Consider the following 56,693-nt stretch of genomic DNA (forward strand, 5'->3'; position numbering starts at 1 on the left):
AATCCGATCACTTAGCGTAAAAATAGAATCAAGAAAAAGAACGGTTAGCAGGTGATCGGATAACTCCGGAATCGCTGATCGGATTCACCGAAATACGCAGATGCGCGAACTACTGCACTGCCATGACCATGCTCAGGCCGTGGAGTTTGAATATCAGCAGCAATTTTACAGTATTCAACAACCCGCCGCCCGTCAGGCCATTGAGGAATTGCAGCAGCGCCTTTCTGCAAAAGTGCTGGCGGATAAGCGAGAAAAAAACTGAAACGCAGAAAATTTGTGTAATTCAATGTAAATCTTGTAACTAAACAACAACTTGTCTACACTGGTTTTCGGAATGTTCATAATTCCAAAAAATCAAGAAAAATTACACATTTTTAACTGAGGTTTTCAGTATGCGTAAAGCGTCCAGTCGGGGTTTTGGCTTTACTGCAATCGCCATTTTGGTGGGGTTAATGGCATTGTCAGCATTTTTAACCAAAGCAGAGGCTACACCTGCTCATCCGCATCAGGTGCAGCAAACAGAGTAAATCAGCGTTTTTGATGACGTTCGCGGTTTTCTCTTTTCTGATCCGAATTTTTCTGCAGCAGAATATAAGTTGCGGCATAACCGCCATGTTGTTTTTGTGCGGTGTGGCAAGCCAGCACTTCTGGGATTTGCTGTAACCACTTGAAACTATAGCTTTTCAGGATAGCCGGGTGTGGCTTGCTCTCTTTGCCCATGCCGTGATGGACCAACAGCGTCCGGATCCCCCGTTGATGGCACTCACGCACAAACTGAAACAGTGCTGCTCTGGCTTCAACCAATCCTTTTCCAAGTAACATTAATGTCGCATCCAGCTGGTATTTGCCCAATCGCAGATTGCGGTACACCCCTTCCTGTACACCGTCTTTTTTATAAGCCAGTACCTCGTCCGGTTTGACCAGATCAACATACTCCAGACTCAGGTAATTTGGGTCGTACTCCATTTCCTGCTCTGCTGCCTGACGTCTTGCCAACTGAGCTAAGCTCGGCTGATGTTCACCATTCGGGTCGGCCAGCGCGTCGGCTTTCAGCCGTTTCACGCCAGCCATTTCCTGCAAAAATAAATCCAGATCTTCATCCTGCATTGCTGCATTCTCCAGCTGTCCCGGTACGTCTGTCGGGCAGTTAAAAGATAATAAATTGTTAATATCAGCTATGCTTAGCGGGTAACTGACGCAAGGAGGCGCTTATGTTACCCGATAAATTGTACGAGGCTTTGCCTTATTTGTATCTGAGCAGTGGCGCAGCCACTACCTTATTCAGCCATTCACTTTTTACCTTGTTACCAGCCTGCTTGTTGTTTGTCACTGGAGCCTGGACCTGGGTGATCCGGACAGACAAACGCAGAAGTAAACATGGCTTACGCCTTCAGCTCAAAAGCGGCTGGCCCTTTTGGTATTACGAATTTTACCCTTTTTTGCTGATGTTGGCAGGTCTGGCACTGCTGGGACAGGGACCTGGTCCCTATTGGACCCTGCCAGCAGTCATTGCTTTGGTGTTAGGTTTGTTGTTTTGGTGCAGCAGGCTGAGCTGCCGCACTAAAAGCTCTTATTGACGGCTCATATAAAGTAACGCGGCTATTGGTCCTTGTTGCTGTTTCACCTGGTACTTAATGCACTGTTCTGGCTGTTGCTCAGAAAAACATAAATGCAGGCTTTGCTCGCTTTCAGACAACAGCGCACGTTGTTTGGTATCCATAATGCGGCCTTCGGCACCAAACCAGCCTGGCATGTACACGCTGGTAGTGGTCATGCCGGCAGTCTGATACTGCACCAGTTGAGGTTTGGGGCTAACAAAAAGAGCCACCAGCACCAGTACGGCCAAAACCAGCCAATATTTGGCTTTGGATGGTTTGACCTCAGGTTCTGCTGTTGCCTCGCTGCGACGTGGGGCCGGGGCGGTGCCGACATAACCACTGCGTGCAGGTTCTGCAGAAGTTGCTGAACTGACCGGTTTTTTCGACTGACCTTTTTTCAGTAACTTCTGTTTTTCTGCCTCCGTTAATAAGGAGGTCTTTTTCACTTCTTTAGCCATTATTTTCGTAAATCAACCGTACTATTGGCGACAGTGTCCGTCATCAGCAACCAGGCTTGCAAGTTTTGTTTCAGTGCTTGCGGATCAACTTTGTCCAAGGTGTCATTTGGGGTGTGATGGTAATCGAAATAGTCAGTACCGTCCTGCATTAAGCCGACCACAGGTACTCCGGCTGGCACCAGCACTGACACATCTGGCCCGCCATGCGTTTCATTACCGCCCAGCTCAATACCCAGATGAGCCATCTTTTGTTGCATCTGTTGAGCAAAAGACTGCGCATTTTCACCAAAGCGGCTTTCCAGTTTCCAGATTTTTCCGGCACCAAAATCAGATTCTGCAGCCATGACGTGTTTGGCCAGCTCCTGTTGATGCGCGGCGGCATAAGCGCGGGCACCTAACAATCCGCCTTCTTCGTTGCCGTACAGCACCACCCGCACCGTACGTTTAGGCCGTTGCTGTTGTTTCAGCAAGGCGCCAGTGGCCATCACCAGGCCGACGCCGGCTCCATCATCCAGTGCGCCAGTTCCCTGGTCCCAGGAATCCAGATGGGCACCAATCAATACGATTTCGTCTGGTTGCTCCGAGCCGGTGATTTCGGCAATCACATTCTGGCTTTTCGCCGCTTCAAGCTGATTATTCATTTGCAATTTCAGTGTCAGCTTATCGGTTTTTTCCAGCATACGGGCCAGGTTCAGTGCATCCGGCACCGAGACTGCGACTGCAGGAATTGCCTGAACTTCAGGGTCATACTTCATGGTGCCTGTGTGGGCAAATCTGTTGTTGCTAGTGCCGACAGAACGGATCACCACAGCTTTGGCGCCCAACTTCGCCGCTTCAACAGCGCCACGGGCGCGTGCAGCCACTACCTGGCCGTAAAAAGAGCCGGATTTGTCTTTTTGCATCGCTTTGTTAATAAATACGATTTTGCCCTCAACCTGGGCTTTGTTGGCCTGCTGCAGAGCTTCAATGCTGTCAAACATCACCAGATCAGCTGTAATACCTTGAGCCGGCGTACCAATGGAACCGCCTAAAGACGTCAGTACCAGCGGTTGTGGGAACGGACTCATCACTTCCAGGCTGGCCTGGCCACGGGTCCAACCCGGCATATCAAAACTTTCTGTCCAGACTTTGTCATACCCCAGTGCTTTAAAGTGGCGAACAGCCCAGTCTGCAGCCCGGCGTTCGGCATCACTGCCGGCAATACGTGGGCCCACTTCAGTGGTCAGCGAGGCGACCAGCTCAAAGGCCAGGTCTTGATTCAATGCCGGTGTTGCCGCCAGGGCAGGGAAAAGGCCGCTCAGACTCAGGCCGAGCAGCAACTGGTGAATTTTCATCTTTTCATTCCATGGTGTTGTTGTTAAATTAAGCGGACTTTAGCACGGGATGCGCAGCCGCAGCAGTGTTGTTTCGATTAACAGCAAGCTAATGCGGCAAAAAAAGAGTTAAGGATAAACAATGATTTCTTCCTGGTGTTCCGCCCTGATCATCGATGATACAGCGGCCGTTCGTAGTTACTTGTGTCAGATCCTGAAGCATCTGGGCGTCGGTCCGGTTTACGAAGCTGCAGATGGTTATCAAGGCACTTTACTGTTCAATCAGCATAAACCTCATATGGTGTTTCTGGATATTCAGCTGCCCGATGTCAATGGCCGTCAGTTGCTGCGTCAGTTAAAGCAACAACAACCCGACTGTCAGGTGTTTATTTGCTCTGCTTATTCTTCTGTCGAGAACCTGAAAGATGCCGTGGCCGGTGGCGCTGGTGCTTTTATTGTCAAACCTTTTGCCTCTGAACGAATTCATCAGGTGGTGCAGCCCGTATTGAAGGCAAACCGCGCTTCGATGCCCGGCTAAGCCCAAAGGCCCTGAATACGCGATAAACGAGAATAGCTCTTATTGTTTGGCCGTTTGGCTTCGCGGCATAATGCAGTCTCTGTTGTTGTGATGGTAGGGTACAGATGAATGCAGAACAAATGCTGAGCAACTCCGCCCAGGCTGCGCGCTTGTTAAAAGCTGTGGCTAATGAAAGACGCCTGTTGATCTTGTGTTATTTGCTTGAAAATGAATTGTCGGTGACAGAGATGAATGAGAAACTGGGGCTCAGTCAGTCTGCTTTGTCTCAACATCTGGCGGTGCTGCGCCGACAGAAGCTGGTGAAGACCAGAAAAGACGCACAAACCGTTTATTATCGCCTGCACAGTACAGAGGCGCAGGCCCTGATCGGCCTGCTTGATTCTCTGTACCGTGAACCTGCGCCAGTTTAACCAGCCAGACGTTTCAGTGCCTGTTGCAATTGTTGCTGACGTTCAGCAGCTTGCAACATGGCGTCATCTATAGTGCGGACATAACCCACCATTGCTTTAGTTAAATGCTGCTGTTCGTCCGTGGCGGTGGCGATTTCCTGATTCATAGCACAAATCTGTCCAATGCTACCGGTAATGTCTTTTAACGCATCGCCGGCCTGATGCGCGCTTTGCACACTGGCATTAGCCTGCTCACTGCTCAGCTGCATTTTTTGTACAGCTTCTTTCGCCGCGCTTTGCAGCTGCTCAATGGTTTTCTGGATTTGCTGGGTGGATTGTTGGGTGCGGGACGCCAAAGTCCGGACTTCGTCGGCCACCACGGCAAAACCGCGGCCCTGTTCACCGGCCCGGGCTGCTTCAATGGCCGCATTCAGTGCCAGCAGGTTGGTTTGTTCGGCAATGCCGCGGATCACTTCTAACACAGCACCTACCTGATGGGTATCCTGTTCCAGTTGGCTAATAGTGGCGGAAGCCTGGGTTAAATGGTCAGCCAGTTGGCCAATGTTAGCGACTGTGGCTTCAACAATCTTCTGGCCCTGATGCGCCACCTGATTGGAATGATTGGCTGCCTCGGCGGCCAGATTGGCGCTTTGCACTTCATCCAGCACGCTTTGGTTCATCGATTCAATCATTTGCCGCGTTTGCTGTACGGCCTGTTGCTGATGCTGCTGCTGTTGTTGATCCTGGCGTGATAACTGGTTCAGCTCAGTACAAAGTTGCTGCAATTGCTGTTGCTGCTGGCTTAGTTCCTGTCGGATTGTCTGATGCTGCTGCGACCATTGATTCATCAAACCGTGCTGACGGCCAAGCGGGCCGGATTCTGTCAGTGATGCTGCAGAGCTGGCACCTTGCTGCTGTGCCACTAACCAGTCTTGTTGTTGTTGCTGAGCTTTGGCAAAAGGCTGAACCAGCAGTAATTGCCAGACCAGCTGTGCACACAAAAGTGCAGCCAGCAGTAGCGTCAGCCAGACAGGCACAGCGGCGCCAGTCAGCACGACAGCTAAAATGGCAACAAAGCTGACGGAAAAAGGAAGAAGGAGGCAACGCGCTAAAGCGGAATTGAACAAACCCATAAAATGCTACCCTGACTGCAATGGCAGTATCTGTTGTTGTTATTGTCTTGTTCAGCCGGGCCTGCGCACTGCAGCCGACGAGCTCAGAACATATCAGATCTGGTGCAGGATTTTTATCAGTTTTAGTGGTTTGGCGGAAGTTTTTTTTCCGCCAATAAAAAACGGCACTCAAGGTGCCGTTTTTTGCCGGAACAGCAGCTTATTTCTGCTGAGCACGTTCAAATGAGCTGACAATTTCAGCTTTGGCTTCGGCTTTGTCACCCCAGCCGATCACTTTCACCCACTTACCTGGCTCCAGCTCTTTGTAACGCTCAAAGAAGTGCTGGATTTGGTTTTTCAGCAGCTCAGGCACATCACCGATGTCCTGGATATGGTCATAAATCTTGGTCAGTTTGCTGACGGGTACCGCCAGAACTTTGGCGTCTTCACCTGATTCATCGGCCATTTTCAGTACGGCAACAGGGCGGCACTTGATCACTGCACCTGGGACCAGTGGGTATGGCGTTGGCACCAGCACGTCGACCGGGTCTCCGTCTAACGACAGGGTCTGGTTAACGAAACCGTAGTTGCATGGGTAGAACATTGGTGTGGCCATAAAGCGGTCAACCCACACGGTGCCGGTGTCTTTATCCACTTCGTATTTGATTGGATCGGCGTTGGCCGGAATTTCAATCACAACGTTAATTTCTTCTGGCAGGTTTTTACCTGCAGGCACCTGGCTTAAGCTCATGGATTCATCCTCTTTACTGAATTTTGCCGCCTATTATAACGGCGGCCGTAAAAATGGCTATGGTTTGCTGCTGTCCGTTTTATGGTAATTCAGGCAGCTGTCGACTTCGTGGCGCGAGCCCAGAATCACCGCAACCCGCTGATGAATATCCACCGGCTGGATTTCCATAATGCGCTGATAGCCTGTGCTGCTGGCACCTCCGGCCTGTTCCACCAACATGCTCATCGGGTTGGCTTCGTACATCAGGCGCAGTTTGTCTGGTTTTTTCGGGTCTTTTAAATCACGTGGGTAAGCGAAGATGCCACCGCGGCACAAAATACGGTGCACATCACCGACCATGGCGGCAATCCAGCGCATATTGTAGTTTTTACCGCGAGGACCTTCCTTGCCCTGTAATAAATCAGCGATATAGGCCTGCATTGGTGCTTCCCAATGACGCTGGTTGGACATATTGACGGCAAACTCAGCGGTCACTCCCGGAATGGCCACTTCTTCCTGAGTCAGCAGGAAACCACCATAGGTTTTATCCAGGGTGTACAGCCGGGTGCCTTTGCCTGTGGTCAGCGCGAGCATGGTGGACGGGCCGTACAGTACATAACCTGCCGCAATCTGTGCCGTACCCGGTTGCAAAAAGATGCTCGGATCAGCCGGGTCTGCCTTGGCAGGCGCAGGCAATATAGAAAAAATAGTGCCAATCAGGCTGTTGATGTCGGTATTGGACGAACCATCCAGCGGATCAAAGGTCACCAGAAACTGGCCATTCGGGTTGCCGGCGACTGTGCTTTCTTCTTCTTCGGAAGAAATGGCCATCACCAGGCCACTTTCCAGAATCATGTCTTTGAGCAGTTCATTGGCCAGCACGTCGAGTTTTTTCTGGGTTTCGCCCTGAATATTTTCATCCAGAGTCGAGCCCAGCACACCGGACAGCGCGCCCTGGCCTACCCGGAATGAAATTTCTTTGCAGGCAGCAAGAATGGTTTTAATTAAACTGATGAGGTCTGCATCTGCACCATCTTGACGCAGTACCGGAGCCAAACGACGCATAAAAAATCCTTTGTTAGTCAGAGGTTAGACAAGCCGCCCAGTTTTTTGTGTAGGGTAGGGGTTGGGCGTGCGGTTGCTAGTTTAATCAAGTTCGCCACATTTTGCAGTGAAGCAGTGGTTTTATTTACATCCGTCATAGTTCAGCTGGCTGCTATCTGCATCTTCGCCTCGTTTGGGTATAGAATGCGGTAACGCCGTAGTAAGGATGGATCGTATGCATATTCATATTTTGGGGATTTGTGGCACTTTTATGGGCGGAATCGCCGCTATTGCCAAAAGTCTGGGCCACAAAGTGACGGGATCTGATGCCAATGTGTACCCGCCGATGAGCACTCAGCTGGAACAACTCGGGATAGAACTCACGCAGGGCTATGACCCGGCTCAGCTGGAGCCAGCGCCGGATTTAGTCATTATCGGCAATGCGATGTCGCGGGGCAATCCGGCGGTCGAGTATGTGCTGAACAGAAACATTCCGTACAGCTCGGGCCCCCAGTGGCTGGCCGAAGAAGTGCTGCACCAGCGCTGGGTGCTGGCGGTGTCCGGCACTCACGGTAAAACTACTACCAGCAGTATGTTGGCCTGGATCCTGGACTATGCCGGCCTGAACCCCGGTTTTCTGATTGGTGGCATTCCACAAAATTTTGAGGTGTCGGCCCGTTTAGGCGAATCACCGTTTTTTGTTATTGAAGCCGACGAATACGACACGGCCTTTTTTGATAAACGCTCTAAGTTCGTACACTACCGGCCACGTACGTTGGTGATCAACAACCTGGAATATGATCACGCCGATATTTTCCCGGATCTGGCCGCTATTCAGCGTCAGTTCCATCATTTATTGCGGATGGTGCCGTCGACTGGACTGGTGCTGAGCCCGGCTGGGGTGGAAGCCGTTGACCAAACGCTGGCGCTTGGCTGTTGGAGTGAGCAGCAGCGTTATGGCAACGACTGGACTGTGCAGTTACTCAGCGCGGACGGCTCGGCCTTTGCGCTGTTTTATCAGGGCGAGGCGCAGGGTGAACTGCATTGGTCCTTGTTAGGGCAACACAATGTCGAAAACGCGGTAATGGCGATTGCCGCAGCCCGCCATGCTGGTGTGCCGGTCGCCGTAGCGCTGGAAGCGATGCATAAATTCGTTGCGCCGAAGCGCCGGCTGGAACTGAAAGGCGTTAAACGTCAGGTTGCTGTCTATGATGATTTTGCTCACCATCCAACGGCTATTGCCACCACATTGCAAGGCCTGCGTGCCAATGTCGGCAAGGCGCGTATTCTGGCGGTGCTGGAACCGCGTTCCAACACCATGCGACTGGGTGTGCACAAGGCTGCCTTGCCGGATTCGCTGCAATTGGCGGACGAAGTGTATTTATTTGAGCCTGCCCATTCCGGCTGGTCGATGGCTGATGTCGCGGCTCAAATGCCAGGCCGTGCTTATGTGTTTCAATCCATTGAATTATTAGTAGCCGCTTTGGTTGAAAAAGCCGCTGAGGGTGACCATATCCTGGTGATGAGTAACGGCGGCTTTGGGGGTATTCATCAGAAGCTGCTGGATGCACTGGAAAATTCACAATGACCAAAGAAATCACTCTGGCTTTTACCGGCGCCTCAGGCGCCGGTTATGGTTGGAGCCTGTTACAAAACCTGCTGGCGCAAGGCGTGAAAGTACATTTACTGATCTCCAGCGCCGCCCGGGTGGTGTTTGCCACCGAACATGACATTAAGCTGCCAGGCGGGCCTGAAGCCTGCCGCGATTTTATTGTGCAGCAGTTGGCGGTGCCGGCAGAGCTGTTGACTGTGTATGGCAAAGACGACTGGTTTTCACCTTGTGCGTCCGGTTCGGCGGCACCCAAACACATGGTGATCTGCCCGTGTTCAACCGGCACAGCTGCAGCTATAGCCCATGGTTTAAGTGACAACCTGATTGAACGCGCTGCCGACGTGGTGCTGAAAGAACGCGGTCAGTTAATTCTGGTGCCACGCGAAACGCCACTCAGTACTATCCATCTGGAGAATTTGCTCAGCTTAAGTCGAGCTGGTGCTGTGGTGATGCCAGCGTCGCCTGGTTTTTATCATCAGCCAAAAACGTTGCAGGATATTGAAGATTTTATGGTTGCCCGCATCCTGGATCATCTGGGGTTGGCCCAACAACTGATCCCACGTTGGGGTTATGGGGAGAACAAATGACGTTGGCGTTAAGCATTCGCGCTTTGAAGAAGCAATACAAAAGTGGCACTGTGGCGCTCAAAGGCATTGATCTGGATGTGAACCAAGGCGATTTTTTTGCGCTGTTGGGGCCGAACGGTGCGGGTAAAAGTACCACTATTGGCATTATCAGTTCTTTAGTGAATAAGAGCAGTGGTTCAGTGCAGGTGTTCGACTATGACCTGGACACAGCGCTGGAAGATGCCAAAAGCCAGCTCGGCCTGGTGCCACAGGAATTTAACTTCAACCAGTTTGAAACTGTGCTGCAAATTGTGCTGAATCAGGCGGGTTATTATGGTGTGCCGCGTGACGTGGCGCTGGCCCGTGCTGAAAAGTATTTAGGTCAGCTTGGTTTATGGGAAAAACGTCATGCCCGGTCGCGTGAGTTGTCTGGCGGCATGAAACGCCGGCTGATGATTGCCCGCGCGCTGATGCATGAACCCAAACTGTTGATTCTGGATGAACCAACAGCCGGCGTCGATATTGAGTTGCGCCGCTCCATGTGGGAATTTTTAAAGCAGATTAACCAGCAGGGCGTCACCATTATCCTGACCACCCATTACCTGGAAGAAGCCGAATCCTTGTGCCGCAATATTGCCATTATCGACAAAGGCGAGATTGTAGAAAACACCAGCATGAAAGCCTTGCTGAGCAAGCTGACCAAAGAGACCTTTGTGCTGGACCTGGCAGCTGGCAGCCAGACTCCGCAGCTGGAGCAGTACCAATGGCGACGGCTGGACGACCACAGTATTGAGGTGGATGTGGAAAAATCCCAAGGCCTGAATGCGGTATTCAGCGCCCTCACAGCACAGGGCATCACTGTGCTTTCAATGCGTAATAAAGCCAACCGGCTGGAAGAGCTGTTTGTCAGTCTGGTGGAGCAAGGGCGGGGAGCCACAGCATGAAGTACCGTATTGCTTTACAAAGTATTCTCTACAAAGAAACCAACAGATTTTTGCGGATTTGGGTGCAGACCCTGGTGCCTCCGGCCATTACCATGACACTGTATTTTGTTATTTTTGGCGCCCTGGTTGGCTCCAGAATTGGCGATATGGGTGGCTTTAGTTACATGGAGTTTATTGTGCCAGGCCTGATCATGATGGCGGTGATCACCAATTCTTATTCCAATGTGGCGTCTTCGTTTTTTAGTGCCAAATTTCAGCGCAACGTGGAAGAGTTGCTGGTGGCACCAGTGCCTAATTACATCATAGTGCTGGGCTATATGGGCGGCGGTGTGGCACGAGGTTTGTTGGTGGGTTTTATTGTCACCCTGCTGTCGCTGTTTTTCGTCGACATTCAGATCCATCATGCGTTGGTGTTGATTTCTACTGTGGTACTGACCGCCATGCTGTTTTCGCTGGCGGGTCTTATCAACGCTGTTTATGCCAAAACCTTTGATGACATCAGTATTATTCCGACCTTCGTACTGACACCGCTGACTTACCTCGGCGGGGTGTTTTATTCATTGAGTCTGTTACCGCCATTCTGGCAGGGGGTGTCGCAAATCAACCCTATTGTCTATATGGTCAATGCGTTCCGCTATGGTTTCCTTGGCGTCAGTGACGTGCATCTGGGGCTGGCATTTGGCGTGATCTTGCTGTTTATTGCGGCTTTCTTTGGTATTGCCATGAACTTGATCAGTTCAGGCCGCGGCCTACGCAGCTAGCTCGGTGAAATGCAGCCTTGATGAGATGAGGGTTGCAAACAGGCTTGGACAGTCGGGCATTGAGAGTATAAAGTCGGAAGGTCTCTCACTGTTAAGATTGTTCAAGCAGTATCCTGATCGGTTGGCGTTCAGTGACATCTGCACAGCAGAATGGAAGCTATGACCGGTAAAAAACCTACCATCAAAGATGTGGCTCGCCTGGCTGGCGTGTCCTTCAAAACTGTGTCCAGAGTCGTGAACAACGAGGCTTGGGTCAGTGATGAAATCAAAGCCAAAGTTCAGGCCGTGATCGAGACCCTTAATTACCAGCCAAATCGCACCGCCCGCTTGATGCGCACCGCACCTTTTTCACTTGCTTTTGTTTATGACAACCCGAACAGTCATTACGTGATTGAAATGCAAAACGGCATTTTGTCCGAATGTCGCCGCAAAGGCTTTGAACTGGTGATCCACCCGACGGACTCCGGGTCCGATCTGGTTCGCCAGGAGCTCAGCACCATGATTGGCAGTAACCAGGTAGGCGGCGTGATCCTGACCCCTCCGCTGTCGGAAAACAGCGAATTGGTGCAGCAACTGCTGGCTCAGCAAGCCAAGGTGGTACGTATTGTGTCCGGGGCCGCTCCACCGGATGAACTTTGCCCGACCATTTATGTGGATGACGAAGCCGCTGGCCGTGCTATGACCGAGTACTTGCTGGCGCAAGGCCATCGCCGCATCGCTTTTCTCGGCTACCGCGCTGACCACCGTTCGTCGGTTGGCCGTTATCGTGGCTACTGCGCAGCCTTAGAGCAGGCCGGCATTGAGCTGAGCCCTGAGCTGGTGATCAGCGGTGATTTTACCTTTGATTCCGGCGTGGCGATGACCGAGCAGTTACTGGCGCTGGCAGAACCTGCCACTGCGCTGTTTGGCTGTAACGACGAAATTGCAGCTGGCGCTTTATTCGCAGCCCGGATGAAACAGCTGGCGGTGCCGGCCGATCTGTCCATCGTCGGTTTTGAAAATAGCCCCTTTTCCCGCCAAACCTGGCCCAAGCTCACCACAGTGCATCAGCCGAATGCGGATATGGCCGCAAAAGCAGCTGCCATGCTGATTGCGCTGATGCTGGAGCCTGACGAACAACCCCCTCATTGTGGCTTTCATTTGCAACTTGTCACCCGCGATTCTGTGGAAAAATTGACTAAGTAATTGAAAATTATCAAATTAAAATAACTGCCAACGTTGTCAGTATTTTTATTGACAACGTTGACAGGTTGCTGATAACTTGAACTCAGAGTGATGAATAAATCACCGATCAATACGCTCCGGATCGAAGGAGAGGCGATCACAAAAACAACGATTGGCAACGAGAGAGCACAGGTTATGAGCAGGTTGAATCAATACAAGTTAGGTAAAAAAACTATTCTCGCTTCACTGATGGCAACGTTACTGGTGCCGGCTTTGGCCCAGGCGCAACAAGCTAAAGCCACCGAAGACGAAGATGTAGAAGTGATCCAAGTCAGCTTCCGTGGCAGCCTGGCCGCCGCTGCAGACATTAAACGTCAGGACACCAAAGTCACAGACGCGATCACCACCGAAGATATTGGTAAGTTCCCCAGCGAAAACATCGCCGAAGCCATCCAGCGTATTCCTGGTGTGCAAATTTCTAACGTAAACGGCCGTGGCTCAACCATCAGTGTTCGTGGCTTGGGTTCGCAGTATGCGCGCACCACCTTAAACGGTCAGAGTATGGCCAGCGCCGATTTCACCAGTGGTTTCCGGTTTGACATTATTCAGACTGAACTGGCGTCAACCATTGAAGTGATCAAGTCGCCATCAGCGAATATGGACGCTGGCGGTTTGTCAGGCACCATCAATATCGATACGGCATCGCCGCTGTCCTTTCCTGAACGCAAAGTATTGCTGTCGGCCAAAGGCCAGTACTCTGAGTTTTCTCCATCCGAAGATGTCACGCCAAAAGCCAACGCCACCTACATTGACCAGTTTGCTGACGGTACTGTTGGCGTGCTGTTGAACGTCGGTTATCAGGAACTGGATGACCGGGTAGATAACTTCTGGATGGACCGCTGGTTTGTTGATTCAGCCACAGGGGATGTCACCCCACGCCGTCCGCGTTACCGCCGTATCGATCGGGAAACTGACCGTGAGTTATTTAACGGCACCGTACAGTGGCGTCCAAACAGTGCGTTTGAAGCCAAGCTGACTGCCGTTTATGCCGGTGATGACACCAAACAGGATTTAAACCAACAGGTATTCCTGTTTAACGCCAACCAGATCACCCGGCTGGGCGACGCTGAAAATGGCCTGTACAACCAAATTCAAATTAATAACTTCACCACTGAAAACAACCGTCAGCTGGAAGACAAAGACGCGACCTCTGACGCCTACACCTTAGAGATGGACTACGACTGGGAAGACTGGACCTTCAGTTCAGTGCTGCACTACACCTCAGGTGATGCTACCCACAATGAAGAAGCCGCCATTCTGGCCACAGTGATTTCACAGGCCACTTTGGATATCTCCAATCCATCCAACGTGCTGTTTAATATTGCTGAAAACCTGGCGGACCCGGCATTGTACCCGGCCGTGATGCCACGTAACGAATACCCGAACGGCGCCACCCGTCTGATGGAGTCGGATGAAACTGCAGTGCAGTTTGACGCCACCCGCGGTCTGGATTGGGGCTGGTTTACCCGCCTGACCACAGGGGTCAAGTACCGCAAAGAAACATTGTCGCGTGAAGTGTTCCGTACCGACCGCGCTGCTATTGGCGATGCCGATCCGGCTGACTTGCCGTCTATGGCTGAAACCGGCTACCTGGTGACGGATTTCCTCGACAATAAAATGGGTATTCAGCACAGCTGGATTGCTCCTAATATCCAGGCCTACCGCGATGCGCTTGAAGCCGAAGGCGTGACAGTTCCGACCTTGTTTGCTGCCCAGTCCAGCTACTCGATGGACCGTGAAATTATGGCGGCTTACCTGATGGCTGATTTTGAAACTGAACTTGCCGGCATGCCGCTGCGTGGTAACTTCGGTGGCCGGTATGAGCAAACTGACCGTGACGTGAATACCTACCTGACCGGCGATACCCACCCGGATAACGAAGAAATCAAGCTGGCCATTGGTGAGCTGACCCAAAGCTATGACTACAGCAACTTCTTACCAAGCGCTAACCTGGTGCTGGAATTAAATGATGAGATGCAGTTACGCTTGGCCGCAGCGAAAGTGCTGGTGCGTCCTATTCTGACCTCCAATACCCAGCTGGCGCCGTCAGAAACTTCAGCGTCCAACTCTTTTGGCACCCGCACTTATACGGTGAATCTGGGTCAGCCTGAGCTCAAAGCACTGACCGCCAATCAGCTGGATTTTGGCTGGGAATGGTATTACAGCGAAGGCGATTCGCTGACAGTGAACCTGTTCCAGAAAGACATCAAAAACGGCACGGTCAGCGAGCTGGTTTGTCCGGGCTCTTACAACGGCACCGCTTTATCGACTTCAGGCTCTGAGTGTGTCGACAGCTCAGGCAATATCTACGACATCACCGCTATTTACAACGACAGCTCTGAGCTGACGGTCAAAGGCTATGAGGTTGGCTGGAACCAAAGCCTGAGTGCCTGGTTACCTGTGCCTGGTTTTGGTTTAAGCTCGAACTACACCCGCATTCTGGTGGATGAAAGTGAAGGCTTTACCCTGACCAACTCGTCCGAGCAAACCTGGAACATCACCGCGTATTGGGAAAACGACAGCTTCAGCGCCCGGGTAGCTCTGAACCACCGCAGCCCATATGTGCAGGAAAGCAGTGACGCCTTCTTTGCCCGTGAAGGCCGTACTGTGGCCGGCCGTAACCAGGTCGATCTGTTGTTAGGTTGGAACATTGACGAGCAATGGGCGGTGAATTTCGGCGCCCTGAACCTCAATGGTAAAGATGAAGAAGCCTACCGGGACGATTTGACCCGCGCCTGGCAAACCACCAGTGTAATTGGCCGCAGCTATTACCTGGGTGTGAACTTTAATCTGTAACCAGCAAGAGCAGCCCGGTGTGCAGCCGGGTTGCTCTGTTTAACTGAAGCAACAGGATTTCCCGATGTATTTACCGAAGTTTTCCCTGACTCTGGTGACCGCCGCAGTGCTGTCTGGGCTTTTGAGTGCCTGCCAGCCAGCTGCTGAGGCACAAAGCAGCGAAGCTGTAGTCGCGGCTGCAGAGCAGCAGAGCGGGGTGCAACCTGTCCTGGATTTATTTGAACGCGTGACCGGTTCACAGCCAACCAACGTGCATTTGGTACTGGTGCAGGACAGTCAGCCCGACTGGTATCAGGTCGAAGCCAAAGACGGTCAGCTTTATGTCAGTGCCAATGCGCTCACGGCGCTCAGTTACGGCACTTACGAATACCTGCGTCAGACCGGCGCTTTATCGGTCAGCTGGGAAGGTAGTCGTGTGGCATTACCGGCTCAGTTCGCTGATTATCCGGCGGAGCGGGTGACCTCTTTGTTTGCCCAGCGTTCTTACCTGAATGTCTGTGCTTATGGTTATTCCAGCCCCTGGTGGGGTTGGGACCGTTGGCAAGAGGAACTGGACTGGATGGCGCTGCACGGCGTCAACAACCCGGTTGCGATGGAAGGCCAGGAATATATCTGGCAACAGTTGTGGCACGAATTTGGTGTGGCCGACACTGAACTGGCCAGTTATTTCTCAGGCCCGGCTTTTACGCCCTGGCAGCGCATGGGCAATATTGAAGGCCACGAAGGGCCGTTGCCAGCGCAGTACATTCAGAAAAAACGTGCGCTGCAAAAACAAATTCTCAAACGCATGAGTGACTACGGCATGAAACCGGTGGTGCCGGCCTTTTCGGGTTATGTGCCCAAAGAGTTTAAGACGCTGTTTCCACAGGCCAAAATTTCCGCCATGCCGAAATGGTCTGGTTTTGCCCATGAAACCTACTGGCTGGACCCGGCCGACCCCTTGTTTGCCAAAGTCGCCAAACGTTTTATTGAGCTCTACAACGCCGAATACGGAGCCCAGCAGTACTACCTGATGGACGCCTTTAACGAGATGTTGCCGCCGGTGTCGGAACAGCATCGTTATCAGGACCTGGCCGGTTACGGTGAGGCGTTATACCAGTCTCTGGCGCAGGCTGCGCCAAATGCGGTTTGGGTGATGCAAGGCTGGATGTTTGGTTCTGATCAGCATTTCTGGGATTTACCCTCTATTGATGCCTTTTTAAGCCGGGTGCCGGATCAAAAACTGATGATCCACGATATTGGCAATGACCGTTTTGACGTCTGGCAAAAGGCCAAAGGTTTTTACAACAAGCAGTGGGTGTTTGGATTTATCCATAACTACGGCGGCAGTAACCCTGTCTATGCCGATCTGGATTATTACCGCGATAAAGTGGCCGTTGCCATGCAGCATCCGGACAAAGGCAACCTGACCGGTTATGGCGTGTTCCCCGAGGGTATTCACAGTAATTCTGTGGCCTACGAGTTTATGTTCGACCTGGCCTGGCAAGGGCAGGCTGAGGTGACGCTGAGCTGGCTGGAGCAATACCTGAAAGCACGCTACGGCCAGACCAGTCCGGCCTTATTGTCGGCCTGGAACAAAGTCTACAAAGCGGTGCTCAGCACCAAATACTGGGAACCTCGCTGGTGGGAAGGTTCGGCGGGTGCTTATCTGCTGGCCAAACGTCCGTCTCTGGAATACCTGCGCTACACAGGGGCTCCGGGCAATCTGGCGCTGCTGGACCAGGCGGTGCGTGAACTGGCCGCTTTGCCTGTTGCAGAACGTTCAACCTTGCTCAGTTACGATCTGGTCGATTTTGCCCGCCATGCCGCGTCACAGCATATCGATATGCTGCTGCAGCACAGCATGCTGGCTTATCAGCAGCACAAAGTGGCGGAGGGGGATTTACGTCGTCAGCAGGCCAAACAGCTGATGCTGGCGACCGACGCCTTGATGGCCAGTCAACAGGAAAGCCTGTTCAGCTGGGTGGCTGATGCCAGAGCTTATGCCGACAACGAGGCCGATGCGGCCTTGTACGAACGCAACGCCCGCTTGCAGGTCAGCCGCTGGGGCGGTAATAAGCTGAAAGACTATGCCTCTAAAGCCTGGCATGGCCTGTACGCTCAGTATTACCTGCCGCGTTGGGAGCTGATGCTGGACGAGCTGAAGATGGCGGCCGGACAAGGAAAAGTGCTGGATGAAACCAAGGTAGAGCAGAAACTGCTGGACTTTGAACAGGCCTGGCTGGACCAGCCGCTGGCCACGCCTTTGGTGGCACCGGCCGATCCTTATGCCGCTGTGCAACACATTCAGCAGTTGATCAGTGACAGCAAAGCGCCACCGTCAAACTTGTAAACCTTTTACGGCCGCAGCCAGTGCAGCGGCCAGGATAGAACTATGCAGAACCAGCGTTTATTGGCGTTAGATTTATTCAGGGGCCTGACCATTATTCTGATGATTATGGTCAACAGCCCCAACACCTATGGTGAGTTTTCCCATGCTTATTGGGATGGCGTCACCTTTGCTGATTTTATCTTTCCGTTTTTCCTGATTATTGTCGGTGTGGCTATTGCGATTGGCTTTAAACCGGCAGAGCGCAGCAGTGCCGAGTTGTCGGCACTGCGGCTCAAAGTGCTGCGCCGCACCCTGATCATGTTTGTGTTGGGTTTGGTGGTCAATCTGATGTACCTGAAGTTCAGTGACGTCCGGCTGCTGGGGGTGCTGCAACGTATTGCACTTGTCTACATGGCCTGCTGCTTTTTGGCGCTGCATTGCAGCAGCAAACGGCTGGTGCAGGTGATGGCAGGCATTTTATTAAGTTACTGGGCTCTGATTCTACTGGTGCCGGCACCAGGATTGCCTGCAGGTCAGCTGGAGCGGGGCGCCAATCTGATTAACTGGTTTGACAGCGCCTGGTTGCCGGGCATGTTGTGGCGTGGCAGCTGGGATCCTGAAGGTATTCTCAGCACCTGGCCGGCCATCGCCAGTGGTTTGTACGGTGTGTTAATGGGCCGATTGGTGCTGCGCTTCAAGCAGGACTTGCCGCAACTGGTGATGTCGCTCTTTGTATTGGGTTTTGCCAGCTTCCTGCTGGGGTCGCTCTGGAGTTTGTCTTTCCCGCTGATCAAACAAATCTGGAGCAGCTCTTTTGTACTGGTAACCAGTGGCATGGCCAGCATGGTGCTTGGCTTGCTGATTTGGTACACCGACGTGCGCGGTTATCAGTACGGTATCCGCATCCCACTGATCTTTGGCGCCAATGCCATTGTGGCTTATGTGCTGCACGTCGCCCTGGAAAAACTGCTTGAAGTGCCGCTTGGCGGCAGCTCTGTGCATGACGCCTACCTGCAATTTGCTCAGCAGGCCGGGCTGGACCAGTTTTTCAGTGCGGCACTTTGGGTGGTGGCATTTTTGCTGCTGTGTTACCTGCCGGTCTGGTGGCTGTATCAACGCAAGATATTCGTAAAAATTTAACGCAGTGCTGCAGGACATCCCTCTGAACCAGCGGGGATGGCCTCGGCTTGCCCGAAATCAGCGGCTTCAATCACAGGGGGAACTGTGCTGCGCAAACAACAACTTTTTATCGGGATAGATGGTGGTGGCACCAAATGCAGGGCCCGACTGGAAAGTGCTTCGGGTCATCTGCTGGGCGAAGCGCTGGCCGGTCCCGCCAACCCGGCGACTGATGCAGAGCAGGCGATAGCCTCAGTGCTGGACGCCAGTCGCCAGGCGCTGGCAGGCGCAGGTTTTACTGAATCAGCACTGGCCAGCTGTCAGGTGGTGCTGGGCTTAGCCGGGGTGAATGTGCCGAGCGCGCTGGCGCATATGGAGCAATGGTCGCACCCCTTTGGTGGAATGAAGGTGACCACAGATTTACATATCGCCTGTGCTGGCGCTCATGGCGGCCAGGATGGCGGCATTTTGATCACCGGTACCGGCACCTCTGCGTTTTCGACAGTGGCGGGTCAACAGCATTTATTCAGCGCACAGGGGTTTCCGCTGGGTGACCGCGCCAGCGGTGCCTGGTTGGGCTGGCAGGCTGTAGGCGCCACGTTGGACGTACTGGATGGCTTGCAGCCTCACAGCGGTTTGACCCAGGCGCTGTGCCGGACTTTAGCTGTGCAAAGCAATATGGATTTGATTGCCTGCTGCCTGCCTTATAAAGCAGCGGATTTTGCCGCCTTAGCCCCCCTGGTACTGCAGTGGCAACAGCAAGAAGATCAGGCCGCGCAGCGCATCGTGCAGCAGGGGCTGGATTATGTGCAGGCGCTGCTGCAGCGATTGCAGCAAACCGGCGCCAGCCGTCTGGCGATGCTGGGCGGCCTGGCTCCGGCCTGGCGTCAGCTATTACCTGAATCGTTACAACAGCAGCTCAGCCCGGTGCAGAGCTCAGCCGAAGCTGGTGCCGTCGCACTGGCCCGTCAATTTTTTATGGAGAGGTCGGAATGACTTTAATGCGTCAGGAAGCCAGTGAAAGCTGGCAGCGGATTGAACAGCAAACCGCAGACAATACAGCGTTGTATCAGACAATCGCGCAGCAGATCCGCCAGTTTGACCCTGCCTTTGTTTATATCGTCGGGCGCGGTACTTCAGACCACGCCGGTGTGTTTGCCCGTTATTTGATTGAGGTGGAGTTAGGGGTGGTTGTAGCCGCCGCTGCACCCTCTGTGGCCAGCTTATTCGCCCAGCAGTTGCGATTGCAACGCGCTTTGGTGCTGCTGATTTCGCAGTCTGGCCGCAGTGAAGACTTATTGGCCCAGGCCAGAGCGGCCAAACAAAGTGGTGCGCTGGTGGTGGCACTGGTGAATGACATCAGCTCGCCGCTGGCGGCTTTAGCTGACTACGCGATTCCGTTGCTGGCCGGGCCGGAAAAAGCGGTTGCCGCAACCAAAAGTTACCTGTGCACCTTATCAGCCTTGTTGTCGCTGGTGGCTCACTGGAAGCAAGACCGGCAATTGCTGGCCGCGCTGCAACAGCTGCCCACCCAGTTGCAGCAGGTATTAAATCAGCCCACTCAGCTGCAGGCAGAACAAGTGCAGGCACTGCGCCATTGTGTGGTGCTTGGTCGGGCTTTTGGTTATGCCATCGCACGGGAAATTGCGTTAAAGATTAAAGAAGTCTGTGGCATTCAGGCCGAAGCCTTCAGCAGCGCGGAGTTTTTACATGGGCCTATTTCGTTGCTCAATCAGCCACTGACCCTGTTGGATGTGGACCTGACTGACGAGACAATGCAAGCCCATCAGGCGCAGGTCGCTGAAGTGCAGCGCCGCGGTGGCACCGTGCTGCATTTAATACCGGGTCTGTCTGCTGTGCATCCACGTTTGCAGCCCTTAGTGCTGATGCAACGTTTTTATCTGGATATTGAAGCTGTGGCACTGGCGATGGGGAAAAACCCGGATGCACCGGTTGGACTGAACAAAGTGACCATTACCCGATGAACAGCCTTTATGTCTCCCATTGTTTTGACGGCCAGCAGCTGCTGCGTGACGTCCGGGTCGACTGGCAACAGGACAGGATCCTGACTGTACAGGCCGGAGTCTGGCCGCCATCGGAGCAAACCCAGCTGCAAGGCACACTCTGCGCCGGTTTTATTGATATCCAGGTCAATGGTGGCGGCGGCGTGTTGTTTAACCAGCAGCCGACTGTGGCCGCGCTTAAACAGATCAGCGAAGCTCACCTGCAGTTTGGCTCGACGGGTTTGTTGCCGACCTTGATCACCGACAGCCTTGCGGTGATGCAACAAGGCGCCGACGCGGTTGCTGAGTTATTGCCGCAAGCCAGCCATACGGTGCTGGGCATTCATTTTGAGGGGCCGCATTTGTCGGTGGCGCGCCGCGGTATTCATCCGGCTGCGCAGATCCGCCCTTTAACGGACGCCGAAATGCGGCTGGTGTGCAGGCCTGATTTGGGGAAAGTGTTGCTGACTGTGGCGCCGGAAACGGTGCCGGTCAGCCAAATCCGTGAGCTCTGCAGCGAAGGTGTGCTGGTCAGTCTGGGCCATTCGGCCTGCACTGCAGAGCAGGCATTGGCGGCACTGGATGCCGGAGCTTGCTGTTTTACCCATTTGTTTAACGCCATGTCGCCACTGACCAGCCGGGAGCCTGGCATGGTCGGTGCGGCGCTGACCAGCACGGCGTATTGCGGCCTTATTCTGGACCATTTGCATGTGCATCCGTTGTCAGCGCTGCTGGCCGCGCGCTGCAAAGGCGAAGACAAGCTGATTTTGGTTACAGATGCGATGGCGCATACCGGCAGCCCCTTGCAGACCCTGGCCTATCTGGACACAGAGATCCGCCGTGACGGCCTGAAGCTGACCCTGCCGGATGGCACCCTGGCTGGCTCGGCGCTGGACATGATGACGGCGCTGCAGCATTTTTGCGCCGACCTGGCACTGCCATTGCCTTTTGCATTAAAAGCACTGAGTACCAATCCGGCCCGTATGCTGGGCTTGTCGCAGCTTGGCGTATTAGCGGCTGGCAGCTCAGCCTCCATGCTACTGCTCGACCCGCAACTGAACCTCAGCCAGTGCTGGTTGCATGGCGAACCCCAACAGCTAACTCAGAGGAAGGCAGAATGACCCATCCCGTGACTCCGCAGCACAGCCTGCAACCTATCGCCATTATTGGCGTGCTGTTTTTTATGTTTGGTTTTATCACCTGGCTGAATGGGGCTTTGATCCCATTTTTACAACTGGTCTGTCAGTTGGGTGAGTTTGAAGCCTTGCTGATTGCCTTCAGTTTTTATATTGCCTATGTGGTGATGGCACTGCCGATGGCCAAAGTGCTGGCCTGGTCTGGTTATAAAAATGCGATGTCCATTGGCTTGGGACTGATAGCGTTGGGCTGCGCTTTGTTTATTCCGGCCGCGCTCAGCCAGCAGTTTGCTGTGTTTTTGCTGGCACAATTTGTGGTGGGTTCCGGCTTAACCTTGCTGCAAACCGCGTCCAATCCTTATCTGGTGCGGGTGGGGCCAGAGCACTCGGCGGCAGCCCGTATTTCGTTGATGGGTATCCTCAATAAAAGTGCCGGGGTGTTGGCGCCTATCGTCTTTACCTGGCTGGTGCTGGCGGACCTGGGCCATCTGAATGCCGACAGTCTGGCGGCTATGGCGCCGTCTGAACAGCAACAGGCGTTGCAACAACTGGCGCATCAGCTGATGTTGCCTTATGCCGGTATTGCACTTGCGATGCTGCTGCTGGCGGTGGCGCTGCGTTTTTCTGCCTTACCCGATTTGCCGGAGGAACCATCGGCCTCAGCCGACGGCGAGACCTTGTCGGTCTGGCACTACCCACATTTGTTGCTGGGCGTGCTGACCTTGTTCTGTTATGTCGGTGTGGAAGTGATTGCCGGTGACACCATTGGTATGCTGGGTGCCGCGTTGCAGTTGCCGAATGTCACCACCCTGACGTCTTATACGCTGGCATTTATGGTGTTGGGGTACAGCCTGGGTTTACTGCTGGTACCGCGCTGGTTATCCCAGCGCCAGGCGCTGGCGGCTTCTGCGCTATTGGGTCTGGTCTGTACCTGCGGCATTTTAGCCTCAAACCCACAAAGTTATGGCCTGTCTGAGCTGCTGTGGGGCTGGACTGGCATTGGCACCTTGCCAAACCCTGTGGCCTGGGTGGCGCTGCTTGGCCTGGCCAATGCACTGGTGTGGCCCGCGGTCTGGCCATTGGCGCTGTCTGGCCTGGCGGCATTAACGCCAAAAGCTTCCGCACTACTGATTACGGGCATTGCAGGCGGAGCATTGTTACCGCTGGGCTATGGTGCTTTGTCTGAACAATTCGGTGCCATCGCTGGCTACGCAGTGATGCTGCCTTGTTATGCGATGATCCTGTATTACGCTGTGCACGGCTGTAGCTTAGGCCGTCGGTCTTAAGCTGTTTATTCCCGACTATCAGTGCTACATTGCTGTTTTATCGACTAAAAGCTGAACTTATCGGTTAATAGATGAACAAGGAGTGGCTATGTGGGTTGCGATTGTTGCCGTCGCGGTAGCACTGATGGTGGTGTTTTATGCGGTAGGTATTTTCAATAAGCTGGTGCTGTTGAAGAACAGGTTTCAGAACGCCTTTGCGCAGATAGAAGTTCAGCTGAAACGTCGGTATGACCTGATCCCCAATCTGGTGGAAACCGCTAAAGGTTATATGTCGCATGAGCGCGACACTCTCGAAGCGGTGATCGCCGCCCGTAACAGTGCCAGCAGTTCACTGCAGGCCGCTGCCGCACAGCCTTCTGACGCTGCGGCCATTGGCCAGCTTGCGGGCGCAGAATCGGCCTTGCAGGGCGCGCTCAGCCGCTTCAGCATGGTGATGGAAGCCTACCCTGATTTAAAAGCCAATCAGACTATGCTGCAGCTGTCGGAAGAGCTGACCAGCACCGAAAATAAAGTGGCGTTTGCCCGTCAGGCCTTTAACGACGCAGTGACTGAATACAACAGCTACAAGCAAAGTTTCCCTCCACTGATTTTTGCCACTCTGTTTGGTCATCAACAGGACGCCCGGTTACTGGAGTTTGCCGACAGTGCCGCTATTCAGGCTGTACCTAAAGTCAGCTTCTAAGTACTGCGATGCGTAATTTTTTTGCCGAGCAGGACAAGGCCCGCAGCAACACCCGTTTATTGGTGTTGTTGTTCAGCGTGGCCTTGTTGTTATTGCTGCTGATGACCAATCTGTTGTTGCTGGTGACCTTGGGGCTGCTGGAACCGGCACAATACCAGGACCTGCACCAATGGTCTGATGACCGTTGGCTGCATAGCCTGCCCTGGGGCATTATGGGTGTGCTGAGCGCAGCTGTCTGTGGCGCTGTGCTGATTGCCATTTTGTTTAAGCAGGCCGCACTTGGGCAAGGCGGACCTGCGGTGGCGCAGGCGCTGGGTGGGCAGCGGCTGGACCGGGCTTTGGCTGATGCGTCGCAAAGCCAGCTGCTCAATGTGGTGGAAGAAATGGCCATTGCCTCCGGGGTGCCGGTACCGCCGGTTTATTTACTCCCAGAGCAGGGCATTAACGCCTTTGCTGCTGGCTATTCACCGGCGGATGCGGTGGTGGGAGTCACACAAGGTTGTATTGAACAGTTGAGCCGGGATGAACTGCAAGGTGTCATTGCTCATGAGTTCAGTCATATCCTCAACGGCGATATGCGGCTGAATATCCGGCTGATTTCTCTGCTGCATGGCATTGAGTTTATCGGACACAGTGGTTACTTTTTACTACGTCATGGCGGCGGCCGCCGCAGCTCAAATTCCAAAGATAATGGCAACGCACTGTTGCTGTTAGGCCTTGGCCTGATGGTGTTGGGCTATCTGGGGGTATTTTTTGGCAGCCTGATTAAAGCCGCTGTCAGCCGGCAGCGTGAGTTTCTGGCCGACGCCAGTGCGGTGCAATTTACCCGCAATCCGGCCGGTATCGCCGGTGCGCTGAAGCGGATAGGTCTGCTGGCTGAGCATGGGCGGCTGCGTCATCCGAATGCGGCTGAAATGAGTCATTTGTTTTTTGCCGATGCGTTGCCCCGTTTTACCCGTTTACTGGCCACCCATCCGCCACTGAAAGAACGTATTTTACGGCTGGACCCACAGTGGGATGGCTCGTCCGTCAACCCAACGGCCAGTGATAAACCCGCAGCGGCTAAAGCGTCACAGCCGAAGGCAGCCAGCGCATTTGTCGCTTTGCCGCTGGTGCTGCTAAGTCAGCTTCGGCAGACCGCGCAGGCGCCGGCACTCTGTTGTGCCTGTTTGCTGCAACAACCCCAGAAAGATAACCAGCTGGCCTTGATAGCCAGGCAGCTGGGGCAGGAGTTTGCCGGCAGTGTTGAGCGCTTGTTGCCTGATGTGATGCCACTGAGTGCGCTGTACAAATTGCAGTTGTTGCAACTGGCTGTGCCTGGTTTAAAGCAACTCAGTGCGGCGCAGTTTCGCCAGTTGTCAGTGCTTTGTGAGCAGCTGGTGCGACATGACCAGCAGACAGATTTGTATGAGTGGTGTGTGATCAGCTGGCTGCAGCATACCGTGGGTGTGCAGTTTGATGCCCAGTTGTTGCACCGCAACGACAGTTGCCGGCAGTTCAGTCAAATACAACCTCAGGCTCTGATGTTGTTGGCGGCTTGTGCGGAATTGGCGGTGCATCAGCCCTTGCAGCAACAAAGCTGGCAGGCCGGCTTACAGGTTTTGGGTCTGACGACAGATAGCGCATTGACGACCGTCAGTCTGGAGCAGCTGAACCAGGCGTTACCGCCGCTTATCCACGCAGCGCCTGGTGTGAAGCAGCAGCTCTGGCAGATGCTGCAGGCGGCCGTGCAAGCGGACCAGCTGGTGAACGAACAGGAGTCCTTGCTGCTTTATGTGCTGGCGCTGCTGCTTGAAATACCGCTGAACCCTGAGCAGTTAGCGGCACTGACCACTGATCCGACTTAATTACAGATCTTGTTCATGGGAACGCAGCGGTACAGGCGCCGCAGGGCCAAAGTAATAGCCTTGGGCGTAGCGAATGCCGCTGCGCTCCAGCATATCCAGCGCCTGTTTACTTTCGACCATTTCAGCAATCAGCAGCAAATGGGTCTGACGGGCAAAAGAACTAATGTGTTCAATAAACAGCTGCACGTCCTGATCATGGCTGATCAGTTCGGTCAGGCTGCCATCCAGTTTCAACCCATCGACCTGCAGTTGCAGTAAATCAGCCAGGCCAATGCCACTGGCACTGCCAAAATCGTCCAATACTACTTTAGCACCGGCTTGTTGTAAGGCTTTAATAGCTGCTTTGCAGCGGTCCAGTTGGGGCTGTACACCGGCTTCAGCCAGTTCAAAACAGACCCGTTGTGGTTCCGGGTAATGTGCCAGATAGTCGAGGAAAAACTGTTGCAAGTCATCGTCCAGTAGATCACGTGAGGTGATATTCATCGACCAGCTGACCTTGGCCTGGGCAAACTGACTGGCGCTTTTAATAAACATCATTTTGGTCAGCTCAGCATCCATATAGCTGCGGTTGATAATGCTTAAAAACTGATCCGGCGTCAGTATGCTGCCGTCGCTGCGTAAAATCCGCGCCAGGCATTCGTACTGATAAACCTCGCCGGTGCTGATATGCACCACAGGCTGAAAGTAGGGCACCACCTGCTCATGGCCAATGGCTTCACGCACTTCGCGCGCCATTTTTATATTGGTATGCAGGTGTTGTTTTAATGCCAATAAGGAATCGGAATACACTAGCAGAGGTTGTTGTTGCAGCCGGGCTGTGTTTACCGCCAATGTGGCGTTTTCCAGCACGGACAGAGCATCGCCCTGGGCTATGCCCAAAGTGACGGTAAAAATCAGGTAAGGGTCCTCCAGCACCGCTTCATTGAAATCCAACTGGGTCAGCAGGTCGTGCAGGCTTTGGTCTGGCACGGCGCGCACCCGGCGTATGGCCAGCTTTTCAAAAGCCAGCCGGTAAATACTGAAGGCGTCGCCGGTTTGGCCGGACAACCGGTGGATAAAATTCTGCATCGCCTGTTCTGCAAGCGAAGTGCCGTACAGGTGGCTGATTTCTTCCAGATTATTCACCTGCACTATCGCCAGTTGGCATTGCGGGAAACGTCTTTTGCGCAAATGTTCTTCCAGCGCCAGGCCATTACGACAGCCTGACTGTGGGTCCGTGGTCAGGTTGTAGCGCAATAAAGCGGCGTAGCAGAGTGCCAGCAGCAAGGCCAGGGCGAAAAACACGGCGCTGGAGGAGATGGCTTCGATCAGACTTTGCACCAGCCAGAGTTTCACATCAGCCAGCGCCATGTCGGCACCGACCAGATACACAGTGCCATCCGGGCTGGTCATCGGCACCAGTACGGAGCGGAACTCACCAAACTGGTCTTGTGATTGTTCAAACACCGGGCTGGTGGAGGCAAAGGCGGCTTTGTTGGCTTCTGTGGCTTCCGGGTAGTAATCGTAGAAATAACTTAACTGGCCTTTGAGTAAATCGTCTTCGGTGTAACTGGATGAGGTGAAATGAACTTTGCCGTCGACCAGCACCATCGAATACAGGTACTGGATCTGCAGCTTTTTGGCGTAGTCACTTAAATTTTTTGCCAGCTCCAGGTAACGGCTGCGCGAGATATGCTGCGCACCCTGGATGCCGCTGTGGTAGTTTTCACCAAGTAAATAAGGAACTGCCTGAGCGGCGTCCAGCAGCTTCTGGTCCACCTGGGCCAGCCGGCTTTGGTAGTTGTGTTGATAATGTTGGTAGCAGTAGATGCTGACGGCAGCCATATAGACCAGCAGGCTGAATAACACAAAAGGCACTGAGCGGATCCGAAGCATTAATGTTCCTGAAAAACGAATTAAAAACAAAGCTTTGATAGCTTAGCCGATTTCATTCCGCCTGACAGCCTTTTGCTCGGCTGGCCAGGCCAAACCATTGACAGCTTGGCTGCAAGTCGCCGCAATATGACCGCAAGATGAATTTTTTTAAAGACATTTTCCGGGCAATTGATTACAGTTGCCAACTCCAGAAATCTGGCCAACTTTCTTAAAACTACAGGCCAGTCCCGACCCGGTGAGACAGGATAGAATGACAGAACAGAGCAAACGTCTGGCCACGGCTTCAGAAGAGGCGCTGTGGCGGATTTTTACTGTGCCTGAGGCACCAGACTCTACTCTCAGCATTATTGAACAGAACATCTCGCAGAATCTGGCGGGCTTTCTGCGTGAGAGCATTGTCGCCGTTGAAAAACCGCTGTGGCAAATTGAGCGCGACTTTCAGGCGCACCAAATCCCGACTGACCCGCGTTTCGTTTCCGATTACGCCGAACAACTCATGCAGCAACTGGTAGCGCATTCAGTGCACACGGCTGCGCCGAGCTTTATTGGTCATATGACCTCAGCCTTGCCTTATTTTGTGTTGCCACTGTCGAAAATGATGGTGGGGCTCAACCAGAACCTGGTGAAGATTGAAACGTCCAAAGCCTTTACGCCTTTGGAGCGCCAGGTGCTGGGTATGATGCACCATCTGGTGTATGGCGAAGGCGAAAGCTTTTACAAAAAATGGATGCACAGTGCCAATCATTCTCTGGGCGCTTTTTGCTCTGGTGGCACCATCGCCAATATCACTGCGCTCTGGATTGCCCGTAACCGTTTATTAAAAGCTGACGGTGAATTTAAAGGGGTGGCCAAAGAAGGCTTGTTCCGCGCCATGAAGCATTATGGCTACGAAGGCCTGGCGGTGTTGGTGTCGGAACGAGGCCATTATTCATTAGGCAAAGCTGCCGACCTGTTGGGCATTGGTCGTGAGCACCTGGTGCCTGTGCAGACGGACGAGAACAACAAAGTCCGGCTGGATGAAATGCGCCGGGTGGCAGCAGAGCTGCAAAGCCGGAATATTAAAGTGATGGCGATTGTCGGTGTGGCAGGTACCACCGAAACCGGTAATGTCGACCCGCTGCATCAACTGGCTGATTTAGCGCAGGAGCTGGGCTGTCACTTCCATGTTGACGCGGCCTGGGGTGGTGCCACTTTGTTATCCGATAAATACCGTCAGTTATTGTCCGGCATTGAACGTGCTGACTCGGTCACTATCGACGCCCATAAACAAATGTATGTCCCGATGGGCGCGGGCATGGTGGTGTTTAAGCACCCGTCTTCGGCCCATGTGATTGAACACCACGCTGAATATATTTTGCGTAAAGGCTCAAAAGACTTAGGCAGCCAGACATTGGAAGGCTCACGCCCTGGCATGGCGATGCTGGTGCATGCCTGCCTGCAGGTGATTGGCCGCAAAGGCTATGAAATTCTGATCAACCGCTCGCTCGACAAAGCACGCTATTTTGCTGAGTTAATTCGCCAGCACAGCGAGTTTGAGCTGATCACTGAGCCTGAGCTGTGTTTACTGACCTACCGTTATGTGCCGGCGGAGGTGCAGGCGGCGATGCAAAACGCCAGTGCCGAGCGGCTGCAAAAATTCAATGAGCTGCTGAACGGCCTGACTCGCTTTATTCAGAAGCGCCAACGCGAAGAAGGCTTGTCTTTTGTGTCCCGTACCCGCATTCAACCGGCGCAATATCACCGCCATGGCACTGTGGTGTTCCGGGTGGTGCTGGCCAATCCGCTGACCACCGATCAGATCCTGCAGGATGTGTTGATGGAGCAACAGCAGATTGCCGCACAGGACCATGAATATTTACCCAAGTTGCTGCAACTGGCGCGTGACAGCGCGGCCTGACCTTTGGTGATTGCAGCAAAGATAAAACAGCGGCATGCCGCTGTTTTTTTTCGGAAAGATTTTGTTGCGTTTTGTCACTTGCAGTCACAGGGTATGGCGTTTAGGGTAGAACAAAGCGCAAAGGGAGAGCTGTGATGAGTAACAAAGTACTGAAACTGTCCAATGACAAAATGCTGTTTGGTGTCTGTGGTGGCATTGCCGATTATTTTGGCTGGTCCGCTGGTGCTGTGCGTCTGCTGTATGTGCTGGTCAGTGTATTGTCTGCGGCTTTCCCGGGCATTCTGGTGTATCTGGTGTTGTGGTTGCTGATGCCTGGTGCTGATTAATGCTAACAAGGACTGAGACTGCTCAGTCCTTGTTGCATGCTTAAATTTCAATATTGTCGATAAGGCGAGTCGCGCCTAAATAAGCGGCTGCCAGTACCACCAAAGGCTCTGAGGCCAGCTTGGCCGGTTCCAGCGTCAGCTGGTTGCTGATGTTCAGGTAATCCGGTCTGAAGCCGGCTTCTTGCAAACGCTGTTTGGTTTGCTGCTCCAGCGCGCGTAAATCGGCTTCGCCAGCAGCCAGCTGCGCTTTCAACCACTGCAGGCTTTGGTAAAGCGCAGGTGCAATCGCGCGTTGTTCTGCATTCAGATAACCATTACGTGAGCTCAGCGCCAGGCCATCGTCGGCGCGGCAGGTCGGCACACCAATAATCTCAATCGGCATCGACAGATCGGTCACCATCTGCCGGATAATCGCCAGCTGTTGGTAATCTTTCTGGCCAAAACAGGCGACGTCGGGTTGCACCAGATTAAACAGCTTGGTGACTATCGTGGACACACCGCGAAAATGACCCGCTCTGCTACCACCACAGTGGTGATCACCAAGCTTTGGCACTTCGACATAGCTTTGCACGTCCAATCCGCGTGGGTACATCAGCGCTGGCGTTGGAGTAAACACCGCGTCGGCCTGATGCGCGGTTAAACCGTCGCAGTCCTGCTGCAGCGTGCGGGGGTAATTATCCAAATCTTCGCTCGGGCCAAATTGCATTGGATTGACGAAGATACTGACAATAACCCGGTCGGCATGCTGACGGGCCACATCCACCAGACTGAAATGGCCCTGATGCAGGTTGCCCATGGTGGGCACAAAGGCAATGCGCTCACCGGCCTGACGCCAGGCGCGAATGGTGCTGCGTAATTCGTTAATATCCTGAATAATCTTCATACCAACCTCAGCTGAAACTATGCTCTGCGCCAGGGAAGGCTGAGGATTTTACATCCTGAATGTACTTGCCAATCGCCTGCTTAATGTCACCGGTTTCCTGCAGAAAGTTTTTCGAGAACTTCGGAATATAACCAGAGCTGATGCCGAGTAAGTCGTGCATCACTAAAATCTGACCGTCGGTGTCGGCACCTGCGCCTATGCCAATCACCGGAATGGTCAGAGCTTCGCTGATCCGTTTGGCAAGCGGGGATGGAATGCATTCCAGTACCAGCAATTGAGCGCCAGCGTTTTGTAAGGCCAGTGCCTGCTGCAGCATCGCTTCCGCGGCCTGTTCGTCACGGCCCTGCACCTTAAAACCACCAAACACATGTACAGATTGTGGCGTTAAGCCCAGATGACCACAGACCGGAATACCGCGTTCTGTCATGGCTTTAATCGTTGGTAATAAGAAGTCACCGCCTTCCAGTTTCAGCATATTGGCGCCGGCCTGCATCAGCGGCGTAGCATTATGCAGAGCCTGGTCGACCGAGGCGTAACTCATAAAAGGCATGTCGGCGATCACAAAGGCCAGAGGCGCGCCGGCGCGCACGCTGCGGGTATGGTAGGCGATGTCGGCAGTGGTAACGGGCAGGGTATCACTGTGCCCTTGCAGTACCATACCCAGCGAGTCGCCAATCAGCAGAACTTCCACACCAGCGTCAGCAAACAGCTTGGCAAAACTGGCGTCATAAGCGGTGAGGGCGGTAATTTTTTCGCCCTTCTGTTTCATTTTCAGCAGGGCTGAAGTGGTAATTTTGGCCATCTTATTCTCATCCGACCACGAAGGGAGTTTTCGGCGCGAACCTTCGCATAAATTCGCGCCGCCAGCAAGGGTTAAAGTATATACCCGTCGTACTTGAGGTTGCTGCTTTGTTGGCGGTGCCATTTCGCCCCAGTCACATAGAGCACTATGCTCCTGGGGTCTCACTGGCTTGCCGACTCCCCGCAACGTCAAGTTACTTGAGTATTGTCAGACCGTTTTCAGGGACAATCTCCAGCAGGCTGTTGAGCGAGGTACCACAAGGCAATACCAGTTGCGGTGCCAGCTGGTGCAGGGGATAAAGCACAAATTCGCGTTGTTTCATGCCGTAGTGCGGCACGGTCAGCCTTTCGGTGTTGATTTTCTGGTCGCCATACAGTAACAGGTCTAAATCCAGCGTGCGTGGGCCCCAGCGCTCTGCTTTACGTTGGCGGCCTTGTTGCTGCTCTATCTGCTGCAATTGGTCCAGCAAAGCTTCAGGTGCCAATTCGGTGTCCAGCGCCGCGACGGCATTGACATAATCCGGCTGGTCTTGTGGCCCCATAGGTTTGGAGCCATAAAAACCGGATACCGCAATCAATTCGCAATCTTTAACTTGCTTGAGGGCCGCAACCGCCTGTTCCAGCTGTTGCAGCGGTTGATGCAGGTTCGCGCCAAGGCCAATATAACAACGGATCATGAACCGCCCTGGTCAGAGCGTGGCCGCCGGGTTTTATTGTAGGAGCGACGACGTTTTGGCCGACGTTCAATACCTTCTTTCCCCAGTTGCTGAACCAGCTGTTCGCGGCCTGCTTCGTCTTCCTGCTGGAAGCGTTGCCACCACAGCGTCAGCTCTTGCAGGTCGCCACCTTCAGCTTTGGCCCGCAGGCAAAGGAAATCATAAGCACCGCGGAACTTGGCTTGCTCCAGCAGCTTAAAGGCACGACGTCCGGCTCTTTTGCCAAGACGTGACTGCAGTGACCAGATATCACGAATAGTCAGGGTAAAACGTTTGGGGATCGCAATACTGCGCTGCACATCGTCCAGCACTTCCATCATCGCAATATTAAAGGCGTCCAGTTCGTTCAGTCCGCTTTCAATCAGTAAGGTTTGCGCCCGCACTTCCACCGGGTACCACAACAAGGCGGCAAAGGTAAAAGCCGGCGTCACAGGTTTGTCGATAGCGACCCGCTCGTCAGTGTCCTGCATGGCGCTGGTGATCAGCTGCAGCATTTTGCCTTCGCTGTCCTGCTTCAGGTTTTTGGCCACCACAGGCAGGATGTGTTTGATGATGCCAAGCTCGTTCAGCAGCATAAAGTTGTCAAAACCTTTACCGGCCAGGAACAGCTTTAAGGCTTCTTCAAACATGCGGGCGGCCGGAATGTTTTTCAGCAGCACCGCCAGCTCCTGAATCGGCTCCAGGGTGGCAGGGGCGATTTGCATATTCAGCTTGGTGGCAAAACGCACCGCACGCAGCATCCGTACCGGGTCTTCGCGGTAACGGGTCTCCGGGTCACCGATTAACTCAATTTTGCGTTCGGCAATGGCTTCAATACCGTTGGCAAAATCGTAAATGCAGAAGTCATTGACAGAGTAGTACAGGGCATTGATGGAGAAATCACGACGTTCAGCGTCTTCTTCAATGCTGCCATAGACGTTGTCACGCAGGATCATACCCGCATCGCTCTGACTGGATTTCGGGTTGCTCTCATCGCCACTGTGGTGGCCACGGAAGGTGGCGACTTCAATAATTTCGCGGCCAAACACCACGTGCGCCAACCGGAAACGACGGCCAATCAGCCGGCAGTTTTTAAAGACCTGACGAATTTGTTCAGGGTGCGCGTTGGTCACCACGTCAAAGTCTTTCGGCTTTAATCCCAGCAGCAAGTCGCGGATACAACCACCGACCAGATAGGCTTCATAACCGGCATCTTTCAGTCGGTACAATACCTTTAACGCGTTCGGGCTGATGTCTTTGCGAGACACGGCGTGGGCGTCACGGGGGATTTTTTTCATCGCAGGCAACACTGTGCTGCGTTTTTCACCGTCCTTGACCCTGACGGTAGCCTCAGATGCTTTCTGGCCGAACGTACGACGGCAGAATTCCAGTACACGCGAAATGATGATAATGCTCCTGAACAAGCGCTGAAAAAAGCGGCTTATGATACCGCAGCATACCAAGAAAATGAAAGGCTAAAGCGCAGAGCGCACTGAGGTTTCAGGGGTAATTTTAACCCCGCAACCTCAACAGGCGCCGGTTGGCACCACTGAACCCGGCAATTCTCTGGCTGCCGGCACAGCAGACAGTGTCCAGTGACGCACCGCCCACTCCAATAACTCACTGGCAGGGGCACCTTGTAGCCCGGCTGGTGGCGGGTGGCCGAGAAAACCAAGTGCGGCACTCAGGGTGTGGCTGACCGGCCAGTCGGAAATCGCTGGCGCGTGGTTTTGTTTACTGAGCTTAAAGCCTGGCTCTTTGACCGCCAGCGGCAAATGGACATATGAAGGGGCTTTGGCTCCCAGCAACTCGAATAAAGCCTGCTGTCGGGTGGTCACTTCAATCAGGTCGGCGCCCCGCACCACTTGAGTGATGCCTTGGTCTATATCGTCTACTACCACCACTAACTGATACGCAAACAAGCCATCGCGGCGTTTCAGGATGTAGTCTTCTTGGGCCAGTGCCAGCGGTATCTGGGTGCGGCCTTGCAATAAATCAGTAAATTCAGTGGCAGTCTGTGGCGCTTGCAGTCGGTACGCCAGCGTGCCCTGACTCAGCTGACGCTCACGGCAATGGCCGTCATAACCACTGCTCAGTGCCGAAATACGCGCTCGCGAACAGTCGCAACCATACACCAGGTGTTGTTGACTTAATTGGTCCAGGACCTGCTGATAACGTTCCAGCCGCTGGCTTTGTACCCAGACGTCGCCGTCCCAGTGCAGACCATAGAGTTCGAGGCTGTGCAGTATGGCGTCGGCGGCACCTTTGACCATGCGCGGTTGGTCAATATCTTCCAGCCGGACCAGCCATTCGCCTTGTTGGGATTTGGCCTGCAGATAACTGCCGACTGCAGCTATTAAGGAACCAAAATGCAAAGGGCCGGATGGCGATGGCGCAAACCGGCCCCTGTAACGGGAGTGCAACTCAGGCATCATTAGCCGCCCAGTTGCTTTTCCTTGATTTCCGCCAGAGTCTTACAGTCGATACACATATCGGCGGTAGGGCGGGCTTCCAGACGTCTGATACCAATTTCGATACCACAGGTATCGCAGTAACCGAAATCTTCGTCTTCGATTTTCTGCAGCGTCTTTTCAATCTTTTTCAGCAACTTACGCTCACGATCCCGGGCGCGTAATTCCAGACTGAATTCCTCTTCCTGGGCTGCGCGGTCAACCGGATCCGGGAAGTTTGCTGCTTCGTCGGCCATATGGTTTTTGGTGCGGTCGACTTCTTCACGTAATTGCTGACGCCATGCATCCAGAATTTTACGGAAATGCTCCAGCTGTTTTGGGTTCATATACTCTTCGCCCTGTGCAACCTGATAAGGTTCAACACCGGCCAGGGCCAACAGACCCAGAGTTGTTATGGTTTTGCCTTCTGGCATGATCATCTCCTGTAAAACAGTGCCAAGCAAAAAGTTGGCGGCTAGTGATAGCAGAAATTTTTATTCGCCGCAATCACTATTAAAAAAGCGGCCGAAGTATACAGAGGCAAAGGAGTAGCGTCATCCGCTTTTCGAATTTTTGTACACTTTTTCTCTGTGCAAAGCGGAAATCCTGCAGGTTATTTCGTGGTATCTTTGGTTAAAATATTGATTTTTAACATGATGGAGAACGCAATGCTGTGGGAGTGGTTGCTGGCCTATTTAGCCTTAGGTGCCGTGGTTGGTTTTTTTGCCGGTCTGCTCGGGGTGGGCGGCGGCGGTATTATGGTGCCGGTGCTTACCTCGATGTTCTTAGCTCAGGGCCTGGGTGACCAGTCTGTTCATCTGGCATTGGCCACCTCCATGGCCTCTATTGTACTAACCTCTGTTTCCAGTATTCGTAGCCATCAGCGCCATGGCGCCATCCTGTGGCCTGTGGTCTGGCGGCTGAGCCCAGCCATTGTGGCCGGTACCATAGGGGCCGCTTTAATTGCCGGTGCACTGCCTTCGACAGCACTGGCGGTATTTTTCTGCTGTTTTATGAGTTATGTCGCGCTGCAAATGCTATTGAATGTGAAACCCAAAGCCAGCCGTCAGTTACCCGGATGGGGTGGACTGAGCCTGACCGGGCTTAGCATTGGTGGTATTTCTGCCTTGGTGGCTATAGGAGGAGGCTCGCTGACCGTGCCTTTTTTAACCTGGTGCAACGTGCGGGTGCAAAATGCCATCGCCACCTCGGCTGCAGTGGGCTTGCCGATTGCGCTGTCCGGGACTGTCGGCTATTTGTGGTCAGGCTGGGCGGTAGAGAGCACTCCGCAGTACAGCAGTGGTTATGTGTACTGGCCGGCCGTGGTTTGCATTTCGCTGGTCAGTTTCTTCACGGCACCGCTTGGCGTCAAACTGGCCCACAGGTTGCCGGTCAGCACCTTAAAGAAAATTTTTGCCGCGCTTCTGGTGCTGCTGAGCGCCAAGATGCTGCACAGCGTGTTGGTTGCTTTGTAAAAAGTGATAAACTCAGCCCGTTTCCCAGGCCATTGCCTGCAGTTATAGGAATTTTGTCATGTCTGAATCCATTCAACTTTACTTTGGCACCCAGACGGCGGAAAGCCGTTGGGGGAAAAATGTGTTACTCACGCCTGCTGCTGCCGGTTATCAGTTGCATGCCAACGCCAATGACTTATTGCGCTCTGTGCAAAAAGCCGGGCGTCAGCTGGATGGGTTAGGCATTCAACAACTGCAACTGGCGGGTGACGGCTGGACAGTGGACGCGCAGTGGGCCTTGTACCAGGGCTTTTGCAATGCAAAAAAACTGGGCGCTATTGGTTGGGCGGGTTCTGCCGCTGACCAGCAACAGCTGCAGCAGTTGCACCAATGCTTTAGTTGGGCCAAAGCCATTATCAACCAGACGCCGGACGAATTAGCGCCGCAGGTGCTGGCTGAGCAGGCCGCTGCTTTTATTCGCTCAGTGGCACCGCAAGGCTGTGTCAATGCTCAGGTTATTGCCGGAAGTGCATTATTGGATGCCGGTTGGGTAGGCTTGCATGCCGTCGGACGAGGCAGCGACCGTGACCCGGCGATGCTGGTGCTGGATTACAACCCGACGGGTCAGGCCGACGCGCCAGTGGCTGCCGCTTTGGTGGGTAAAGGCATTACCTTCGACAGTGGTGGTTATTCGATTAAAGCCAGCGAAGGCATGGTGACGATGAAATGCGATATGGGCGGCGCCGCCACAGTGACGGCTGCGCTGGCACTGGCCATATTGCAAGGCCTGACTAAACGGGTTCGTTTAGTACTGTGCTGTGCAGAAAACCTGATTTCAGGCAATGCTTACAAGCTGGGCGATATCCTGACTTACAAAAATGGTGTCAGCGTGGAAATCGTCAACACGGACGCGGAAGGGCGACTGGTGTTGGCCGATGGCCTGATGTGTGCAGCTGAATCAAAAGCGCCACTGATTATTGACGCCGCTACCTTAACAGGTGCCGCCATGATGGCGTTAGGCACTGAATACAACGCAGTATTTGCGTTGGATAAAGCTTTGGCAGGCCGGGTTCTTAGTTATGCCGAACAGGTGTCTGAACCAGCCTGGCAGTTGCCGCTGGAAAAATGGCATCAGGGCCAATGCCCGTCACCTTATGCCGACACTGCCAACAGCCGCCCTATTAAAGGTGGTGGTACTGGTGGTGCCAGCAATGCCGCTGGTTTCTTAAGCCGCTTTGTACCAAATGACGGCAAAGGCTGGTTGCATCTGGACCTGGCCGCCGCCTTTAGCAGCAGTGGCAATGGCTTCTGGAGCGCCGGCGCAACAGGCCAGGGGATCCGGTTAATTGCCCATACGCTGCAAGCTGAATAACTGACAACCTCACCCGCTGGCTGCTGGACAATTCAGCAGTCAGCGCTTTTCAGACTTCGGTTCAGTGGAAAAAGCCGTTACCATAGGTTATCCGAACCGAGTGCCTGAACCAGATGACCTTACCTGTCGCTGACATATGTCCTGCACTGCTGGACCATTTAGAACGCCACAACAAAGTGCTGTTGTCTGCGCCGCCTGGTGCTGGTAAATCCACCTATTTGCCCCTGTTTTTATTGCAGCAGCCACACTGGCATGACAAGACCATTCTGATGCTGGAACCCCGTCGTCTGGCGGCAAAAAGTATTGCCAGTTATCTGGCAGCCAGGCTGAATGAAACACCAGGGCAGACAGTGGGATATCAGATCCGGCATGAGCAAAAAGTCTCAGGCCAGACCCGCTTATTGATTGTCACCGAAGGGGTGTTGCTACGAAAGATTCAGTCTGACCCCGAGTTGTCCGGTATTGATCTGGTTATTTTCGACGAGTTTCACGAACGCAGTTTGCAGGCGGATTTAGCCCTGGCGCTTTGTCTGGAAGTGCAGCAACTGAATGAACAACTGAAGCTGTTGATTATGTCGGCCACGCTGGACCTGAATGCATTATCGCAGCAGCTGCAAGCGCCGGTTTTGCAAAGTGAAGGCCGCAGTTATCCGGTGGACATCCGCTATCAGCCGCCCTCCAATGATGCCGTCTGGCTGCAGTGTGCCAAACTGGCGCTGCGGGAAAGCCAGGCACAGCAAGGCAGTCTGCTGGTGTTTTTGCCCGGGCAACGGGAAATTGAGCAGGCGCTGCAGTTTTTGCTGGAGCACAACCAGGACCCACAGCTGGATTGTTACGCCTTACTGGGGGCGCTGACGCTGGAGCAACAGCAGCAGGCGATAGCGCCAAGCCCGGCCGGGCGACGCAAACTGGTGCTCTGTACCAATATTGCCGAGACCAGTCTGACCATTGAAGGCATTCAGCTGGTGATTGATTCTGGCCAGGCGCGTGAAGCCGTGTTCCACCCACGACATGGTTTAACCCGGCTGGAAACGGTCGCCATCAGTCAGGCCTCTGCAACACAGCGGGCCGGTCGTGCCGGACGTTTAGGCCCTGGCATCTGTTACCGGCTCGACAGTCCTGAGCAGTGGCAACGCCGCCCAGCCTTCAGTAAGGCTGCGATATTGCAATCTGAGCTGACCGGCCTGGTGTTAGAGTCAGCCGCCTGGGGCTGTGCCGCCGAACAGTTATTCTGGCTGGATAACCCGCCAGCAGCTCATCTGGCTCAAGCGCGTTGGGTATTGGAACAACTGGGTGCTTTGGATGCAAAAGGCCAGATCACCCGGCTTGGCCAGCAGTTGGTTCAAAGCGGCGCCGATCCGCGGCTGGCGGCCATGCTGCATTATGGTCGTGAGCTGGAACAGCAAGGTGAACAAGGCGCTGCCTGGTTAGCTGTGGTGCTGACGACTTTCTTAGAGCAACGCCGGCCAAGCGGCGAAGACAACCTTGACCAGTTGCTGAGCAGGCCTCTACCTTCAGCGCTGTTGCAGCAGGCTAAATTGCTGGCACGTCAGCTGAATATCAGCAGCACATTTCAGTTTCCGCTGCATTTGACCGCCTCTTTACTTAGCCGTGCCTTTCCGGACCGCATTGCGCAAAAACGGGGCAAAGGGTATCAACTGGCCAATGGCGCAGGCGTACAGCTATTTGCGGACAGCGGCCTGCAGGGGGCCGAGTTTTTGGTGGTCGCCGATGTGTTGTTCCGTGACCAGGCCATTGCCAGCCTGGTAGTGCCCTGGACTTTGCCTGAGCTGAAACAGAGCTGGCAGTCGCATTTGCAACAGCAGCATCATGTGGGTTTTGATGAAAAGGCCGGGCGTTTTATTGCGCAGCAACAACTCTGCCTTGGCAAGCTGGTGCTGGAACGTAAAACACTGACTCAGGCCTTAACTGAACAAGACGTGCAGCAAGGCTGGTTAAGCTATTTGACTGAACATAGCTTGCAGGCATTGCCCTGGAGCGAACCGGCCAGGCAACTGCAAAACCGGCTGACGCTGGCGCAGCAGCTTGGCGTGGGGCAGTTCCCGGCGATGGATGAGGTAAGCCTGTTGCAGTCTGCCGCAGACTGGCTTTTACCTTATCTAGGCCGGATCACCAAAGTGGCCGATTTAGCCCGGCTGGATTTGTACACTTTGCTGTGGCAGCGGCTGGACTACCGTCAACAGCAAGAGTTACACCAGTACTGCCCAGACAGTTGGCGTTCAGCTACAGGCTCTATGATCCCTTTGTATTATCAGGACGATGGGGCTGTGGTGTTATCTATCCGTATTCAGGAAATGTTCGGACAGCTTGAAACACCGACCATCGCGCTTGGCAAAAAACCGCTGCGTATTGAACTGTTATCGCCAGCCCGCCGTCCTTTGCAACTGACCCAGGATTTGGCCAGCTTTTGGCGGAACAGCTATCAGGACGTAAAAAAAGAAATGAAGGGTCGGTATCCCAAACATTACTGGCCGGACGATCCGGCTCAGGCGATGCCTACCAATAAAACGAAGAAAGCTATGCAACAATGACAGAGCAAACGAAAAAGACCCCACGGACCAAAAAAAAGCAGCCCGCCAAAACATCCGGTTTTGGTCGCTACCTGATGTGGCTCAGCATTAAACTTGGTCTGGTGGTGGGCCTGGCGCTGACTATCTACCTGATTTATCTCGACAGCAAAATTACCCAGCTGTTTTCCAACCACCATTATGAAGTGCCAGCTCAGGTGTATGCCCGCAGTCTTGAACTGAAACCGGGTAAAAACTTCAGCCAGCAGCAGTTGCTTAAAGAGCTTGAGCTGCTGCGTTACCGCAAAGTCGACAAAATCACCGGTCCAGGACAATACCAGGCGCAAGGCAGCCAGGTGGTGGTGTACCGGCGCAGTGCTCAGTTTGCTGATGGTTTTGATGAGCAGGAAGTTTTTACCGTCAGTTTTGGGGCCGGCCGGGTGGCTTCTGTTTATGACCATCAATTGAAAAAGCAGGTGAATAAAGCCCGGCTGGAACCTCAGCTTATTCATCATCTGGTGTCACAACAGCAGGAAGACCGTGAACTGGTTGCCTTACAGGATGTACCTGAGAAGATCAGGGACGCCTTACTGACTGTTGAAGACCGTGATTTTTATCAGCACCACGGCGTATCGCTGTGGTCAGTGTTACGCGCATTTTGGGTCAACCTGCAGGCCGGGCGAACAGTGCAGGGCGGCTCAACCCTAACCCAGCAGCTGGCAAAAAACATGTATCTGACGGAAGATAAAAAACTTATTCGTAAGGTCAACGAAGCGCTGATAGCGCTAATTCTCGATTACCGCTACAGCAAAGATGAAATTCTCGAAGCCTACCTGAATGAAATTTTTATCGGTCAGTTTCACAACAACGCCGTGCATGGTTTTGGCCTCGGCAGTAAGTTCTATTTTGGTAAGCCGCTGAATGAATTAAGACCGGCTGAATATGCCTTGTTGATTGCGATGGTAAAAGGTCCGTCTTATTACGACCCGAGACGTTTTGGCGCGAGGGCAAAAAGCCGGCGTGACCTGGTATTAAAAGTGCTGCGTGATGAGCAAATGCTAAGTGGCGCTGAATACCAGGCAGCCGTGGAGCAGCCTTTAGCTGTGATCCCAATGGGGCAGCATTTAAAAGCCAAAGCGCCGGCTTATCTCGACGCGGTCAAACGTGAGCTGAAACACATTATTCCAGATCAGGACACCCTGCAGTCCGGTTTGAAAATTTACACCTATATGGACCCACAGGCTCAGCAGGCGGCAGAAGAAGCGGTGCGGCAACGTCTGGCCAAACTGCAGGACAAACTGGAAGCCGCCATGGTGGTGACGGACTATCAGGCGGGTGCTTACAAAGCCATTGTGGGTGGCAGAGACGTGCATTTTGCAGGTTACAACAGAGCGCTGGATGCGAGGCGCCAAATTGGCAGTATCGTGAAGCCGGTGTTGTACCTGCAGGCGTTAAGCCGGCCAGCCCAGTTCAGTCTGGCGACTGTGCTGGACGACAGCCCTATTTCTTTGCGTACCAGCCAGGGCCCTTGGGCGCCGAAAAACTTCGATAAGAAATTCAGAGGCAACGTCACCCTGCTGCAATCCTTGTCCGAATCACTAAACGTTCCGACAGTCCGGTTAGGGCTGATGCTGGGCTTACCGGCTTTGAAAACTGGTTTGCAGCAGCTGGGGCTGGAGCGGGACGTCAAGCTGCAGCCGTCGGCGTTCCTTGGGGCTGTTGAATTGACGCCGGCCGAAGTTGCGCAGATGTATCAGACTATCGCCAATAAAGGAAAGTACCAGCAATTAGCGGCCATTGAAGCTATTACCGGACCGCAAAGCCAGGCGGTTTATCAGCGCAGAAACATTGTGCAACAAAGAGTTACAGAAGAAGCAGACTATCTGCTGCAGTATGCTATGCAGCAGGCAACCCGCAGTGGTACCAGTAAATCGTTGACAAGCCAGTTTCCAGGAATTCGTTTTGCCGGTAAGACCGGGACGTCCAGTGATCACCGCGACAGCTGGTTTACCGGCTTTGATCATGAAACGTCCATCACCATTTGGTTGGGCCGTGATGACAACAAGGCGATTGGACTGACGGGTGGGTCTGGCGCTTTGACGCTTTTTGCGCAGTATTTCCGGTTAACACCACCGAATTCATTGTTCAGGGCTGTGCCTGTGGATATAACATTAGGGCGTTTTTCTGCTTTTTCTGGTTTAGAAGTCGAAGACTACTGTGATAATGCATTGATTTTGCCTAAGATTATAACCCAGCTGCCATTGTCAGATTGCGACTGAACACGGAGAGAAATTGAACAGACCTTTGGCCCAATTAAAAGTTGGGGATTGGTGGTATTTACCCCACCTCGACAAACTGGTGAAGCTGGACGAACAGGCAAAGGTTCAGCAGAAACTGGAACTGGATAATTTGTGCCAAAGCGTACTGAATTACTTTTTGTTGCATCCGGGCCGTCTGATCAGCAAAGAAGAGCTGCTCAAAGAAGTCTGGCACCTGAGTTCTGTGACAGATGGTCGTATTGCCCGTGTCATCAGTATTCTTCGTGATGTGCTCTCCGACGATGTGAAAGCTCCCACCTATATTGAAACCATTAATAAACGCGGTTATCGCTTTATTGCTGCCGTTGAAGTCGTTGAAATAGCAGCACCAGCCGCCGCAGAACCTGAACCCGTAAACAAGCCCAAGCCCTGGTTCTGGGTTGCTGCGCTGTTGTTGGTACTGCTGGCTGGTGTCGCTGGCTGGCTATACTGGCAACAGCCAGAAGAAGAACCCGAAAACAAAGTGTTGTTCGGCCACTGGGCGCCGGTTTCCTCGATGGATGGTTTCGAGTACTACCCAAGTTTATCCAAAGATGGCCGCTATCTGGTGTACAGCTTTGCCAAAGCTGGCCAGCTGAAAAATACGTTGATGCTGCAAGATTTAACTACGCAACAAAAATACATCTTAGTAGACAATGGCAGAGACAATTATGGAGCAAGCTTTTCTCCTGATGGTCAACGAATCGCATATCAATCGCTAATATTCAGACAAGATTGCGAAATACGCTTATTGACCCTCAATAACAGTAATCCACGAGAGATATTACATGATGAAAAGCTGACTGATTGTGGCAAAAACAGTGTGTCCGCTCGAATTAGCTGGGCTCCGGATGGAAATTCTTTGCTCTATTCAAGTTCAGTATCGGAAGAAGCCAGAATGGCTTTATCCAGTTACGATTTCCAGACTAAGAATGTGCGGCAGTTGCTGCTGCCTTCTCCGTTAGGGTTTGGTGATTTTGTTGCGCGGTATTCTCATCAAGGGGATAAAATTGCATTTTTAAGAGATATTGCAGGCGAAGCTGTTCAGTTATGGTTGATGGATCTTAGGAACCAAGAAACAGCAAAGGTATTGCAGCTAGAAAACGCATACCCAGGAGATTTGGTCTGGTCCAAAGATGACAAAATCATCTTCTTTCCTTCATTTGCAAACAGTATTGAAAAAGTCAATTTATCGACTCCAGTCCAAGAAACTGCAGTTGTTACAGACAACAGAGTTTATGAGCTTTTGCTAACACCGGATAATAATTTTATTGGTAGTATTGGCCGATTTGGGGCTTATCACGTTAAGAAGTACAACAATAAAGTTTTGAATCCTGACAACACGAATGAGTTCGTTTTTAAATCAAGTCGCGATGAGACTTCCGTTGATATCAACCCTGACGCTGCTAAACCAATTGCGTTGGTGTCTAAGCGCACGGGATTAGCACAAATTTGGTTGTTGTCCGAGGACGGCGAACAAAAGATGATTAGCAATTTTGATAAGCAGGTCACTATCTCTGAACTCAAGTTTTCTCATTCCGGTCGTTATCTATTAGCACTTGTCGATCAGAATCTATGGCTATTTACTGAGAATGGAGGTAGGCGAGTTTTGGCGGATAGCAATGCCCCAACAAAAAATATCAGTGCGGCTCCCTTCTCTGATTCATTTTTCTACGCAACGAACAAGCTAGGGCGCTGGCAGGTCATGAAATATGATCCATCAGAAGACAGTGCGGATATCGTTTCTGCTGGCGATGACTTATATGAATACAGTCAGAATGGAAGTTATTTGTTAACTAGAGATGCGGAAACTCGAAAATACAGTTTATTCCATCTAACCAAAAAAGTTGATTTACCTGCTCAAATTCTCGACAGAATGGTTTTTGACCCACAAATAAAAGTTACTGAGCGAGGAATTTATTTTAGTGGTGTGGACGACAAAAATAGCAACAATGTGCTGTTTTTTTCCTTCGAGGATCAAAAAATAGAAGCAACAGGAGAAGGCTCTGAGTTGTATACAAGCCGCTTTAGCCTTAGCCCAGACGAACGTTTTATTTACCTTGTTGTAGGTGATACAAGAGATATCGATATCGCTCAACTTAACATTACACAATAAATAAATTAGAAAATTATATGTAATTCATCAGCTCAATGCTGGAGTAATCGAACAAAGTAAGCGGAGTTCAATCCACTACTTGAGGTCAATTCGATGAAAAGCTTAGTAAAATTAGTAGCTGCTACCTTATTTGTGTTGTCGACTGTTGATGGTTATTCTTTTGTTAATATTAGTCTTGGGCTAGATCAACAAGCTCAAAAACAATTTCTAGCCAATACTTGTCCGACCTATCCTTTCTGTAAACAAGAGTTTCAAACTGAACAAACTCCGTCAGCGCCATTTGAACGGATTAACTCAGTTAATATGCCTCTTATTGCTAATACATGTCCGACTTATCCAATGTGCAAACAAGAGTTTGAATCAGAACTTGCCTAAAGAACTGGATAGATTGATTTGGATAAGTTTCTCGTATCATTTCTATAGAGTCTCAACATTGCTGCTGAATTCGTTATAATCCGCCTGGGCATATGCAACAGGCGGGTTAATTTTTTATGCAGGAAACAGCAGAGTACCTGAGCTTTGGGCAGTGGCGGTATCTGCGTTCTGTCGGAAAACTGCAGCATTTTGACGCGCAGGAAAGCCTGACGCTGGAACCCCGCCTGCATAAATTACTGAATTACTTTATTGACCACTCCGAATTGGTGTTAAGCCGCGATACCTTACTCGCCGACGTTTGGGGCGAGGGTGCCGGATCAGATGAAGCCTTAACCCGCGCTATAGCGGCCCTTCGAAAAATACTGCAAGACAGCCGCACTCAACCGACCTATATCGCCACCCTGTCGAAAAAAGGCTATTGCTGGATGGCTGCGGTTAAAGTTGAACAGGCGCCGGAAGCTCCGGCGATACCAGCTGGCGAATTGCAACCTGTTGCGGTTGAACCCGTTGAGCAAGACCAGCCGTCTTTGCTGCATTGGCAATGGCAGCGCAGGTTACGGTTGAAAAAGGCCCGCCATATCTGGGTCAGCAGTCTGGTACTTCTTCTGTTTAGCCTTGGCTTTGTGTTTCTGTTTAATCAGATGAATCAGAAAGCCAGCTTACCGCGCTACTTGCATATGACACCTCTAAGTGCCCAGGATGGCACTGAGCGGATGCCACTATTGGATAACCTGCAATCCATTCTGTTATACCAGCATAGTCAGGCCGAAGATGAGAAGAGTTGGCGTTGGGCGGTACAGCAACTCAATTCCATGCAAGTGCGACATGACAGCGTGGCCTACCAGCAATTGTCTGAGGCCAATTGGCTGAACGCGCAAGAGATTGTTTTTCGAGCTGTGCAGCAGGGTAAGTGCGCTTTCTGGCGGCAACAAGTTCAACCAGTGTTTGGCTCCGCAAGCACCTTATTCAGCTGCCACTATTTTGTTGAGAAAGGTCAGGTCCGGATGGCGGATGCTTTGTTATGGCTGGATAAAGAACCAGAAACTGGCCAGATGCAACTCTGGCAATGGAAAGACCACCGCCAGCAGCTGCTGCTTGGCTTTCCGGCTGACTGGCGTGATATCAGTCATTTATTGTATCGGTTGAATAAAGCCTACATGCTGGTGCAACTTGGTTATAGCCAGTCGATGTTAATTGAACTCGATTTAGGATCACTGATCTGGCGTGAACTGAAACACTTTGATTTTCGCGCCGATCAGTTGGCTTGGTGGGATGAGCAGGAGCTGCTGATAAACCATGGCCCTGACCGTTTTGCGGCCTTGTCGCTGCGTACCGGCAATGAGCGGGTCTTTGGTGAACTGACCACCAATCTGGCCGATGTCAGCAGGGTGGGAGACTCGTTGCTGGCTGTCAGCCCAAAAGAGTCGGTGACAGATTTACTGCAGTTGCAGTGGGCGGAGCGGGCGCAACCTGAAGTCCACAGTTTCGCGCCAAGTAACAGAGTCGAAACGCTGATGTTGCGCCGGCCTGGTCAGTATTATTTTATGTCCGAGCGTTCTGGTTTACCTCAACTTTGGTTGTTGGATAACGGCGTGCTGCGGCAGCTAACGTCTTTTACCAGCAAGGTAAGGGTAGAGCAGTTATTGTGGTGGCAACAGCAACTGTGGCTGGTGATCGAGCAGCGGCTGTGGAGCTGGGACGAAAAGACCGGACAATTAACGCCACTGTTCGGCGCCCGTGTTGGCGCTGAGCACTTTACTATCTGTGATGACAAACTGTATTGGACTGAGCGTGACGCTGTCGGTTGGGCCTTGTTCCAATGGCAAGACAATCAGGCCACAAAATTGCTGGACAACACCGTCAATGTGCTGTGTGGGCCGCAACAAAATTTAGTGCTGCAGTCTTACCATCACACACAGTTGCAGCTGTTGCAGCAAGGCAAGTTACGGGATTTGGGGCTGGAACTGGACTGGCGTCGCGTGGACCGTACCCAGATGGTCAGTGATGAACAATCACTATTTTGGCTGACAGAGCAAGCGACGGTACTGAATCGTTTTGACTGGCAAAGCAAACAGACGCAAACATGGCGTTTGCCTCAGCCGTTGCAGGCCTTGTATCTGTCAGAAGGGGAACTCTTTGCAGAGCAAGCCAGAACCACAGATGTTGATGTGGTCTGGCTGCATCCAGAGCTGTAAAAGCTCTGGCAATGGGCATCAGAGGGCTTTAAAGCTTTGCTCTGCGGCGTCTATGGTCTGAGCCAGGTCCGCATCACTGTGGGCCAGTGATAAGAAGCCAGCTTCATAAGCCGAAGGTGCCAGATACACGCCTTTGTTCAGCATCAGATGGAAAAAGCGTTTAAAGGCATCAATGTCACAACGGGTGGCCTGATGGTAATTAGTCACCTGGGTTTCTGCGGTAAAGAACAGACCAAACATGCCACCTACCTGCGCTGTCGCCAAAGGGATACCTGTTTTATCCGCGGCTTGTTTAATGCCGCTGATCAGCTGGGTAGTTTTCGCCGCCAGTGTTTCATAAATACCCGCTTTACGGATCTGGGTCAGGGCAGCCAGCCCTGCCGCCATGGCGATTGGGTTACCAGATAAAGTACCAGCCTGGTAGACACCGCCCAAAGGCGCGATGTGCTGCATAATGTCGCGGCGGCCACCAAAGGCGCCTACTGGCATACCGCCACCGATAATTTTGCCCAAAGTAGTCAGGTCAGGCTTGATGCCGTAATAGGCTTGAGCACCACCTAACGCGACCCGGAAGCCTGTCATCACTTCATCGAAAATCAGCACAGTGCCGTGCTGGTCACACAACCGGCGTAAGGCTTCCAAAAAGCCAGGAACAGGCGCAATACAGTTCATATTGCCTGCAACGGGTTCCACAATGACACAGGCCAGGTCAGCGCCATGCTCAGCAAACATCTGTTCCAGCTGCGCGATATTGTTAAATTCTGCGGTTAAGGTGTATTTGGCGAAATCGGCGGGTACACCCGGGCTGTTTGGTACGCCCAGTGTCAGAGCGCCTGAGCCTGCTTTGACCAGCAATGAATCGGCATGACCATGGTAGCAGCCTTCAAATTTCAGAATGCTGTTGCGGCCGGTAAAACCACGGGCCAGACGAATCGCACTCATGGTTGCTTCGGTACCTGAGCTCACCATACGCACCATTTCCATGCTGGGCACCAGCTCGGAGACGGTCTCCGCCATGGTAATTTCCGCCGGGCAGGGGGCACCAAAGCTCAAACCTTTTTCAGCTGCTTTGATCACCGCCTCGCGAATGGCCGGGTGGTTATGGCCCAGAAGCATCGGGCCCCAAGAGCCAACGTAATCAATGTATTTGTTGCCATCGACGTCAAACAGGTAAGCGCCATCGGCTCGGTCTATAAACACTGGCGTGCCACCGACACTTTTGAATGCTCGTACTGGTGAGTTCACACCACCAGGAATAGTTAACTGCGCTTGTTGAAACAATTGTTCGGAGCGGGACATAAAATTTCCTTTAAAAAAAACGGGCGCTTAGCTTTGGCCTTTATTGCTGTACCAAGGCACTTCACATTCATAGTTGCTGACCAGGTTTTCAACACCCAGCGTCAGCGCAAACAGTGCCATTCGCACCAGAACTCCGTTGTCGGCCTGGCGGAAAATAGCCAGGTTCGGGTTCAGGTTTAAATCATTGTCCAGCTCGTTGGCTTCCAGCCGGGAATCCCTCGGCAGCGGATGCATAATGACGGTGTTGGATTTGCAATGGCGGGTATAGATTTCCTGGTTTAGGCGGAATTTGCCGCGGTACTTGTTGGCTTCTTCCTGTGATGGAAAACGCTCTTCCTGAATACGGGTCTGGTAGACGATGTCTGCGTTCAGGTTGCCTTCCAGTACGTCGGTGATCCGCACTTTATGACCGGCGTTTTCAATCAGGCTGACAATTTCATCAGGCATCGCCAGTTCATTGGGCGCAATCAGAGTGAACTGAATGTTTTTGTACAGCGCCAGCAGTTTGGACAATGAATGCACGGTACGGCCGAATTTTAAATCGCCAATCATCGCGATATGCATGCCATCCATTTGCTGTTGGCTGGAGGCCAGTTCTTTTTCAATGGTGAACAGGTCGAGCAAGGCCTGAGTCGGGTGTTCGTTGGCTCCGTCACCACCATTCAGTACCGGCACCCGGCTACCTTCGGCAAATTCTGCGACCGAGCCGGCCTGTGGGTGGCGCATGGCAATCACGTCACTGTAACTGCTGATCACCCGGGCTGTGTCGAACAAGGACTCGCCTTTCGATAAAGCCGACGATTGCATGCCTGTGGTTTCACGGACTTCGCCACCAAGCAGGTTAAAAGCGCAACCGAAACTGACGCGGGTTCTGGTGCTGGGTTCAAAAAACAGATTGCCTAAAATGGCGCCGTCCAACACTTTGGTGCGTTTTTGCCGGCGCGCATAAGGTTCCATGCTGCGGGCAATGTCAAACACCTGTTGAATTTTGTCACGGTCAAACTGTTTAACGGAGAGAATGTGTTCGCCTTTGAAGCTCATATCAGTTGCTCTTCTGCTGAGGGTTGCGCTGTGCCGGTGCGGCAAAAAATCGGCCGTGATCATAGCAAAAAAGCAGGGATAAAACGATTGCCTGCTATGCAGCAGGCACTGAGATTTTAGGGTTTCACTACGGCCAGGATCACCACGGCAAACAGGATCAGAACCGGCAGCTCGTTAAAAATTCGGTAGAAACGCGCGCTGCGACGGTTGTTGCCCTTACGAAAATCAGCAAGCAGCTTGAAGCAATAACCATGGTACAGATAGAGCAGACTGACCAGCACCAGCTTCAGATGCAGCCAATGGCTGGCGGCGAACCAGACTTTGCCATACAAATGCACCAGAGCTACCCCAAATATTAAAGTCAACACGGCAAAAGGCGTGACAAAATACAGCAGCCGCCGTTCCATCACCTGCAACTGCGCATCCACATCGGCACTGTTGCTTTGGGCGTGGTAGACAAAAAGCCGGGGTAGATAAAAGATGCCGGCAAACCAGCACACCATAAAAATAATGTGGAAAGCTTTTAGCCATAACAGGGTCATATCAGATTATTCTCTTTCGTCAGTAAAGCCCGAACTTGTTCCCAGCGGATAATACCAAGTAAAGCTCCAGGTTGTTGCGGGTCATAAATAGCGACTAAGCCGCCTTTTTGCTCATCCAGTACTGCATGTACATCGGCCATAGTAGCCTGATGGTCGAGTCGTTGCACTGTATCGCGTTTTAACGCGGTTTGTTCTGTCATCGCTGTGGTCAGATCGTAGTCCAGCCAGTCCAGTCCCTCTGCACTTTGTACCAGCAACAGTTGCTGTGGCTCTTTTTGATCCAGCACGGCCTGAATATCTTGTTCGCTGGCGTTGTGCAGTAGCAGATAGTTCTTATCCAGCATGGCCAGCACACCGACTTTTTGCAGCACGTCGTCAGCAGGCGCCAGTTTGTAGGGCAATTGCTGCAGTTCCAGTTGCAGCACAAATATCGATTTGTTTTTAAACAACTGCACTGTGGTGACATAGGCGCAAATAATGACCAACATGGCCGGAACTATTATGTCCGGATTGTACGACAGCTCCATCACCGCGACTAAAGCCGCCAGAGGCGCATGTAAAGTGGCGGCCATAAAACCAGCCATACCCAATGCGCCATAAGTACCGGCAAACTCTGGCGCGTCGGCCAGCCAGGCGGGCAGCATCGACATAATAGTGCCAATCAGTATGCCAATACCAAACACCGGACCTACAGCACCGCCAGGCACCGCCAGGCCAACGGCCACCACGGTCAGTAAAAACTTCGCCAGTAAAATACTAAGCAGCAACCAGAATTGATCGGATGCGGTGACTGAATAAAAAATTGCCCCTGTTTCCGCCCCTAAGGCTTGTGGAATGACGTGCCCGACGGCCGCGGTTAATGCTGCGGCGACCAGCAGCTTAATTGCCAGGTGCCAGTTTTTACTGAATTTGAGTAGCCAATAAATGCTTTGATTAAAGCCATAAGCCGCCGCGCCAATGGCCACACCACAGAGCACCAGATAGGGCAAATGCCAGCCGCTGATACTGGTGATCTGCAGTGCGGCTAAGTCGTTGCCAATACCAAAGACGCCCCGGCTGAGCAGGGCGCCGACTACGGCAGACAGCATTACAGGAATAAACACATGGATACGGTACTCACGCAGCACCACTTCCATCACAAAAATAACGGCCGCCAGCGGTGTGTTAAAGGATGCAGAAATGGCCGCTGCAATACCGCAACCCGCCAGTATACGAATGCTGTTGTATGGCAGCTGCAGGTAATGGCCAAGCTGGCCAGCAGCATAAGCGCCCAAATGCACCGACGGGCCTTCGCGGCCAACCGAAAACCCGCTGGACAACGCGATAATGCCGCCAAAAAACTGGTAACAGGTGTTTCGGAACGGCAGCACCCCGTAACGGGTTTTTACCCGGTGAATCACATACGCAATACCTAAGCGATAATGAGCCATGCCAATCAGCATCACCATCAGGCTGATCAGCACTGCGGCTGCAAAAGGTAAGATCCAGCGATACTCTGCAGCGATGCCGGCGAAATCATCTGTTCTGTCCAGATAGAAACTTTGGATGCCGATAATGGTCAGACGGAACAGCAGGATCAATAATGCCGCCGCCACGCCCGCAACCACAGCCAACAGACACAATTGCACTGAGGTCAGAGGAAATGCCAGCCTGAGGCGTAATTTTGCTTGCCAGTCTCTGGGTAATAACATGGTATGATTTGGTGTTCGGACCTGTGCCAAGTGTAACATAACTTATTGAGTAGTTTGATGAATCGAGTGCAGTTGTTATTTTGGCTTCGCAGCCATTGGCGTCAGTTACTGGTCACTTTAGGCTTGTTGGGGCTGGCCTGGTGGGCCGGCCAGATGTTTGGCAATTATTATTACCTGCAACAGGTGAATCTGCTGTCATCCCGATTGGAGGAAATGCAGCAACGTAGTAATAAACTGACGACTGAATTAAATGAGCGCCTGAAACAGAATGATTACCTGACGGCAGAGCTTGCCGTTGAAAAAAGTGCTTCTCAGTTGTTGCAAAAAGAGCTGAAAAGCGAGCAGCAGAAGCTGTTTGACAACCGCAAGGAGCTGGCGTTTTACCAGCGTATTATGTCGCCAGAACCGCAGGACAGCGGGGTGTTGATTGACAGTTTTACGATCAGCAATGGGGCTGCTCCCGGTAATTATCGTTTTAACCTGGTGTTGATCCAGCAGGACCAACAACGAAAATTTGCCAAAGGCACGCTGGAGTTAACCGTCAATGGCCGTCAGCTCGACAAAAAAGCCAGCCAGGATTTGCTGAAACTGGCCGGTTTCGGTAAAAGCGACAAAGCCTATAGTTTTAAATACTTTCAGATCATTGAAGGGGAGTTCAGTCTGCCTGAAGGCTTTAATGCCGAGAAGGTGGAGGTACAGCTGAAAGTGGCTGGCAGCCGCAACAACCGCATTGAAAAAAGCTTTTTCTGGCCCAATAACCAGTCCGGTGAAATACTTGAATAAATTAGTCAGGTATTAGATAATCCGCGCCCAGTTTTAACCGGAGGTTTTATGTCTGAGTTACAGGTTCCAATTCAGTTTACAGATGCTGCTGCAAACAAAGTGCTGGCGTTGGTCACAGAAGAGGAAAATCCGGAGCTAAAACTGCGGGTTTATATTACAGGGGGGGGCTGTTCTGGTTTCCAGTATGGTTTTACCTTTGACGAAAAGGTCAATGATGGTGATCTGGTTGTTGAGAAAAACGGCGTTGTGATGGTGGTAGACCCAATGAGTCTGCAGTATTTGATGGGCGGCACTGTCGATTACACTGAAGGCCTGTCTGGCAGCCGCTTTATCGTGCAAAACCCAAATGCGACCACGACCTGTGGTTGTGGTTCCAGCTTCTCTGTTTGATTGTTTAAGGCAGCGTGTCTGTGCATGACATGCTGCACCTTCCTGCTCTAGTTCCCTAATCCATATATTCGCTTTGTTCCCCTCCGCGAATAGTGTTGAGTTGTCGTTTAAATGACGAAAAACAGCGACAAGTAGCGGGTTTTTTCCGCTCTGACCTGTACGCTCTGTTGAAGCTATGATTTAATGAAAGAGCTTTATTTTTTGCTTATTGGGGTTTCCCTTAAGCTTTTGGATTTTTATTTGGCAGGAAGTTTAAGCAGTAAAACAAGGCGTACTTATGCGCCAGGAGAACAACAAATGAAAGGCACGAAAAGTGTAATCTCTGACGAGAACAAAAAGCTTTGTGTATGGTTAAAACGGCAGCGCCAGGAGAAAGGACACACGATGCGCAGCCTGTCGGAAATTCTTGGAACTCCTCACTCTTTTATCGGCAAGGTAGAAAATCAGGAACGTCGCCTGGACGTCATTGAATATGTGCGTTATTGCCACGCACTGGAAATTGATCCAATGGAAGGGTTAAAACAAGTGCTGGCAGACGCCTGATACTTGTTTACAATCCGAGAAAATGCCGCTTATTGCGGCGTTTTTTTTATCAGCCACAAGCAGAGTAAAATGGCCGGTAATCCCATCAATGCGGTCAGCATAAAGAAGCGGTCGTAATCCAGCACTTCCACCCAGCCGCCGGAAAAACCTCCAAGGAATTTGGGTAGCAACAACATCAGTGAGCTGAACAAGGCATATTGAGTGGCTGTGTACTGCAAGTTGACCAAGGACGACAGATAAGCAATAAAGGCGCTGGTCGCAATACCCGCACTTAGGTTATCCATCGAGATCACACCAATCAGCAAATTAAGTTGATGGCCTTGGGTGCTTAAATAACTGAACAGTAAGTTGGTTAACGCACTGAGTACGGCGCCAAGTAACAGGATGCGCAAAATGCCAAAACTGTTGATCAGAACGCCGCCGACTGCTGCGCCAACCAGGGTCATAATCACGCCAAAGACTTTCGAGACACTGGCTACTTCTTCTTTACTAAAGCCCATATCGACGTAAAACACATTGGCCATTACCCCCATCACTACGTCGGTAATACGGTAGCTGGCGATCAGGCTTAAGATCAGCAAGGCATTCCAGCCATTGCGACGGAAAAAGTCGAGGAATGGACCGATAATGGCGGTGTTAAGCCACTCTTGTAGCCGCGCTGTTCGGGCTGAAACTGAGGCTTCTACTTCAGAGGATTGCACCTGGGGTTCTGGTGACAATAAGGTATTAAGTAGAGCCAGCAGCATAAAGCCAGCCATCACCAGATAGGTGGACTGCCAGGCAGTGAGTTGATAATTCTGCTGGTGACCGCCAAACCAGGCAGCAAGCCATAAGGTACCTGCTGACGAAAAGATCATCGCCAGGCGGTAGCCCGCCAGGTAAGAAGCAGCCAAAGCTGCCTGCTGTTTACCTGGGGCGCTTTCAATCCGGTAAGCGTCAATAGCAATGTCCTGTGTTGCGGAGGCGATTGCCAGTGCAATGGCATAAGCAGCCATCAGGTGCAGCTGCTGCTGTGGGTCAGTACTGGCCATTGCCATAATGGCCACAATGATGATGCACTGAGATGCCGCCAACCAGCTACGACGGCGGCCAAGTTTGTTTAGAAATGGCAGCGCGCAATGGTCGACTAACGGCGACCAGAACAATTTAATGGCGTAGGCCATAACTACCCAACTGAAATAGCCGATCTGCTCGCGTGATACTCCGGCTTCCCGCAGCCAGAAGGACAACACACCAAACACCAGCATCAAAGGCAAACCGCTGCTGAAACCGAGAATAAACACAGTCAGTACTGAGCGTTGGGCATAGAGTTCAAACGCGGAACGGATGGAGGACAGCAGAGACAAAGCAGGCACCAGCATCAGGAAATTGCCGTTCAGCTTACCTGTTCGGTAAAGAAGGTCAAGTCAGGGCCGAACTCCGACACAACTAAGTGGCAGCTCACCATGGCCATACAGAAAGCCAAGACAGTACTGCAGTTCGCGCCGCAGCAGCTTGTTATGGCGAAGCTCGGGTTCAGACCAATATTCAATCTGATACAGAAGATGCCAGAACACTTGTTCCTTAAAGCTTTCAGGGCGCAGGTCATAAACACGCAATTGCGACCATTCTTCCAGCGTATCCCAGACAAATAAATGCAATTCCCGGTAGGGGAGGTGGCCGCGTAAAAAACGAGAGAGGTAGAATACCAGCTGGCGGGATTTTAAATCGATAAAGCGACTGAGCATAAGACAAGCCCTCAGTGGAGCCGGCCCCTGCCAACTCCATTGCCTGAAAGCAAGTATAGACGGCTTTAAGCTTCAGGCAGCAACACTACCTGTTTCAGCAGAATTGGTTGCTTCGGCACATTTTGCCAGCCAGTCACAGGGTCGGTGTGGGTTTCCATGGTCTTGATGACTTCAAGGACTTCAAAGCCTTCCTGAATTTGACCAAATACGGTGTAACCCCAGCCACGGCCTGGGTCCAGGCTGGTATTGTCATTCAGGTTAAAAAAGAACTGACTGGTTGCACTGTGCGGATCGTTTTGTCTGGCCATTGCAATGCTGCCGAACTGGTTTTTCAGGCCATTGCCGGATTCATTAAAGATGGGCTTAAATTCTTCAATTTGTGCCATGGTCTGCTTATAGCCGCCGCCCTGAACCACAAAGTCCGGCTCCAGCCGGTGAAAAATCGTGTTGTCGTACGCTTTAATACTGACGTAACTCAGAAAGTTGTTCACCGCAATGGGGGCCCGGATCCGATCCAGTTCTACAGTGATTATCCCTGCAGAGGTAATCAACCGGACTTTAGGAAACAGATTGTTCGGTTGCATGTATTGGCCTTTCGGCGCTTCGGCCGCTTGTACCGCCGTAAGGCCAAGTACAGTCAGGCAGATGACAATAAACTTACGCATCGCTTTATCCCTTGGCGTAGCTGTGCCAGCTTTGATCTTTCAACAACTCAGCCAAAACCTGTTCAGTCAACACCCGGAGTTTGCCTTCAGCCACTGCCGTATCGAGCTTGAACGGGCCAGAAAAGCTGCTTTTTCCGGCGTAGGCCTTATCAAAAGAGCCCGCGCTGTTTTCAATAATAAGTTTGAGTTCGACATCATTCTTCACCAGATGCTCGACAGTGCGCTGATCGGCGTCTGCATTCAGACGGATGATTTGCACTGTGATGCTGGTTGGTGAACTGGAAACCACTTGTGCGCCTTGCGCCTGAAAAGCGTTGGTTAAGGATATTTCCAGTGTTTCCGCCAGATTGTTGCTGGTTGGGCGAGAATTGACTTTGGCACCGTCGCGTAAAAACAGCGTCTGATCACTGTTGCGTTGGTCGACCACCTGCAAGCTAAATTCCGCACCTTTAAGCTCATTGCTCTGGTTCCAGAATACCTGAGGTGACACGATAAATGACGACGAAGTGTTGCTACAGGCAGTTAAGCCAAGGCACAAAGCCAAAAGCAGATAGCGCATAGTTAGTTCCTTTTTATAGCTTCAAGAATGACAAATTTCGGGTTGCCAGCGACGATCCTGCAATGGCCAAAGCTTTGTTTCAGATGGACATAATAGGGCAAATGACGGTTGGCAACCACCCGAAGTCGACCTCCAGATTTCAGGCAACGTTTGGCGTCTTTGAACATCTGCAGCGCAATATGTTCAGTCACGGCCTGTTGTTGGTGGAAAGGCGGGTTACAGATGACCCAATCCAGGCTTTTATCTGGCTGTTGACTCATACAATCATCCACCCGGAATTCTGCCTGAGAGGCCACTAATTCAGGGTTGGCTGCTAAGCTGGCCTTTGCAGAGGCGATAGCCTGGTACGAGTCGTCAAAAAACACCAACTGAGCATGAGGTTGCTGGCGCATGAGTTCAAGCCCCAGCACACCGTTACCGCAGCCCAGATCGGCCACTAACGCGTTTTCCGTGACAGGCAAGTGTTCCAGCAAAAAACGGGCACCAATATCCAGTTGTTCGCGGGAAAATACCGCGGCGTAATTAATTAAATTGAGCTGGCTTTCTGCTGCTTGCCACTGTGACGGTGCAGACAACTCCCGAACCTGCCCTTGCCATTGGCAACGCAGGTAACGGCACTTTTTATGTTGCAACGACGCTTCAACCGGGCCTAATTCCTGCCGGAAAATATCCAGTAAATTCTGATGCAGGTCTTTTGCTTTACCGGCGGCCAAAATCACG

Annotated in this window: 53 protein-coding genes (1 of these 53 running past the window's edge); 31 read left to right on the forward strand and 22 right to left on the reverse strand. The window is 52.3% G+C overall.

All coding sequences use genetic code 11. The features are described from left to right. The first annotated feature begins 100 nt into the window (after positions 1 to 100). A complete protein-coding gene (locus ACFO3I_RS08915) occupies positions 101 to 262 on the forward strand; it encodes a hypothetical protein (protein ID WP_377333489.1) in 162 nt (53 codons plus the stop codon). A gap of 130 nt (positions 263 to 392) precedes the next feature. Beyond that, the gene (locus ACFO3I_RS08920; protein WP_377333491.1) at positions 393 to 527 is read left to right on the forward strand and encodes a hypothetical protein; all 135 of its coding nucleotides are present in this window, start codon (positions 393 to 395) and stop codon (positions 525 to 527) included. Between the two features lies 1 nt (position 528). Here the strand turns inward: ACFO3I_RS08920 and smrA are convergent, their stop codons facing one another. Continuing rightward, positions 529 to 1,107, reverse strand: coding sequence for a DNA endonuclease SmrA (smrA, locus tag ACFO3I_RS08925; protein WP_377333492.1), 579 nt, complete (start codon positions 1,105 to 1,107; stop codon positions 529 to 531). A gap of 104 nt (positions 1,108 to 1,211) precedes the next feature. On the opposite strand from smrA, the gene ACFO3I_RS08930 reads away from it, so the two are divergent. Then, on the forward strand, positions 1,212 to 1,577 hold the full coding sequence (locus tag ACFO3I_RS08930; RefSeq protein WP_377333494.1) for a hypothetical protein: 366 nt from the start codon (positions 1,212 to 1,214) through the stop codon (positions 1,575 to 1,577). Here the strand turns inward: ACFO3I_RS08930 and ACFO3I_RS08935 are convergent. Together ACFO3I_RS08935 and ACFO3I_RS08940 are read right to left on the reverse strand one after the other, a co-directional pair. Beyond that, complete coding sequence (locus ACFO3I_RS08935; RefSeq protein WP_377333495.1) at positions 1,571 to 2,044, reverse strand: hypothetical protein; 474 nt, start codon at positions 2,042 to 2,044, stop codon at positions 1,571 to 1,573. The two genes, ACFO3I_RS08930 and ACFO3I_RS08935, sit on opposite strands and share 7 nt — an antisense overlap. 11 nt (positions 2,045 to 2,055) lie before the next feature. Beyond that, entirely contained in the window at positions 2,056 to 3,390 is a 1,335-nt protein-coding gene (locus tag ACFO3I_RS08940) for a M20/M25/M40 family metallo-hydrolase (RefSeq protein WP_377333497.1), read from the reverse strand. Between the two features lie 121 nt (positions 3,391 to 3,511). Between ACFO3I_RS08940 and ACFO3I_RS08945 the strand changes: the two genes are divergently transcribed. Further along, on the forward strand, positions 3,512 to 3,907 hold the full coding sequence (locus ACFO3I_RS08945; protein ID WP_377333499.1) for a response regulator: 396 nt from the start codon (positions 3,512 to 3,514) through the stop codon (positions 3,905 to 3,907). Between the two features lie 149 nt (positions 3,908 to 4,056). Next, positions 4,057 to 4,317, forward strand: coding sequence for an ArsR/SmtB family transcription factor (locus ACFO3I_RS08950; RefSeq protein WP_377333501.1), 261 nt, complete (start codon positions 4,057 to 4,059; stop codon positions 4,315 to 4,317). Here the strand turns inward: ACFO3I_RS08950 and ACFO3I_RS08955 are convergent. From ACFO3I_RS08955 to ACFO3I_RS08965, 3 genes are all read right to left on the reverse strand, one after another. Then, positions 4,314 to 5,429, reverse strand: coding sequence for a methyl-accepting chemotaxis protein (locus ACFO3I_RS08955; RefSeq protein ID WP_377333503.1), 1,116 nt, complete (start codon positions 5,427 to 5,429; stop codon positions 4,314 to 4,316). The genes ACFO3I_RS08950 and ACFO3I_RS08955 overlap by 4 nt on opposite strands. Before the next feature lie 199 nt (positions 5,430 to 5,628). Continuing rightward, a complete protein-coding gene (gene ppa, locus ACFO3I_RS08960) occupies positions 5,629 to 6,159 on the reverse strand; it encodes an inorganic diphosphatase (RefSeq protein ID WP_377333505.1) in 531 nt (176 codons plus the stop codon). 57 nt (positions 6,160 to 6,216) lie between these two features. Then, on the reverse strand, positions 6,217 to 7,203 hold the full coding sequence (locus ACFO3I_RS08965) for a class 1 fructose-bisphosphatase (protein ID WP_377333507.1): 987 nt from the start codon (positions 7,201 to 7,203) through the stop codon (positions 6,217 to 6,219). Between the two features lie 214 nt (positions 7,204 to 7,417). On the opposite strand from ACFO3I_RS08965, the gene mpl reads away from it, so the two are divergent. The 14 genes from mpl (at position 7,418) to ACFO3I_RS09035 (ending at position 25,469) form a co-directional block, all read left to right on the forward strand. Then, positions 7,418 to 8,770, forward strand: a complete 1,353-nt coding sequence (gene mpl, locus ACFO3I_RS08970; RefSeq protein WP_377333508.1) for a UDP-N-acetylmuramate:L-alanyl-gamma-D-glutamyl-meso-diaminopimelate ligase — start codon at positions 7,418 to 7,420, stop codon at positions 8,768 to 8,770. Continuing rightward, positions 8,767 to 9,381: a flavin prenyltransferase UbiX gene (locus tag ACFO3I_RS08975; protein ID WP_377333509.1), complete on the forward strand. Its 615-nt coding sequence runs from the start codon at positions 8,767 to 8,769 to the stop codon at positions 9,379 to 9,381. The genes mpl and ACFO3I_RS08975 overlap by 4 nt, the downstream gene beginning before the upstream one ends. Further along, positions 9,378 to 10,304, forward strand: a complete 927-nt coding sequence (locus ACFO3I_RS08980) for an ABC transporter ATP-binding protein (protein WP_377333511.1) — start codon at positions 9,378 to 9,380, stop codon at positions 10,302 to 10,304. The genes ACFO3I_RS08975 and ACFO3I_RS08980 overlap by 4 nt, the downstream gene beginning before the upstream one ends. Further along, complete coding sequence (locus ACFO3I_RS08985) at positions 10,301 to 11,065, forward strand: ABC transporter permease (RefSeq protein ID WP_377333513.1); 765 nt, start codon at positions 10,301 to 10,303, stop codon at positions 11,063 to 11,065. Before ACFO3I_RS08980 ends, ACFO3I_RS08985 begins: the two co-directional genes overlap by 4 nt. A 150-nt stretch (positions 11,066 to 11,215) precedes the next feature. Then, positions 11,216 to 12,250 (forward strand): LacI family DNA-binding transcriptional regulator, encoded by a 1,035-nt coding sequence (locus ACFO3I_RS08990; RefSeq protein ID WP_377333514.1) that lies wholly within the window; start codon positions 11,216 to 11,218, stop codon positions 12,248 to 12,250. A 174-nt stretch (positions 12,251 to 12,424) separates the two neighbouring features. Further along, a complete protein-coding gene (locus tag ACFO3I_RS08995; RefSeq protein ID WP_377333515.1) occupies positions 12,425 to 15,085 on the forward strand; it encodes a TonB-dependent receptor in 2,661 nt (886 codons plus the stop codon). A gap of 64 nt (positions 15,086 to 15,149) precedes the next feature. Further along, positions 15,150 to 17,417, forward strand: a complete 2,268-nt coding sequence (locus ACFO3I_RS09000; RefSeq protein ID WP_377333517.1) for an alpha-N-acetylglucosaminidase — start codon at positions 15,150 to 15,152, stop codon at positions 17,415 to 17,417. Positions 17,418 to 17,459: 42 nt separating this feature from the next. Beyond that, positions 17,460 to 18,536 (forward strand): acyltransferase family protein, encoded by a 1,077-nt coding sequence (locus tag ACFO3I_RS09005; protein WP_377333518.1) that lies wholly within the window; start codon positions 17,460 to 17,462, stop codon positions 18,534 to 18,536. 84 nt (positions 18,537 to 18,620) lie between these two features. After that, on the forward strand, positions 18,621 to 19,511 hold the full coding sequence (locus ACFO3I_RS09010; protein WP_377333520.1) for a glucosamine kinase nucleotide-binding domain-containing protein: 891 nt from the start codon (positions 18,621 to 18,623) through the stop codon (positions 19,509 to 19,511). Continuing rightward, entirely contained in the window at positions 19,508 to 20,500 is a 993-nt protein-coding gene (gene nagB-II / locus ACFO3I_RS09015; protein WP_377333522.1) for a glucosamine-6-phosphate deaminase NagB-II, read from the forward strand. The genes ACFO3I_RS09010 and nagB-II overlap by 4 nt, the downstream gene beginning before the upstream one ends. Next, positions 20,497 to 21,639 carry an N-acetylglucosamine-6-phosphate deacetylase gene (nagA, locus tag ACFO3I_RS09020; protein WP_377333524.1) on the forward strand — a complete coding sequence of 381 codons (1,143 nt, stop codon included), beginning with the start codon at positions 20,497 to 20,499 and terminating at the stop codon, positions 21,637 to 21,639. The genes nagB-II and nagA overlap by 4 nt, the downstream gene beginning before the upstream one ends. Continuing rightward, a complete protein-coding gene (locus ACFO3I_RS09025; RefSeq protein ID WP_377333526.1) occupies positions 21,636 to 22,940 on the forward strand; it encodes an MFS transporter in 1,305 nt (434 codons plus the stop codon). Before nagA ends, ACFO3I_RS09025 begins: the two co-directional genes overlap by 4 nt. Before the next feature lie 88 nt (positions 22,941 to 23,028). Then, a complete protein-coding gene (locus ACFO3I_RS09030; RefSeq protein ID WP_377333527.1) occupies positions 23,029 to 23,622 on the forward strand; it encodes a LemA family protein in 594 nt (197 codons plus the stop codon). 8 nt (positions 23,623 to 23,630) lie between these two features. After that, a complete protein-coding gene (locus ACFO3I_RS09035; protein WP_377333528.1) occupies positions 23,631 to 25,469 on the forward strand; it encodes a M48 family metallopeptidase in 1,839 nt (612 codons plus the stop codon). Here the strand turns inward: ACFO3I_RS09035 and ACFO3I_RS09040 are convergent, their stop codons facing one another. Beyond that, positions 25,470 to 27,344, reverse strand: a complete 1,875-nt coding sequence (locus ACFO3I_RS09040) for an EAL domain-containing protein (protein WP_377333530.1) — start codon at positions 27,342 to 27,344, stop codon at positions 25,470 to 25,472. A gap of 250 nt (positions 27,345 to 27,594) precedes the next feature. Here ACFO3I_RS09040 and panP point away from each other — a divergent pair, with 250 nt between their 5' ends. Together panP and ACFO3I_RS09050 are read left to right on the forward strand one after the other, a co-directional pair. Continuing rightward, positions 27,595 to 29,241: a pyridoxal-dependent aspartate 1-decarboxylase PanP gene (gene panP / locus ACFO3I_RS09045; RefSeq protein WP_377333534.1), complete on the forward strand. Its 1,647-nt coding sequence runs from the start codon at positions 27,595 to 27,597 to the stop codon at positions 29,239 to 29,241. A gap of 134 nt (positions 29,242 to 29,375) precedes the next feature. After that, a complete protein-coding gene (locus ACFO3I_RS09050; RefSeq protein ID WP_377333535.1) occupies positions 29,376 to 29,567 on the forward strand; it encodes a PspC domain-containing protein in 192 nt (63 codons plus the stop codon). A gap of 40 nt (positions 29,568 to 29,607) precedes the next feature. Here ACFO3I_RS09050 and panC read toward each other — a convergent pair whose 3' ends face one another. The 6 genes from panC to dksA form a co-directional block, all read right to left on the reverse strand. Beyond that, positions 29,608 to 30,450, reverse strand: a complete 843-nt coding sequence (gene panC, locus ACFO3I_RS09055; protein ID WP_377333537.1) for a pantoate--beta-alanine ligase — start codon at positions 30,448 to 30,450, stop codon at positions 29,608 to 29,610. A gap of 7 nt (positions 30,451 to 30,457) precedes the next feature. Next, positions 30,458 to 31,252 (reverse strand): 3-methyl-2-oxobutanoate hydroxymethyltransferase, encoded by a 795-nt coding sequence (panB, locus tag ACFO3I_RS09060; RefSeq protein ID WP_377333538.1) that lies wholly within the window; start codon positions 31,250 to 31,252, stop codon positions 30,458 to 30,460. 193 nt (positions 31,253 to 31,445) lie between these two features. Next, positions 31,446 to 31,928 carry a 2-amino-4-hydroxy-6-hydroxymethyldihydropteridine diphosphokinase gene (gene folK, locus ACFO3I_RS09065; protein ID WP_377333540.1) on the reverse strand — a complete coding sequence of 161 codons (483 nt, stop codon included), beginning with the start codon at positions 31,926 to 31,928 and terminating at the stop codon, positions 31,446 to 31,448. Beyond that, complete coding sequence (pcnB, locus tag ACFO3I_RS09070; protein ID WP_377333541.1) at positions 31,925 to 33,244, reverse strand: polynucleotide adenylyltransferase PcnB; 1,320 nt, start codon at positions 33,242 to 33,244, stop codon at positions 31,925 to 31,927. The genes folK and pcnB overlap by 4 nt, the downstream gene beginning before the upstream one ends. A 228-nt stretch (positions 33,245 to 33,472) precedes the next feature. After that, positions 33,473 to 34,378: a tRNA glutamyl-Q(34) synthetase GluQRS gene (gene gluQRS / locus ACFO3I_RS09075; protein WP_377333542.1), complete on the reverse strand. Its 906-nt coding sequence runs from the start codon at positions 34,376 to 34,378 to the stop codon at positions 33,473 to 33,475. 2 nt (positions 34,379 to 34,380) lie between these two features. Next, the gene (dksA, locus tag ACFO3I_RS09080; protein ID WP_377333544.1) at positions 34,381 to 34,830 is read right to left on the reverse strand and encodes an RNA polymerase-binding protein DksA; all 450 of its coding nucleotides are present in this window, start codon (positions 34,828 to 34,830) and stop codon (positions 34,381 to 34,383) included. 219 nt (positions 34,831 to 35,049) lie between these two features. Here dksA and ACFO3I_RS09085 point away from each other — a divergent pair, with 219 nt between their 5' ends. The 7 genes from ACFO3I_RS09085 to ACFO3I_RS09115 all read left to right on the forward strand — a co-directional run bounded on the left by ACFO3I_RS09085 (position 35,050) and on the right by ACFO3I_RS09115 (position 46,733). Beyond that, positions 35,050 to 35,871 carry a sulfite exporter TauE/SafE family protein gene (locus ACFO3I_RS09085; RefSeq protein ID WP_377333546.1) on the forward strand — a complete coding sequence of 274 codons (822 nt, stop codon included), beginning with the start codon at positions 35,050 to 35,052 and terminating at the stop codon, positions 35,869 to 35,871. A 58-nt stretch (positions 35,872 to 35,929) separates the two neighbouring features. Then, on the forward strand, positions 35,930 to 37,222 hold the full coding sequence (gene pepB / locus ACFO3I_RS09090; RefSeq protein ID WP_377333548.1) for an aminopeptidase PepB: 1,293 nt from the start codon (positions 35,930 to 35,932) through the stop codon (positions 37,220 to 37,222). A gap of 113 nt (positions 37,223 to 37,335) precedes the next feature. After that, the gene (gene hrpB, locus ACFO3I_RS09095) at positions 37,336 to 39,774 is read left to right on the forward strand and encodes an ATP-dependent helicase HrpB (protein WP_377333550.1); all 2,439 of its coding nucleotides are present in this window, start codon (positions 37,336 to 37,338) and stop codon (positions 39,772 to 39,774) included. Beyond that, positions 39,771 to 42,029: a penicillin-binding protein 1B gene (gene mrcB / locus ACFO3I_RS09100; RefSeq protein WP_377333552.1), complete on the forward strand. Its 2,259-nt coding sequence runs from the start codon at positions 39,771 to 39,773 to the stop codon at positions 42,027 to 42,029. Before hrpB ends, mrcB begins: the two co-directional genes overlap by 4 nt. 13 nt (positions 42,030 to 42,042) lie before the next feature. Continuing rightward, positions 42,043 to 44,163, forward strand: coding sequence for a winged helix-turn-helix domain-containing protein (locus ACFO3I_RS09105; RefSeq protein ID WP_377333554.1), 2,121 nt, complete (start codon positions 42,043 to 42,045; stop codon positions 44,161 to 44,163). Positions 44,164 to 44,256: 93 nt separating this feature from the next. Continuing rightward, positions 44,257 to 44,538: a hypothetical protein gene (locus ACFO3I_RS09110; RefSeq protein WP_377333555.1), complete on the forward strand. Its 282-nt coding sequence runs from the start codon at positions 44,257 to 44,259 to the stop codon at positions 44,536 to 44,538. A 116-nt stretch (positions 44,539 to 44,654) separates the two neighbouring features. After that, the gene (locus ACFO3I_RS09115; RefSeq protein ID WP_377333557.1) at positions 44,655 to 46,733 is read left to right on the forward strand and encodes a winged helix-turn-helix domain-containing protein; all 2,079 of its coding nucleotides are present in this window, start codon (positions 44,655 to 44,657) and stop codon (positions 46,731 to 46,733) included. Positions 46,734 to 46,751: 18 nt separating this feature from the next. On the opposite strand, the gene hemL is transcribed toward ACFO3I_RS09115, so the two are convergent. The 4 genes from hemL to ACFO3I_RS09135 form a co-directional block, all read right to left on the reverse strand. Continuing rightward, positions 46,752 to 48,032 carry a glutamate-1-semialdehyde 2,1-aminomutase gene (hemL, locus tag ACFO3I_RS09120; protein ID WP_377333558.1) on the reverse strand — a complete coding sequence of 427 codons (1,281 nt, stop codon included), beginning with the start codon at positions 48,030 to 48,032 and terminating at the stop codon, positions 46,752 to 46,754. 27 nt (positions 48,033 to 48,059) lie between these two features. Continuing rightward, positions 48,060 to 49,073, reverse strand: coding sequence for an aspartate carbamoyltransferase (locus tag ACFO3I_RS09125; RefSeq protein ID WP_377333560.1), 1,014 nt, complete (start codon positions 49,071 to 49,073; stop codon positions 48,060 to 48,062). A gap of 116 nt (positions 49,074 to 49,189) precedes the next feature. Continuing rightward, positions 49,190 to 49,615 carry a protoporphyrinogen oxidase HemJ gene (gene hemJ / locus ACFO3I_RS09130; RefSeq protein ID WP_377333562.1) on the reverse strand — a complete coding sequence of 142 codons (426 nt, stop codon included), beginning with the start codon at positions 49,613 to 49,615 and terminating at the stop codon, positions 49,190 to 49,192. Then, positions 49,612 to 51,306: a chloride channel protein gene (locus ACFO3I_RS09135; protein ID WP_377333564.1), complete on the reverse strand. Its 1,695-nt coding sequence runs from the start codon at positions 51,304 to 51,306 to the stop codon at positions 49,612 to 49,614. Before ACFO3I_RS09135 ends, hemJ begins: the two co-directional genes overlap by 4 nt. A gap of 57 nt (positions 51,307 to 51,363) precedes the next feature. Here ACFO3I_RS09135 and ACFO3I_RS09140 point away from each other — a divergent pair, with 57 nt between their 5' ends. The 3 genes from ACFO3I_RS09140 (at position 51,364) to ACFO3I_RS09150 (ending at position 53,022) form a co-directional block, all read left to right on the forward strand. Then, on the forward strand, positions 51,364 to 52,089 hold the full coding sequence (locus ACFO3I_RS09140) for a DUF6776 family protein (protein ID WP_377333566.1): 726 nt from the start codon (positions 51,364 to 51,366) through the stop codon (positions 52,087 to 52,089). A 48-nt stretch (positions 52,090 to 52,137) separates the two neighbouring features. Further along, complete coding sequence (gene erpA / locus ACFO3I_RS09145; RefSeq protein WP_337843046.1) at positions 52,138 to 52,479, forward strand: iron-sulfur cluster insertion protein ErpA; 342 nt, start codon at positions 52,138 to 52,140, stop codon at positions 52,477 to 52,479. A 183-nt stretch (positions 52,480 to 52,662) separates the two neighbouring features. Then, a complete protein-coding gene (locus tag ACFO3I_RS09150; RefSeq protein ID WP_377333568.1) occupies positions 52,663 to 53,022 on the forward strand; it encodes a helix-turn-helix domain-containing protein in 360 nt (119 codons plus the stop codon). A gap of 29 nt (positions 53,023 to 53,051) precedes the next feature. Here the strand turns inward: ACFO3I_RS09150 and ACFO3I_RS09155 are convergent, their stop codons facing one another. The 5 genes from ACFO3I_RS09155 to ACFO3I_RS09175 form a co-directional block, all read right to left on the reverse strand. After that, positions 53,052 to 54,383 (reverse strand): AmpG family muropeptide MFS transporter, encoded by a 1,332-nt coding sequence (locus tag ACFO3I_RS09155; RefSeq protein ID WP_377333570.1) that lies wholly within the window; start codon positions 54,381 to 54,383, stop codon positions 53,052 to 53,054. Positions 54,384 to 54,428: 45 nt separating this feature from the next. Then, positions 54,429 to 54,749 (reverse strand): hypothetical protein, encoded by a 321-nt coding sequence (locus ACFO3I_RS09160; RefSeq protein WP_377333572.1) that lies wholly within the window; start codon positions 54,747 to 54,749, stop codon positions 54,429 to 54,431. A gap of 65 nt (positions 54,750 to 54,814) precedes the next feature. Continuing rightward, on the reverse strand, positions 54,815 to 55,414 hold the full coding sequence (locus ACFO3I_RS09165; protein WP_377333574.1) for a peptidylprolyl isomerase: 600 nt from the start codon (positions 55,412 to 55,414) through the stop codon (positions 54,815 to 54,817). Positions 55,415 to 55,418: 4 nt separating this feature from the next. Continuing rightward, a complete protein-coding gene (locus ACFO3I_RS09170; protein WP_377333575.1) occupies positions 55,419 to 55,973 on the reverse strand; it encodes a YajG family lipoprotein in 555 nt (184 codons plus the stop codon). Positions 55,974 to 55,975: 2 nt separating this feature from the next. Beyond that, on the reverse strand, positions 55,976 to 56,693 hold the 3' portion of the coding sequence (locus ACFO3I_RS09175; protein ID WP_377333577.1) for a methyltransferase. 419 nt of this gene lie beyond the right edge of the window; 718 of the gene's 1,137 nt are visible here — the last part of the coding sequence; its start codon lies beyond the right edge, outside the window; the stop codon is at positions 55,976 to 55,978.

The organism is Rheinheimera marina (assembly GCF_042654345.1).
GTDB classification, from domain to species: domain Bacteria; phylum Pseudomonadota; class Gammaproteobacteria; order Enterobacterales; family Alteromonadaceae; genus Pararheinheimera; species Pararheinheimera marina.

Excerpts from the sequence above, each read along its gene's own strand:
- ACFO3I_RS08915 (WP_377333489.1), top strand. The coding sequence starts at position 101 with ATGCGCGAACTACTGCACTGCCATGACCATGCTCAGGCCGTGGAGTTT.
- ACFO3I_RS08920 (WP_377333491.1), top strand. The coding sequence starts at position 393 with ATGCGTAAAGCGTCCAGTCGGGGTTTTGGCTTTACTGCAATCGCCATT.
- smrA (WP_377333492.1), bottom strand. The coding sequence starts at position 1,107 with ATGCAGGATGAAGATCTGGATTTATTTTTGCAGGAAATGGCTGGCGTG.
- ACFO3I_RS08930 (WP_377333494.1), top strand. The coding sequence starts at position 1,212 with ATGTTACCCGATAAATTGTACGAGGCTTTGCCTTATTTGTATCTGAGC.
- ACFO3I_RS08940 (WP_377333497.1), bottom strand. The coding sequence starts at position 3,390 with ATGAAAATTCACCAGTTGCTGCTCGGCCTGAGTCTGAGCGGCCTTTTC.
- ACFO3I_RS08945 (WP_377333499.1), top strand. The coding sequence starts at position 3,512 with ATGATTTCTTCCTGGTGTTCCGCCCTGATCATCGATGATACAGCGGCC.
- ACFO3I_RS08955 (WP_377333503.1), bottom strand. The coding sequence starts at position 5,429 with ATGGGTTTGTTCAATTCCGCTTTAGCGCGTTGCCTCCTTCTTCCTTTT.
- ppa (WP_377333505.1), bottom strand. The coding sequence starts at position 6,159 with ATGAGCTTAAGCCAGGTGCCTGCAGGTAAAAACCTGCCAGAAGAAATT.
- ACFO3I_RS08965 (WP_377333507.1), bottom strand. The coding sequence starts at position 7,203 with ATGCGTCGTTTGGCTCCGGTACTGCGTCAAGATGGTGCAGATGCAGAC.
- mpl (WP_377333508.1), top strand. The coding sequence starts at position 7,418 with ATGCATATTCATATTTTGGGGATTTGTGGCACTTTTATGGGCGGAATC.
- ACFO3I_RS08975 (WP_377333509.1), top strand. The coding sequence starts at position 8,767 with ATGACCAAAGAAATCACTCTGGCTTTTACCGGCGCCTCAGGCGCCGGT.
- ACFO3I_RS08980 (WP_377333511.1), top strand. The coding sequence starts at position 9,378 with ATGACGTTGGCGTTAAGCATTCGCGCTTTGAAGAAGCAATACAAAAGT.
- ACFO3I_RS08985 (WP_377333513.1), top strand. The coding sequence starts at position 10,301 with ATGAAGTACCGTATTGCTTTACAAAGTATTCTCTACAAAGAAACCAAC.
- ACFO3I_RS08990 (WP_377333514.1), top strand. The coding sequence starts at position 11,216 with ATGGAAGCTATGACCGGTAAAAAACCTACCATCAAAGATGTGGCTCGC.
- ACFO3I_RS08995 (WP_377333515.1), top strand. The coding sequence starts at position 12,425 with ATGAGCAGGTTGAATCAATACAAGTTAGGTAAAAAAACTATTCTCGCT.
- ACFO3I_RS09000 (WP_377333517.1), top strand. The coding sequence starts at position 15,150 with ATGTATTTACCGAAGTTTTCCCTGACTCTGGTGACCGCCGCAGTGCTG.
- ACFO3I_RS09005 (WP_377333518.1), top strand. The coding sequence starts at position 17,460 with ATGCAGAACCAGCGTTTATTGGCGTTAGATTTATTCAGGGGCCTGACC.
- nagB-II (WP_377333522.1), top strand. The coding sequence starts at position 19,508 with ATGACTTTAATGCGTCAGGAAGCCAGTGAAAGCTGGCAGCGGATTGAA.
- nagA (WP_377333524.1), top strand. The coding sequence starts at position 20,497 with ATGAACAGCCTTTATGTCTCCCATTGTTTTGACGGCCAGCAGCTGCTG.
- ACFO3I_RS09025 (WP_377333526.1), top strand. The coding sequence starts at position 21,636 with ATGACCCATCCCGTGACTCCGCAGCACAGCCTGCAACCTATCGCCATT.
- ACFO3I_RS09030 (WP_377333527.1), top strand. The coding sequence starts at position 23,029 with ATGTGGGTTGCGATTGTTGCCGTCGCGGTAGCACTGATGGTGGTGTTT.
- ACFO3I_RS09035 (WP_377333528.1), top strand. The coding sequence starts at position 23,631 with ATGCGTAATTTTTTTGCCGAGCAGGACAAGGCCCGCAGCAACACCCGT.
- ACFO3I_RS09040 (WP_377333530.1), bottom strand. The coding sequence starts at position 27,344 with ATGCTTCGGATCCGCTCAGTGCCTTTTGTGTTATTCAGCCTGCTGGTC.
- panP (WP_377333534.1), top strand. The coding sequence starts at position 27,595 with ATGACAGAACAGAGCAAACGTCTGGCCACGGCTTCAGAAGAGGCGCTG.
- ACFO3I_RS09050 (WP_377333535.1), top strand. The coding sequence starts at position 29,376 with ATGAGTAACAAAGTACTGAAACTGTCCAATGACAAAATGCTGTTTGGT.
- panC (WP_377333537.1), bottom strand. The coding sequence starts at position 30,450 with ATGAAGATTATTCAGGATATTAACGAATTACGCAGCACCATTCGCGCC.
- panB (WP_377333538.1), bottom strand. The coding sequence starts at position 31,252 with ATGGCCAAAATTACCACTTCAGCCCTGCTGAAAATGAAACAGAAGGGC.
- folK (WP_377333540.1), bottom strand. The coding sequence starts at position 31,928 with ATGATCCGTTGTTATATTGGCCTTGGCGCGAACCTGCATCAACCGCTG.
- pcnB (WP_377333541.1), bottom strand. The coding sequence starts at position 33,244 with ATGAAAAAAATCCCCCGTGACGCCCACGCCGTGTCTCGCAAAGACATC.
- gluQRS (WP_377333542.1), bottom strand. The coding sequence starts at position 34,378 with ATGCCTGAGTTGCACTCCCGTTACAGGGGCCGGTTTGCGCCATCGCCA.
- dksA (WP_377333544.1), bottom strand. The coding sequence starts at position 34,830 with ATGCCAGAAGGCAAAACCATAACAACTCTGGGTCTGTTGGCCCTGGCC.
- ACFO3I_RS09085 (WP_377333546.1), top strand. The coding sequence starts at position 35,050 with ATGATGGAGAACGCAATGCTGTGGGAGTGGTTGCTGGCCTATTTAGCC.
- pepB (WP_377333548.1), top strand. The coding sequence starts at position 35,930 with ATGTCTGAATCCATTCAACTTTACTTTGGCACCCAGACGGCGGAAAGC.
- hrpB (WP_377333550.1), top strand. The coding sequence starts at position 37,336 with ATGACCTTACCTGTCGCTGACATATGTCCTGCACTGCTGGACCATTTA.
- mrcB (WP_377333552.1), top strand. The coding sequence starts at position 39,771 with ATGACAGAGCAAACGAAAAAGACCCCACGGACCAAAAAAAAGCAGCCC.
- ACFO3I_RS09110 (WP_377333555.1), top strand. The coding sequence starts at position 44,257 with ATGAAAAGCTTAGTAAAATTAGTAGCTGCTACCTTATTTGTGTTGTCG.
- ACFO3I_RS09115 (WP_377333557.1), top strand. The coding sequence starts at position 44,655 with ATGCAGGAAACAGCAGAGTACCTGAGCTTTGGGCAGTGGCGGTATCTG.
- hemL (WP_377333558.1), bottom strand. The coding sequence starts at position 48,032 with ATGTCCCGCTCCGAACAATTGTTTCAACAAGCGCAGTTAACTATTCCT.
- ACFO3I_RS09125 (WP_377333560.1), bottom strand. The coding sequence starts at position 49,073 with ATGAGCTTCAAAGGCGAACACATTCTCTCCGTTAAACAGTTTGACCGT.
- hemJ (WP_377333562.1), bottom strand. The coding sequence starts at position 49,615 with ATGACCCTGTTATGGCTAAAAGCTTTCCACATTATTTTTATGGTGTGC.
- ACFO3I_RS09135 (WP_377333564.1), bottom strand. The coding sequence starts at position 51,306 with ATGTTATTACCCAGAGACTGGCAAGCAAAATTACGCCTCAGGCTGGCA.
- ACFO3I_RS09140 (WP_377333566.1), top strand. The coding sequence starts at position 51,364 with ATGAATCGAGTGCAGTTGTTATTTTGGCTTCGCAGCCATTGGCGTCAG.
- erpA (WP_337843046.1), top strand. The coding sequence starts at position 52,138 with ATGTCTGAGTTACAGGTTCCAATTCAGTTTACAGATGCTGCTGCAAAC.
- ACFO3I_RS09150 (WP_377333568.1), top strand. The coding sequence starts at position 52,663 with ATGAAAGAGCTTTATTTTTTGCTTATTGGGGTTTCCCTTAAGCTTTTG.
- ACFO3I_RS09155 (WP_377333570.1), bottom strand. The coding sequence starts at position 54,383 with ATGCTGGTGCCTGCTTTGTCTCTGCTGTCCTCCATCCGTTCCGCGTTT.
- ACFO3I_RS09160 (WP_377333572.1), bottom strand. The coding sequence starts at position 54,749 with ATGCTCAGTCGCTTTATCGATTTAAAATCCCGCCAGCTGGTATTCTAC.
- ACFO3I_RS09165 (WP_377333574.1), bottom strand. The coding sequence starts at position 55,414 with ATGCGTAAGTTTATTGTCATCTGCCTGACTGTACTTGGCCTTACGGCG.
- ACFO3I_RS09170 (WP_377333575.1), bottom strand. The coding sequence starts at position 55,973 with ATGCGCTATCTGCTTTTGGCTTTGTGCCTTGGCTTAACTGCCTGTAGC.